The organism is Neobacillus niacini (assembly GCF_023715785.1).
Taxonomy (GTDB): domain Bacteria; phylum Bacillota; class Bacilli; order Bacillales; family Cytobacillaceae; genus Neobacillus; species Neobacillus niacini_E.
In genome coordinates this window covers 173,014-230,684 of the sequence record NZ_JAMBOX010000004.1, presented here as the reverse complement: position 1 = coordinate 230,684, position 57,671 = coordinate 173,014, and the positions used below count along the sequence as shown (strand labels likewise).

Here is a 57,671-nt window from a genome sequence, read left to right as displayed (position 1 = left end):
TTTGCAATACATAAAAATGCTTACTACCGGTTGTTTTTTTGATATACTATCAGCAAACAGTTTCCGACAATGAATTGGGAGAGTACGGTATGGAAAAAGAATGGGACATTATTGAGGTGCTTCGGCATTCACGCCATGACTGGCTAAACAAACTGCAGCTAATCAAGGCAAACTTGGATTTGGGGCGGATTGACAGGGCGAAAAAGGTAATTGATGAAATTGTCATCGAGACCCAGCATGAGACAAAACTGTCCAATTTGTCGCTGCCGAAGTTTGCGGCACTGCTTTTAAAAACAAACTGGGAAAACCACTCGTTTCGGCTTGAATATGAAGTTTTTCAGGATTCGGAGTACATAAAGATAGATGATGGCAGCCTGGCAGATTGGACAAAGTCCTTTTTTAACTGTCTGGATCAAGCCATTGAAGCATTTCAGGAGAACGATTTATCAATAACAATTGAGCCGCAGTCAAATGGAATTCGTTTCTTTTTTGATTTTCGCGGGATAATAAGTAATAATCAACTGATGGAAACATTCATGGCGTCATCGGTAATTAATGCAGAAGTAAAGGAATTATCCGATAGCGAACTTGCTTTGGAAGTGTTTATGCCGGTGATGTAGGCATGGTAATCAATCAGTAATTTAAGGTATCCGACTGGAGGATAAAGATGTTTGTCGATCAAGTAAAAATTTATGTTAAAGGCGGCGATGGCGGCAATGGCATGGTCGCGTTCCGCCGTGAAAAATATGTGCCAAAGGGCGGTCCTGCCGGCGGCGATGGCGGCAAGGGCGCGGATGTAGTTTTTGTCGTCGAGGAAGGTTTGCGGACTCTAATGGATTTCCGCTACCAGCGCCATTTTAAGGCACCGCGCGGCGAGCATGGCATGTCCAAGGGGCAGCATGGACGTGGCTCGAAGGATATGATTGTCAAGGTGCCCCCGGGAACGGTAGTCATGGATGCAGAAACAAATGAGGTCATTGCGGACCTGGTTGAGCATGGCCAAAGGGCGGTTATTGCTAAAGGAGGTCGCGGCGGCCGGGGGAATACTCGATTCGCAACACCTGCCAATCCTGCCCCCGAAATCGCTGAAAACGGCGAACCTGGTCAAGAGCGTGACGTTGTTTTGGAATTGAAGCTGTTGGCCGATGTGGGACTGGTTGGGTTTCCGAGTGTAGGAAAGTCGACGTTGTTGTCGGTTGTTTCATCTGCGAGACCGAAAATTGCCGAATATCATTTTACCACCATCGTACCGAATCTTGGAATGGTTGAGACTGAGGATGGCCGAAGCTTTGTCATGGCTGACCTCCCAGGGTTGATTGAAGGGGCCCATGCCGGTGTCGGGCTGGGGCATCAATTTTTACGGCATATTGAACGCACAAGGGTTATTGTTCATGTGATTGATATGGCAGCCATGGAGGGCAGGGATCCGTATGAGGATTATTTGACCATCAACCGCGAATTAAAGGAATATAATTTGCGCTTGACCGAGCGGCCGCAAATCATTGTTGCCAACAAAATGGACATGCCAGATGCCGAGGAAAACTTGAAAAAGTTTAAAGAGCAGCTGAAAGAGGAATATCTGATTTTCCCTATTTCCGCGATTACCCGTCAAGGCTTGCGCGAGCTGTTATTTGCGGTGGCTGACATGCTGGAAGAAACGCCTGAATTCCCGCTGCAGCACGAAGAGGAAGAATTGGGGGTTAACCGGGTTCTTTATAAACACGAGGCGGATCCGGATGCCTTTACGATTACAAGAGATCCGGACGGTTCGTTTGTTGTTTCTGGTGAAAAGATTGAAAGACTGTTTAAGATGACTGATTTTTCAAGAGATGAATCCGTCCGCCGTTTCTCACGTCAATTGCGCGGCCTTGGAGTCGACGATGCACTTCGGGCACGTGGCGCAAAAGACGGGGATATTGTGAAGTTATTGGAGTTTGAATTCGAGTTTATTGAATAATGAGGGGTCCCATAGAGGGAGAGGTTGGGCATGGATAATTTTGAGAAAAAATTTTATTTAGTCCGCGAAGATGTGTTGTCAGAGGCCATGAAGAAAACGATTGAAGCAAAGGACCTCCTTGAAAGAGGCAAGGCCGAATCGATTGGGGATGCAGTTTCAAAAGTCGATTTAAGCCGAAGTGCCTTTTATAAATATAGAGATACCGTTTTTGCCTTTTCCACGGTTTCAAAAGAGCGAATTATCTCGTTGTTTTTCCATCTCGAGGACCGTTCCGGGACATTGTCAAAATTATTGGCTGTTGTTGCGGCATCCGGCTGCAATGTTTTGACGATTCACCAGACCATCCCGCTTCAAGGCCGGGCGAACGTGACCTTGTCTTTGAACACTGCCGGACTGAAGAATGATATCAATGACCTGCTTTCTAATCTGAGGAAGCTTGAGTTTGTTGAGAAGGTCGAAGTGCTGGGAACAGGAGCGTAGTGATTTATGATCACAAGCCTGTCCCGGCTTTCTTTTTAATAAAATTTTTCGGAAATTTCTAATAAGGTTTTGTACATCAGAAAAGGGAGTAGAGGAAAATTGAAAGTAGGATATTTAGGTCCAAAGGCAACATTTACTGAACTCGCGGTTAAAAAGGTATTTAATACGCAAGAACATCTACCTTTTCAGACCATACCCGAATGCATGGATGCCGTTGTTAACAACGATATTGACCTTGCCGTGGTTCCGCTCGAAAACGCTTTGGAGGGCTCTGTTAACATAACGCTTGATTATTTGACCCAGGAGGTGGATATTCCGATTGTTGGGGAAATAACCCTTCCTATTAAACAGCATTTTATGGTTCATCCCGCCAACGCCGAAAACTGGCAGGAGGTAACGAGAATTTATAGCCATTCTCATGCGATTGCCCAGTGTCACCGTTTTTTACATAAACAATTTAAAGGGGTGCCTTCTGAAAGTAAATCATCGACTGCCGCTGCAGCAAAGTTGGTTCAAGAAACTCCGGAAAGCAAAATTGCGGCGATTGCCAACGAATTGGCGGCCGAGGAGTATGGGCTGACAATTGTAAAAAGAAATATTCATGACTTTGATTATAATCACACACGTTTTGTCGTGTTGACCGAAAAACAGGAGCAACTGCTAGAGTTTAGCGGGGCAAATTATTATAAAACTACGTTGATGGTGACGCTGCCATCCGACCAAGCAGGGGCGTTGCATCAGGTACTGTCGGCATTCGCTTGGCGGAGATTGAATCTCTCAAAAATTGAATCGCGTCCAATGAAAACAGGAATTGGAAATTACTTTTTTGTCATCGATATTGAAATGAAACTGGATGAAGTCTTGATTCCAGGTGCAATTGCGGAAATGGAAGCACTGGGCTGCGGTGTGAAAGTGCTCGGAAGCTACCCTAAGATTATGCTGGAATTAAACTAACTTAAAAATTTAGTGTTCTGCGGACAAAACGGTTTGGAAAATTAACAAAAATGTCCGCAGGAATGTGTTCTGCGGACAAAATGGTATGGAAAATCAATAAAAATGTCCGCAGGAATCGCATTCTACGGACTTTCTTTCTCCACAAACCTTATTAAACCATCAATAACCCTTCCGCCCTAAGTACTTCCTCCACCTTATCCAGTGCATCTTTACTCCCTGCCGAAACAGTGTGCAGATGAATCCCGCCTGTTAATTCTGATAAAAATGATGCTTTTGTAGTGCGGACTTTTTCCATAAACTGCTTTACTTCCTGCCTGTTGGAAACCATAATCGAAGCGGTGAGGTCTCCGTAAACCGCATGTTCTATCCGCACATCCTTTACTGTTACTCCATGATCGACAAAAATAATCAATTCCTTTTCTGTCTCCTCAGGTGTATGGCGGCAGGCAATGGTACGTTCAACCACCTGGGCATTGGCTGCCTGCAGCAAGTACATGTACCCTTGACTGGTCGCGATAATGGGTTCATTTTTAGCCTTAAGCAGCGTTATGTCGCCAACGATAACCTGCCGGCTGACATTTGTTCGCTCGGCCAGTTCACTCCCGGTTATCGGCGCAGTACTTGATTTCAGTAATTGCAAGATATATTGTCTCCGCTCTTCCCCAAGAATCTTCTTCTGTTCCATCAAAAACGCTCCTTACGAATCAGCATGATTACCAATTTTAACATACTGTGTACCAAATTAAAATTCATCCCAACCCGAAGCCAATAGGGTCTTTTGCCGGTACAAACATAATTTGATAAAAATTAGCATAAGTTTTTTTGAAGAATGATAGCACTTTGCCCATTTACACATACACTATATGGACTTATGCATAGGAGGGAAATCAGAGTGAAGATCCATATCGTACAGAAAGGGGATACTCTTTGGAAGATCGCTCAGAAGTACGGCGTGAATTTTGAAGAGCTGAAAAAGATGAACACACAGCTCAGCAACCCTGATATGATTATGCCCGGTATGAAAATAAAGGTTCCTACTTCAGGAGGATCCATTAAAAAAGAAGGGCCTGTCCATCTGGGAGTGAAAAAAGAAGCGCCGATAAAAGAGATGCCGAAAAAAGAGGCACCCATTAAGGAAATGCCAGTAAAAGAAGTGCCGATAAAAGAGCAGCCGATCATCAAGGAAGTGCCGAAAGCACCTTATACTCCAAAAATGCCTTTGCAAGTAGCACCTGAAATAGAAATCGATAAATATTACATTACAAAGATGCAAAAAATGGAGGTAAAAAAGGAACAGCCAAAAATGCCTATACTTCCTGCAAAAGAGATTCCAAAGAAGGAAATTCCGATAAAAGAAGTTCCAATCAAAGAAATGCCGATAAAAGAAATGCCGATAAAAGAAATGCCGATGAAGGAAGTTCCGATAAAAGCAAATCCTATTCCGGCCCCGCTCCCAATTCAAGCTAATCCTATTCCTGCACCAATACCAACACCAGTTGAAATGCCGGTACAGGAATATTGTGTTCCTGTCACGCCTGTTATGCCTGGTCCAGGATTTTGTCCGCCATTTGGCGGTTTCCCGGTGATGCCGGCCATGCCTTATCAGCCAGGAATGGCCATGCCGATGGGAGCGGGGATGGCGCCCGGGATGGCCCCAGGTTATACACCAGGAATGGTAGCCGGTGCTTCGGCAGCTATGCCGCCAGTAGGAGGTTACATGCCGCAACATTTTGGTGATGAATCTTCATCATTTATGCCACAAATGCCAGTAATGGGTGCAGGAAATCCAGGGGCCATGATGGGGACCACATTTAATCCTGGTTATCAGCAGCCGATGACAATGGACCCGGCCGGATACGCGCAGATGCCGGGCGCCTACGGCCAAATGCCAGCTGGTCAGATGCCTGGAGCGTACGGGGCACCAATGGGTTATGAGCAAATGCCGGCGGGTCAATATCCGGCAGGTTACGGCCAATTTCCGCAAGGCCAATATCCAGCAGGCTATGGCCAAATGCCAATGGGTTACGGCCAAATGCCGATGGGCTATGATCAAATGTCCATGGGATATGGGCAGACGCCAATGGGATATAATCAAATGCCAATGGGATATGGGCAAACACCTGGATTCCCCCAAGGGCAGGCGGAATTAGGCGCCAATCCGGCCGGAATGCCAATGCAAGGCGGATATCCAACGGGGATGGGATATGGTCCGTCAATGCCATCCGGTCCTGACGGAACAATGGGTAATCCGCAAATGGGATCGCCTTACGGGACAGGAACACGAACACCATATGGCGCCACGCCTTACGGTTACCCGCAAATGGCAGGAGCACCGGGAGCGTTTCCGTCTTATGAAGTGGAATCATCGCCAGCAATGATGCAGGCCGGCAGCACTCAGCAGCAAAGCCTGCCGGTTGGAACAGGCTCATTAGAGGATTGCGGATGCGGGGCAACGGCCCAGGCTCCAGTACCGGAGCAGCCAACCTTTGTACCGCCAACCCCGCCCATTTACAGTGCGCCATATAAAGCACCTCTGAATGTGGCCCAGCCGCCGTTTATGAACCCCTACGGCATAGGACCGGTCGGAACAGATTCCTTTGGAACACAAGGTTATTCCGATGAGAGCAGTTAATAATAACGACAACATGAGAGACGATTCCTACCTCGATCGTCTCTTCTCTTATTTTCAATCGCAGTTTAAGGAAGACGTCGTTACATTTCGCGCGCTTCGGGAGAATGTATTTTTTGTAAAAACGAAAAAACAATCGTTTATTGTAAAAGGATATCAAACAAATCAAAGACTTAAACTGCAAGAGGCCTTTACAGACACTCTTAGAAAAGAGGGGTTTTTAAACACATACAAGTTCCTTGTTCCACCGGTCCATTCACAGTTGTTTTTTGATGGCACTTATTATGGCTGCATCGAATATATTCCACCTAGTAAAACCGTTTTTTCCTACCATTCACAAAAAAATCGCCAGGAAGGATTAGACCTGCTGGAGCGATTCCACCAGTCAACGGCAGCATTTGAAGCGAGATATCGGACTTTGCTGCCACAAGGAGACATTACTGGGAAATGGGTGGGTAGATTTCAGCAATTTGCCAATAATCTTCACTTCCTCCGCTATTTTATTGCCGAACATTATACAAATGAAATCCTCTCATGGGGTCAATGGTCTTTATCAAAAATTTATAATGAATTAGACTTCGGGGACGAACCACAGGTGATCCTTCATGGTGACGTAGCCCATCATAATTTTATGCGCAATCGGGCCGGGCAGCTTTATCTGATTGATTTTGATTTAATTAATATCGGCCCTCCGGCTTACGATTATTTGCAGTATGCCAACCGCATTCTGCCCTATCTAGATTGGTCGTTGGATAAACTGTTCAGCCACAAACAACTTAAGAAATATTTGAACGATCAGGCATTCCTAACTGCCTTGGTCTATCCTGCTGACATTTATCGCGAGTGGAATCGAATTATTAGGGAAAATTGGTATCGAGATCAAAAAAAATTAAACTCGGTCACCGACTTGTCGATTGGACAATTTAACAACAGGAAAAAGTTTATTGAAAAATTGAAGGATATGTTGGAATAATCATGTAGGTTCGCAATAGAATGAAATTCCCCCTAAATCACAACCTAATCATGAGCATGGAAAATGCTCAGATTTGCGCGAGGGGGTTTTTCGCTTGAACAAGAAACGGTGGATGATTCCTTTATCCCTTCTTTTGCTGGCTGGAGCAGCGGGCTGCGCCAACAACAATGACCGATCAACCGCCAATGATTCCAATAATAATGCACTTCCACTCGGATATTATTCAAATGAAAATCATCGGGCTACTAACAATGGTTTTCTGCGGGATAATGACGGCGGACTGATGGAGATGATGGATCATAATTTGGGGGATGAGGGCCGTCTCGACAAGGAAAACAGAAGGAAGATGCTTCAAGAAAAAGATAAAAACGGGCATCCAAAAAATCCGACGACACCTTTAGCAAAAACAGACCGCAACTGGTTCCAGCGCGATAACCGGTTCAGTACAAGCGATGTAAATTACCACGGCCATTTAAATAAAGATATCGGCAATACGAATGCCGGTTCTGTGGTCGATCCAGGATTTCAAGAGCGAATAACGGATCAAATCAGAAACAGGGTACGAGATATCGATAATGTTCGTAGTATCCGGTCCGTTTCCTATGGCAATACTGTCCGGATCTCGGTAAAATTAAATGATCAAAGCAGAGCCGCCGAAACAAAGCGCGCAATTAAAAATGCGGTACAGCCTCTTGTGAACGACCGATCTGTAAAGGTCGATACGGATGAAGGGGCGCTTGGCCGCGACCGCAACATCAACAATGAGGTCCGCCAGCCGGAGCCAAATTAATCCCTAAGGACAAAGCGATTGTGCTTTGTCCTTTTGCCATTTATCTATCAAGGATAAAAAGGGAAAATAAGGCTAAACTAGTAATGTAAAGTTTGTTCAATTCTTCCGAGGAAGAGGTGAGTAGCATGAGGTTCAATCGAAAAGCGATAATGGCGGTACCAGTCATTCTTGCCATTTTAGCCGGCGATGCGATTTGGGGAACACCAACTAAAGCTGGCGCCCAACTTAATCAGGAACCGCTGCAGATCACGGTAATTTTGGAACGAAATTATTTGGATGGCGAAATCAGCCAGGAGGTCATACAGGAGACATGCTGGTCGATGGAGAACTTTTGGGCTAAATATGACCAATGGCAGCTCCTCAGAAATGATGAATCAACCTTTGTTTTTAAAAAGCAGGTTGACGATATTTCTCCTTTGTTAAAGGCAAACGGGTATTTCGGCTTGACGGAGGATGGAGTTTTGACGATTTTTAATGGGCGGCCAGACCGTTCGCGAATTATCCAATCATTTTTTCAAATAGATGTTAAAAAGCTTGAAAGCAAAGCCCAGCAGGAATTGTTGCAGGGGATACCGATCAAAACAAAGGACCGTTATGTAGAGGTTTTGGAAACATTCAAACCGTATTCGATAAAAAATGAATAATCCATTCTAAATCAGACTGTTTTTAGTTGAATCAGGCTGATTTTTTTTGGCTAATAAGAAATTGCAAAATTTTCCAATTTTCTTATGTCGCATAAATTCAACTACGCCTCTGCCTTCGTCCTAACGGACTCGCCAATCGGCAAGTTTTCATTTACTTTTCTTCAAATAGTTCAAGGTTGTATGTTAGAATGAAATACAGTGCGAAAAATGCACGTAGAGAAATTTTTCGAGAGAAAATTTGGGAGAGAATCGGATTGTACGAATTTATTAAAGGAACCGTCGAATTTGTCGGACCGGAATATATTGTCATTGAGAACAACGGGATCGGCTATCAAATTGCCGCGCCTAATCCGTTTGCTTATTCCGGTAAAATGCAAACAATGGTTACTGTTTATACATACCACTATGTTCGCGAAGATATCATGGCGTTATACGGATTCCAAACAAGGGAAGAAAAAATGCTGTTTACCAAGCTTTTAAATGTATCGGGCATCGGGCCGAAGGGTGCGCTGGCCATTCTAGCGTCTGGAGAGGTCCAGCAAGTTATTGCCGCGATTGAAAACGAAGACGAAGCTTTCCTGGTAAAATTCCCGGGCGTGGGTAAGAAAACGGCGCGCCAGATGATTCTGGATTTAAAGGGCAAGTTGGAGTCCATTGTCCCTGATTATTTTCCAAATTTATTTAATGCCGATAAGCTGCCAACACAGGCGAAGACAGATAACCTGGCGCTTGAAGAAGCTATTCTTGCCCTGAGGGCGTTAGGTTATTCCGATAAGGAAATTAAAAAGATTTCACCGGAACTGAGCAAAGAACAGTTGTCAACAGACCAATATATTAAAAAGGCCCTGCAGCGGCTTTTGAAATAGGTGATAATCAATGGAAGACCGGATCATTTCCAGTGAAGTGAACGAAAGTGAAATAAGCTTTGAGCAGAGCCTAAGGCCGCAAACCTTAAGGCAATACATTGGCCAGGAGCAGGTAAAAGGGAATCTTGAGGTTTTCATCAAAGCGGCTAAGCTTCGCGGCGAGACATTGGACCATGTCCTCTTATATGGGCCACCAGGCCTCGGAAAGACGACTCTCGCGGTAATCATCGCCAATGAGATGGGTGTTAACATTCGGACAACTTCAGGACCGGCGATAGAACGGCCAGGGGACCTAGCGGCCATTCTTACGGCACTTGAACCCGGTGATGTGTTATTTATCGATGAGATTCACCGCTTGCCTAAATCAATTGAAGAGGTCCTGTACCCGGCGATGGAAGATTTTTGCCTTGATATCGTGATTGGTAAAGGTCAGACTGCCAGATCCGTCCGCCTTGATCTCCCGCCGTTTACGCTTGTCGGTGCTACTACAAGGGCAGGGGCGTTATCGGCACCGCTCCGCGACAGATTTGGAGTTTTGAGCCGGCTCGAGTATTATAAAGAAGATGAACTGACAAGCATTGTGAAACGCACGGCCGAATTATTCGAAACGGAAATTGATGGCCAGTCGGCAGCAGAAATCGCAAGAAGAGCAAGGGGGACCCCAAGGATTGCCAACCGCCTGCTCAGAAGGGTGCGTGACTTTGCCCAGGTCAAGAGCAACGGCTCTATCGATCTTCCGCTCGCAAGAGAAGCGTTGGAACTCCTGCAGGTTGACAGGCTTGGCCTCGACCATATCGACCACAAGCTGCTCAAAGGAATCATTGAAAAATTCCGCGGGGGTCCTGTCGGGCTAGATACCATTGCGGCATCAATCGGTGAAGAGGCTGAAACGATAGAGGATGTTTATGAACCCTATCTTCTGCAAATTGGGTTCCTCCAGCGTACTCCAAGGGGGCGAATCGTGACAGCAAATGTTTATCATCATTTTGGCATGGAGGTGCCAGCGCCGTGACAGGCCTATCCAAATCGTTGATGATTATTGGCGCGGTTATTTTTCTAATCGGGTTTTTAATGCCGTTTTTGCATCTAGGTAAGCTTCCCGGGGATATTGTCATTAAAAAAGGGAATACTACATTTTATTTCCCGCTTGTCACATCTATTGTTGTAAGCATTATTTTATCTGCAATATTTTATTTCATCGGACGATTTCGATAAAAAGTAAGGTGTGTTTTTGTGAAAGTAGATTTGTTTGATTTTCATTTGCCTGAAGACTTAATTGCTCAGGTTCCGTTAAAAACTAGAACTGACAGCCGATTAATGATAGTGGATAAAGAAACGGGCGTAATGAAACATGAGGTTTTTAAAAATATAACCCAATATTTGCGTGAAGGGGATTGCCTTGTGTTAAATGATACCAAGGTTCTTCCGGCACGCCTTTTTGGTGTCAAAACCGATACCGGCGCCAAAATCGAGGTGCTCCTTCTAAAACAAATGGAAGGCGACCAATGGGAGACGCTGGTAAAGCCGGCGAAGCGGGTCAAGGAAGGTACGGAAATCGACTTCGGGGATGGCCTCCTTAAAGCGGTTTGTACGGGAACTTCCGAGCATGGCGGCCGAACTCTAGAGTTTACATACGAGGGAATATTCTATGAAGTTCTTGATCAACTGGGAGAAATGCCCTTGCCGCCATACATAAAAGAACAGCTTGAGGACCGCGACCGTTACCAGACGGTCTATGCCCGTGAACCTGGTTCTGCGGCAGCGCCGACAGCAGGCCTGCATTTTACCGAAGAGCTGCTCGAGGAGATACAAGCAAAAGGTGTCCATGTAACCTTTATTACGTTACATGTGGGGCTTGGAACCTTCAGACCGGTCAGTGTGGATGATGTAGAAGGCCATGACATGCATTCCGAGTTTTATATGGTAACCGAAGGGACCGCCAGGTTGTTGAACGAAGTAAGAGAGAGCGGTGGAAGAATTATTACGGTCGGGACGACTTCTACCCGGACTTTGGAGACGATTGCCTCCGCCAACGATGGCCGCTTTGTTGAAGGCAGCGGCTGGACCAGTATTTTCATTTACCCTGGTTATCAATTTAAAGCCATCGATGGCATGATTACCAATTTTCACTTGCCGAAGTCAACCCTAATTATGTTGGTCAGCGCTTTGGCAGGAAGGGAAAACATTTTACGGGCCTACAACACTGCAGTGGAGGAGCGCTACCGGTTTTTCAGCTTTGGTGATGCGATGTTTATCATCTAAAGAAAAGGGGCGGAGCGCCGTATAAGTGAATCACTTTAGCGAAGCTTGCTATAAAAAATACAATCTCGCTTAAATAAGTTTTAGCTTTGCTCTGCTCACACCGCCTTTTGGAAGGAGAAAAGATTTTGACTGCGATTACCTATGAATTAATTAAAACATGTAAACAAACGGGGGCAAGGCTTGGCCGTGTCCATACTCCGCATGGGTCATTTGATACTCCAGCGTTCATGCCTGTTGGTACGCTGGCGACGGTGAAAACAATGTCGCCAGAGGACCTGAAAGAAATGGGTGCTGGGATTATTTTAAGCAATACCTATCATTTATGGCTCCGTCCCGGACATGAGATCATCAAGGAAGCAGGCGGCCTGCATAAATTTATGAACTGGGACCGGGCGATTTTGACCGATTCCGGCGGGTTTCAGGTGTTTAGTTTAAGTGAGTTCAGGAAAATTGAGGAGGAGGGCGTCCATTTCCGCAACCACCTCAGCGGTGAAAAATTATTTTTGTCACCGGAAAAGGCAATGGAAATCCAAAATGCCCTCGGTTCCGATATTATGATGGCATTCGACGAGTGTCCGCCATATCCGGCAACCTTCGAATATATGAAAAAGTCAGTCGAGCGGACATCACGCTGGGCCGAACGCTGCTTAAAGGCCCATCAACGGCCGGAAGATCAGGGATTGTTTGGCATCGTTCAAGGCGGCGAATATGAGGAACTGCGCCGTCAAAGCGCTAAAGATCTTGTTTCGCTAGATTTTCCGGGCTATGCGGTTGGCGGACTGTCAGTCGGTGAACCAAAAGATGTGATGAATCGGGTGCTCGAATTTACGACGCCGCTCCTACCGTCCAATAAACCGCGCTATTTGATGGGCGTCGGTTCGCCGGACTCCTTGATTGACGGGGCAATTCGCGGAATAGATATGTTTGACTGTGTTTTGCCGACAAGGATAGCCAGAAACGGTACTTTGATGACTAGCCAGGGGCGCCTAGTCGTAAAAAATGCGCAATATGCGAGAGATTATGGTCCTCTTGACCCCGAGTGCGATTGCTATACATGCCGAAATTACAGCCGTGCTTATATTCGTCACTTAATTCGCTGTAATGAAACGTTTGGAATACGATTAACGTCTTATCATAATCTCTATTTTCTGTTAAGATTAATGGAGAAAGTCAGACAAGCCATTATGGAAGACCGGCTTGGTGATTTCCGCGAAGAATTTTTTGAGCAATATGGTTTCAACAAACCGGATGCAAAAAATTTCTAATAGATGATTTTTGAAAGGAGGGAAACAAGATGCAGGGAGCAAGTACACTCATTCCATTAATTTTAATGTTTGTATTGTTTTATTTCTTACTAATTCGTCCCCAGCAGAAACGCCAAAAAGCGGTTCAGCAAATGCAAAGCGATTTGAAGAAGGGTGACAAAATCGTCACGATTGGCGGCTTGCATGGTTTTATTGACTCTATTGATGAAAATAAAGTCGTGATTAAGTGTGGAGACGGCAGCCGTCTTACATACGACCGTTCTGCGATCCGTGAAGTTACGGAATCTGCGAAAACGGCCGAAGTTTAAATCGAAAATCGAGCCTTTAGGCTTTGGAGCTAGACAATTTTAAAAAGGAAGCCCTCCTCCTGGAATGGCTTCCTTTTTCTGTTTTACGCGGTTCTGGAATTACTGTTCGCGATATTAACCCCTAAAATCCCGCCCATCATCGCAATCAATGTATAGCAGGTATGATAAATAACCTGCTCCGCATCAAACAGGCGGTCGTAGCCTAGATATTGGAATAAAAATACAATCAACGAGTAAATGAGGCCGGTTAATCCGCCAATTAGCCAGCCTTTCTCCTTTTTCTTGCCTCCCGACAAAAACCCGCCCCCAAATAGTCCGACAAAGGATAAAGCTGTCACAATATATTGGAGTGTTGACTCTTGGGTGGATGTAAACCTAAGAATAAAGGAAAAAATCAGGCTGCAGATCACTGCAAAGCCAAAGATGAAAATCAAGCCAAACAGTATTGCAGTACCATAGCTTCTTGATTCGATTTTTCTCTCCCCCTTCCGCTTCCGGCAGACTGACAATAAACTTTGCCCCGGAAAAACAGATTCTTTCTTAGTACAAGCGTATTCAGGGGTGTCCTAAAGTAGAATTAAAATTTTCACCTTTTTGGAAGGTAATTCCTTTCATGAATTTTCAAGTGTTGTAGACACTATATAATTGAATCATGTAAAGGAGCGAACTGGCTGTGGAGAATTTTTTGCAGATTATTTTTCGAACTCTCATCTTATATATATTAATCCATATTATTTTTAGGATAATGGGAAAACGTGAAATTGGCGAATTAAGTATTCTTGACCTTGTTGTGTTTATCATGATAGGCGAATTGGCGGTTGTGGCGATTGAGCGGCCAAACGTCCGGATTTTCGATGCAATCCTGCCCATGGTTATTTTAATGCTCATCCAAATTTCAATGGCATTTTTTTCTTTGAAAAGTAAAAAATTTCGCGATTTGGTAGACGGGAAACCGAGCATTATTATCAACAGGGGAAAAGTAGATGAGGACGTGATGAGGAAACAGCGATATAATTTTGACGATTTAATGACCCAGCTGCGGGAGAAAGATATCCGCAGCATCGCTGATGTTGAGTTTGCCATTTTGGAGTCCTCCGGCAGCCTGTCTGTCATCGAAAAACAAATGACCAACAATGAACCCAAATCCGGGGATATCACGATTCCGTTGATCCTGGATGGGACAATTGATGAAGAAAATTTGCGAAAAATCAATAAAACAAATCTATGGCTGCGCCAAGAACTGAAAAAGCAAGGCTATCGCGACATAAAAAAAATCTCATTTTGCAGCTTTGAGAATGGAAAATTTTTCGTTGACCTAATGGATGAACAATAAAGACACGCTAATTAACCGTAGGCGTGTCTTCCTTATTTTTCAGGCAAACAGGCTGCCGATCCAGGGGATGCGCTGCAGTTCTTCCCGTTTAATCAGCCCTAAAACCAGTAAAATGGCCAAATAGGCTATTCCCATTCCGGTAGCGGAGGATAGCACTCGAACCGCTAAATGCTCTGCAATAAAAACATGTTCAAATATCCAATACCCAAGCCAGCCGGCAGCGCCCATGGCGACAAACCCTTTTGCATAGTCACGAATGTATAAGGAAATGGACACCTTTTTCAACACGGTGGCAAAATGCAGAATGGTCACCAGGACAAAACCGACGATAATCCCTAGGGCTGCCCCGGTAATCCCGAAGGAGGCCTGGGAGGCCAAGAGGAAGATGACAGTTGTTTTGACGATGGCCCCAATCAGGCTATTGATCATCGCCGCTCTTGCTAGATTTAACGCCTGGAGGACCGCCTGAAGAGGGCCCTGATAATAATAAAACAAAAAGAACGGTGCCATCAGCTTTATGAAATAGGCACCTTTGTTGGAACCGTACATCAGCTGCATAAGCGGGTCTGCCAGTACATAGAGAACAATCACAGCCAGTCCGCCCGTTAGAAAGGTCCAGCGCAATGCCTGCTGCAGCCGGTATTCAATCAGTTTAAAGTTTCTCATTGAATTGGCCTCGCTAATTGCCGGAACAAGTGAGGTTGCCAATGAAAAGGTAACAAAGGACGGCAGCATTAACAGCGGCATCGCGTAGCCAGTTAAAGCGCCGTATTGCTTTGTTGCATCCATGGCGAGCACACCGGCAATCGCCAGGCTGTGGGCCACCACGATCGGTTCGAAAAACCAAGCGACGGACCCAATCATTCTGCTCCCCATCGTCGGTAACGCGATACTCATTAAATCATTGAATGTTCGTTTTCCTTTGTGGACAAATTGGAAGAAATTCTTCCGTAATTTAAAGCGCTTTTTCAATTTGAAGGTAGTGAGTAGGTAAATAAGCGAAACCAGTTCGCCAATGACGGACGCGGCCATTGCAGCTGCTGCAGCATATTCAACACCATACGGAAAAAAAGCTTTTGTAACGGATGCAATTAATGCAATTCTAACTAGCTGCTCCAAAATCTGCGAAAACGCGGACGGCCGCATATTCTGCCGTCCTTGGAAGTAGCCCCTTAATACGGATGAGACAGCGATAATCGGAACAGCAGGAATAATCGCCATTAAAGGATAATACGTCCTATCATCCGTAAATAGTGTGGTCGATAAAAGGGGGCCCAATAGGATTAATGCTGGCGTAAGAATAAGCGACAACGAAATGGTGATCGAAAGGGATACCACAAGTATTTTTTTAATTTCACCATAATCCTTCTTTGCCTCCGCCTCGGCAATATTTTTCGAGATGGCCACTGGCAGCCCGAGCTGGACAATCGTTACCAGAAGAATAAAGGTTGGATAAGCCATCATATATAAACCGACGCCTTCTTCGCCAATGCTGCGCGCGAGGACAATCCGATAAATAAAACCAAGGACTCGTGTAATTAATCCGGCAATCAACAGGATGAAAGTCCCTTTTAAAAACTTAGACATTCCACTTCCCACCTTCTCAAAATAGGCGAAATCATATACAATTAACTATATGCACCATGGTGGACAAAGCATGACAAGTTGTCCGGCTTTTTGTATTTTTATTATATCGGGAGAGTTTCTCCGAGGGGGAAGATGACATGGAACATAGCCTTGGTCATGATGAATTGCGCACACAGGTACAACCGGCAATCATCAGCAAATTGGAAGAGTTTCGCCTGCTTGGGTATGACGCGGTTACAGAGCAGGAATTTTGGGGATTTTTAATCAAGAAAAAATGGCGCAAGGCAAAAGAAGAAGCGAAGCTTTTTGAGATCATCCAGGACATCCTCTCGGTGAAAGTAAGCGATTATCTAAGCTATGCACAAATCGAAGCCTATAAAACAGCTGAGTTCTCATTTGAAGATGAAAACGAGTTAAGAGAATTATTGAAATGAGGATCAATTTTTTGTAAATTGACACTCTTTGTGAGTTATTCCATAATGGTAGCAGTGACTTTTTTATTTTTTTTGCAGCTTTTGTAAGTGCCTTTTGCACGGCGCATTAAGGAGGAACAATACATAATGGTGAAACGCAGTCGGATTGTGGCCTTCCTGTTAATCCTTGTATTATTGGGAAGCACAATGGGAGTAACAACAAATGGGATTCTAAAAAACATCAAGCTTGGATTGGACTTACAAGGGGGCTTTGAAGTACTTTACGAAGTGCAGCCTGCGAAAAAAGGCCAAAAAATTGATAGTGATGTATTGGCCAGCACTGCCAAGGCGCTTGATAAGCGGATCAATGTTCTTGGTGTTAGTGAGCCTAATATTCAAATTGAAGGCACGAACCGGATTCGTGTCCAATTGGCCGGTGTTGAGGACCAAAATGAAGCCCGGGAAATACTGTCTACACAAGCTAATCTGACCTTCCGGGATGCCAATGATAAACTGAAGATGGATGGCACAGACTTGAAGGAAGGCGGAGCCAAGCAAACGTTTGATGAAAACGGAGCTCCAAGCGTTTCGCTGACATTAAAGAGTGCGGAAAAGTTTCGTAAGGTTACTCAAGAAATTGTCAATATGAGACCAAATAATTACTTGGTTATTTGGATGGATTTCGAAGAAGGCAAAGACTCCTTTAAATCTGAAATCGCAAAGGAAAATCATAAATTTTTATCGGCACCAACGGTAAATGAAGTGTTTAACCAAAATACGGTTTCCATTGTCGGCAGCTTTACAGCGGAAGAAGCGCAAACATTGGCTTCCTTATTAAACGCCGGTGCCCTTCCTGTTAAACTGAAAGAGGTTTATTCAACTTCCGTCGGGGCGCAATTTGGTGAGCAGGCGTTAAATAAAACAATTCTGGCTGGTATTATCGGTATTGCCCTTATTTATTTGTTTATGCTTGTCTATTATCGTTTCCCTGGATTTATCGCAACGGTAACCTTATCGGTTTATATATTCCTAGTGCTCTTAATCTTTGATTGGATGAACGCTGTCTTAACACTGCCGGGCATAGCGGCCCTCATTCTAGGGGTCGGGATGGCGGTAGACGCCAACATTCTTACCTATGAACGGATTCGTGAGGAACTGAAGGTCGGAAAGTCGGTTAAGTCCGCGTACCAAGCAGGAAGCAAAAACTCATTCTCCTCCATCCTGGATGGAAACTTAACGACGGTTTTGGCAGCCGCTGTCCTGTTCTTCTATGGAACAAGCTCAATTAAAGGATTTGCGACCATGCTTTTAGTCAGTATCGCGTTGAGCTTTTTAACCGCAGTATTCTTATCGCGGTTATTTCTTGGATTATGGGTGCATAGCGGCTTCTTAAATAAAAGGAAGAGCTGGTTTGCCGTCAAGGAATCAGCAATCCATGATATTGCTGAAAACTTTGATACCTTGGATCTTCCTACGAGATGGGACAAGCTGGACTTTGTTAAGCCAAGAAAAGTATTTTTCCTTATTTCCGGGGCGTTGTTAGCGCTTGGAATTATATTACTGCTCGTTTTCCGGCTGAATTTATCGATTGATTTTTCAAAGGGTACCAGGATTGAGGTATTATCGAACCAACCATTAACTACCCAAAAGGTAGAAACCGTTTTAAATGAACATAACATTAAAACAGATGATATTTTAATTTCTGGCGATAACAAGGAAAGAGCCTCTGCACGCCTTAAAGATGTATTAACAAAGGATGAAATCGCTAAGCTAAAAGCTGAATTGAAGAAGGAATTCGGCAACGATCCAAATGTAAGTACGGTTTCACCGACAGTCGGTAAAGAAATTGCTAAAAATGGCGTTATTGCGCTGCTTATTGCTTCCATCGGGATTGTTCTTTATGTTACAGTTCGTTTCGAATGGGCGATGGCGATTTCCGCTATTTTCTCATTGCTCCACGATGCATTCTTTATGGTGGCTTTTTTCAGCATCACTCGGCTTGAGGTCGACTTAACGTTTATTGCGGCCGTCCTGACAATCATCGGTTATTCGATTAACGATACAATTGTTACCTTTGACCGGATGCGCGAAAACATGCATAAGAAAAAACGTCTTAAAACCAATGAAGACATTGCTGAAGTTCTAAACGTCAGTATCCGGCAGACTTTAAATCGTTCAGTTAATACCGTATTTACTGTGTTGGTTACGGTCATTGCCTTAATCTTCTTTGGCAGTGAATCGATTCTGAACTTCTCGATTGCCTTATTTGTAGGATTGATCGCAGGTGTGTATTCATCCATCTGTATAGCCGGTCCGCTATGGTATGTGTTTAAAACCCGCGAACTTAAGAAAAAAGGCGTGATCAAAACAGTCAAAGAAAAACGGAAATATTCCGATCAGCCACAAGTTTAATGACTTTCAGTAAAAACCGCAGCCTTCTGCGGTTTTTATTTTTCAAATATTATCCTCATTGAAAGCCGGTTTCTACTCCTGTATAATAAGATAGTCTGAGGGGTGAAACATGCATGTTAAAGTCGAAAACAAGATGGATTGTTCGTAAATCTGACCAGCATCTAGCAAAAAAGCTGGAAAATGAATTGAAAATAACACCCTTTGTTGCATCGCTGCTTGTCAATCGTGGCTTCGATACCGTTGAATCTGCACGGTATTTTTTATTTGCCAAGGATGAATTCCATGACCCGTATTTACTAAGAGGAATGGATCTTGCCGTTAACCGGATTCGGGAAGCAATCGAAAAAAGAGAGCCGATTCTTATTTTTGGAGATTACGACGCGGATGGTGTCAGCAGCACTTCAGTAATGATGATAACCCTTCGCGATTTGGGAGCGAATGTCCAATTTTATATCCCTAATCGATTTACCGAAGGCTATGGTCCAAATGAACCCGCTTTCCGCCAAGCTGCGGAGGCAGGAATTAAATTGATTATTACCGTAGACACCGGCATATCCGCTGTCCAAGAAGGTGCTGTTGCCAAAGAGCTTGGCCTTGACCTGATTATTACTGACCACCATGAACCTGGACCGGTTTTACCAGAAGCTTTGGCGATCATTCATCCCAAGCTTCCTGACAGCCAATACCCGTTTCGTGACTTGGCAGGGGTAGGCGTTGCGTTTAAATTGGCCCATGCCCTTTATGGCAGGCTTCCAGAGCACTTATTGGAAATCGCCGTGATTGGCACCATTGCAGATCTGGTTTCGTTAACAGGTGAAAATCGCCTGATTGCCAAGAAAGGTCTTGAAAAGCTAAAAACCACCCAAACAATCGGGCTAAAAGCCTTATTAAAAATAGCGGGTGTAAATCCGATGACCGTTAACGAAGAAACGGTAGGATTTACATTGGCACCAAGAATCAATGCTGTCGGCCGCCTGGAAGACGCAGAGCTGGCAGTTCGGCTGTTTCTTACCGATGACCCGGTCGAGGCGGAAGAATTGGCGGAGGAAATGGACGAGCTTAACAAATTGCGGCAATCCATTGTCAATACTATTACCGAGGAAGCCATTGAAGAAGTCGAAGCAAAGTTTTCGGATCCTGCCAACAAAGTGCTTGTCATCGGGAGGGAAGGTTGGAATGCCGGGGTAATCGGCATTGTCGCTTCCCGGCTTGTCGAAAAATACTTCCGTCCGACGATCGTTCTCAGCTTTGATTCCGAAAAAGGCATTGCCAAAGGGTCTGCGAGAAGCATTCCGGGATTTGATTTGTTTCATAATCTGTCAACATGCCGTGACATTTTGCCTCATTTTGGCGGGCATCCGGGAGCCGCCGGGATGACGCTCAGCATAAATGATGTTCCCGAGTTAAGGGAAAGATTAAACCGCCTTGCCGCTGAAACTTTAGCGGATGAGGATTTTATTCCGGTGACCTATCTCGATGAGGAGGTTCACCTGGAGGATATTAATCTTGGTTCATTAGAAGAAATGAATTTGCTTGCCCCCTTTGGGATGGACAATTCCAAGCCCAAGGTGTTAATAAACAATGTTGACATTACCAGCATCAAGAAAATCGGCAGCGACCAAAACCATTTAAAGATCTTGCTGAATGACAATGGTGCCAATTTGGATGGGGTCGGCTTTGGTTTGGGGCCATTGGTTGATGAAATCTCTCCTGCATCAAAAATTTCATTAATTGGGGAATTATCCGTAAATGAATGGAACAATATACGTAAACCGCAAATTTTTGTTCATGACATCGCTGTTATAAAGTGGCAGTTATTTGATTTCCGTGGCCAAAAGCGGCTTCACTCGATTGTGGATGCTGTTCCCGCTGAAACCAGGAAGATTGTTTTATTTAACCAGGACCATTTTGAAAAAATCAGCCCTATATTAAAAGATGATGCCGTCCTGATTCAAAATTCCGATGAGGCGGTCCGCTTTGATTGTCACCAGGCTAATCTTGTATTGGCAGACTTCCCGACATCAAAAAACATGTTGACACAGTTATTGAAGGGGAAACAGCCGGCGCGAATATACGCTTATTTTTACAAGGAATCCAGCGATTTCTTCAGCACTGTCCCTACCCGGGAACATTTTAAATGGTACTATGCATTTCTGCTCAAAAAAGGACCGATTGACTTAAGGCGTTACGGTGCAGATATTGCAAAAGCGAGAGGCTGGTCGCAGGAAACAATTAAATTTATGTCAAAGGTGTTTTATGAACTGGATTTTGTTACAATTAACAATGGATTTATCACACTAAACAGGTCGGCGCAGAAGCGCGATTTAACAGACTCGAGAACCTATCAATTAAAACAGGAGCAATATGAACTGGAAAAAGAACTGCTGTTTTCTTCCTTCCAGGAGTTGAAAGCCTTGTTCGATACACTGATTGAAGAGCCTGTTAAGCTTGAGGAGGCAGTTAAGGAATGGATTTAAAACAATTTGTGGCTATTGTACCGGATTATCCAAAGCAGGGTATTGTTTTCAAAGATATTACGCCATTAATGAACGATGGCGCAGCCTATAAATATGCAACAGACCAGATTGTTGAATACGCGCAAGATAAAAATATTGATATCATTGTCGGCCCTGAGGCACGTGGATTTATTATTGGCTGTCCGGTCGCTTATGCGCTTGGAGTAGGTTTTGCCCCAGTGCGTAAGGAAGGAAAGCTGCCACGCGAAACGATAAAAGTCAGCTATGGCCTCGAATATGGAAAAGACGTTTTGACGATTCACAAGGATGCGATTAAACCCGGCCAGCGTGTGCTGATCACCGATGACTTACTGGCAACTGGCGGCACGATTGATGCGACAATACAATTGGTGGAACAGCTGGGCGGCGTTGTTGCGGGAATTGCCTTTCTGGTGGAATTATCTTATTTGGAAGGCCGCAACAAGCTTGAAGGCTATGATATCTTAACATTAATGCACTATTAATAAGTTCTTAGGGGCACTCGGGAGCAAGAGTGCTCTCTTTATATAGTTTTAATAAAGTTTGTTTTCATTGAAAATTCGACAAAAATGATATAAATTGCAGAAAAAAGTCTTTATCTCTTTACATCTCCACCATTTTTTTCGATAATAGTAACAATCATTCTAGTTTAGGAACGATTTTTCATAGAATGAAATGATATATAAAATACCGACTCGTATTTTAGTCAAAAATAAAGGTGATTTCATGGCGAATGATCAAGTGTTAACAGCCGACCAAGTCATCGACAAGACAAGAAAATATTTGAACGAAGAGCATGTTGATATGGTAAAAAAGGCGTATGAATTCGCCAAACATGCTCATCGTGACCAATATCGAAAATCCGGCGAGCCCTACATTATTCATCCAATCCAAGTTGCTGGGATACTGGCAGATTTGGAGATGGATCCGGCAACGGTTGCGGCTGGTTTTCTTCACGACGTCGTTGAGGATACAAGTGTAACCTTAAAGGATATCGAATCCGAGTTTAATGACGAAGTGGCAATGCTTGTTGACGGGGTTACAAAGCTGGGAAAAATTAAATATAAGTCTCATGAGGAGCAGCAGGCGGAAAATCACCGGAAAATGTTTGTGGCCATGGCCCAAGACATCCGGGTTATTTTGATTAAGCTTGCTGACCGCTTGCATAATATGCGGACACTCAAGCATCTTCCGTTGGAAAAACAGCGCCGGATTTCAAATGAAACACTTGAAATTTTCGCCCCTTTGGCACACCGTCTGGGGATTTCCAAGATTAAGTGGGAGTTGGAGGATACCGCGCTCAGATATTTGAATCCGCAGCAATACTACCGGATAGTCAATCTGATGAAAAAGAAGCGGGCAGAACGCGAGCAATATCTTGAGGATGTTATTGAAGAAGTAAAGGCGCGGATGGGTGAAGTTTCCATTAAAGCGGAGATTTCGGGCCGTCCAAAGCATATTTATAGTATCTATCGAAAAATGGCACTCCAAAACAAGCAATTCAGCGAAATCTATGATTTGCTTGCTGTTCGAATTGTCGTCAATAGCATAAAGGACTGTTATGCGGTATTGGGCATCATTCACACCTGCTGGAAGCCGATGCCAGGACGATTCAAGGACTATATTGCGATGCCGAAGCCGAATATGTATCAATCGTTGCATACCACTGTCATTGGGCCGAAGGGAGACCCGCTTGAGGTGCAAATTCGAACGGTTGAAATGCATCGAATTGCCGAGTTCGGGATCGCCGCCCACTGGGCTTATAAAGAGGGCAAAGCGATCAATGACAGCTCTACCTTTGAACAAAAGTTGACATGGTTCAGAGAAATTCTCGAATTCCAAAATGATACCGCGAATGCGGAAGAATTTATGGAATCATTAAAGATTGACTTGTTTTCCGACATGGTATTCGTGTTTACCCCAAAAGGGGATGTCATCGAATTGCCATCCGGTTCAGTCCCGATTGATTTTGCCTACCGGATTCACTCCGAAATTGGCAATAAAACGATTGGGGCAAAGGTGAACGGGAAAATGGTGACGTTGGATTATAAGCTTAAAACCGGCGATATCATTGAAATCTTAACTTCCAAGCACTCCTACGGTCCGAGTCAGGATTGGCTAAAGCTTGCCCAAACTTCACAGGCGAAAAACAAGATTCGTGCCTTTTTCAAGAAGCAGCGTCGTGAAGAGAATGTCGAAAAAGGCAAGGAAATGGTTGAAAAAGAAATCCGCAACATGGAATTTGACATAAAAGAAATTTTGACGGCTGATAATCTTAAAAAGGTCGCCGAGAAATTTAATTTTTCCAGCGAAGAAGATATGTATGCGGCCGTGGGCTACAACGGCGTCACAGCGTTGCAGGTAGCAAACCGTCTGACGGAGAAATGGCGCAAAAAACGCGACCAGGAACAGTCGGCCAGTATTACGAATGCCATCACTGACTTAAAGGCGTTTCCGTCGGCTAAAAGACGGGAATCCGGCGTAAGGGTGCAAGGAATCGACAATTTATTGATCCGCCTTTCCAGGTGCTGCAACCCGATTCCAGGCGATGAAATTGTCGGCTATATTACGAAAGGCCGAGGCGTATCTGTGCACCGCGCCGACTGCACCAATATCGACTCGGGAGATGCCCAGTCAAGATTGATTCAGGTTGAGTGGGAATCGGCGTTAAATGATCGGAAGGAATACAACGTCGATATTGAAATCAGCGGATTTGACCGACGCGGGCTGCTGAACGAGGTTTTGCAGGCGGTCAATGAAACGAAGACCAATATATCGGCTGTTTCGGGAAAAACCGACCGCAATAAAATGGCGACAATCAATATGTCAATCGCGATTCATAACGTTAGCCACTTACAAAAGGTCGTTGACCGAATTAAACAAATCCCGGATATTTATTCGGTGCGCCGAATGATGAACTAAGGAGTTTTAGAGGATGCGAATAGTTGTTCAACGCAGTAAGCAGGCAAGTGTCACTGTCGCAGGAGAAGTTAAGGGGCAAATCAAGAGCGGACTTGTTCTCTTGGTTGGCGTCACCCACGATGATAAAGAAGAGGACGCAGCCTATCTTGCCGATAAAGTTGCCAGCCTAAGAATTTTTGAGGATGCTGACGAGAAGATGAATCTATCACTGCTGGATGTTGGCGGTGAAATCCTGTCGGTGTCCCAATTTACACTGTATGGGGACACCCGTAAAGGCAGAAGGCCCAGTTTCATTGATGCGGCAAGACCTGAATATGCAATTGGGATTTATGAGACCTTTAACAAGCTGCTTCGTGAAAAAGGGATTCACGTTGAGACAGGTGTCTTTGGCGCCATGATGGATGTTCAATTAATCAACGACGGTCCAGTTACATTAATAATTGAGAGTAAAGCATAGAGAAAGGCTTGGCACATAATTGGCGCCAAGCCTTTACTTTTTCCTGCTAACTTTCTTTAAAATATCTTGCCAGTCCTTCATATAACCCGGATGCGGCATTTTCCTGGTAGCTCCCTGTTTTAACAGTCATTTCCTCCTCAGGATTGCTGATAAACCCTAGCTCCATCAAAACTGCTTTCTGATTGTTTTCACGGATGACATGGTAATCGCCAATGGCAACGCCGCGGTCACCTAGTTTCGTTTTCCCTACCGTGGATGCATAAAGGGTTTCCGCCAGTTTTCGTTGGTAGACATGATAATAATACCCAGTCATCCCGCGTGCACTTCTGTCTTCGTTGGCGTCAAAATGCAAGCTAATAAACGCATCGGCATTTTTCGAATGGGCCAAGCTTACCCTTGATGGCAGTGAAATAAATGTATCGCTGTTGCGTGTCAAATACACATTAGCTCCAGCCGCCCTTAATTTATCGTATAGAAGTCTCGCTGTGCGGAGGGTAAGGTCTTTCTCCAATGTTCCGCTGGCTCCTGTTGTTCCTCCGTCCCTGCCGCCGTGTCCAGGGTCTATAACAATTGTTTTATTTTTCAAATATCCACCGGCACCCGACTTCTCAATACGAGGCACAGTACCGCTGGCAGAGACAATCCATCCGGCAATATATCCGGTGCTGCCGTCCTTTAACTTAATTTGATACCAATCATTTTCTACCCCGCTCACTTGAAAGGTGTCCCCCTCATTGGCGCGAAGCAGTACGTCCGATTGGGCGTTGGGCTCCGTTCGAATATTTGATCCATTTTGCAGAATGGTGATCGAACTCTCATGTTCAGTTTTTCCTTGTTCAGTAGAAACGGGCTTTGTATTTTTTGTCTGGTCAAGATACCAAGCCGCAACCCAGCCAACCTTCCCAGAATTGTACTCTATTTTCAGCCAATTATTTTTTTCCTCAAGAATGGAAAAGCTTTGTCCTTTGGTTACGCTTCCGATGACGTTCGAATCTAATGAAGCATCAGACCGGACACTAAGGCTTGAGGCTGTTACCGTCCCTTTTAAATCGCTAGTCGGCTTCTTAGCGGCGGTCTTTACAGCCACACCTTGGTTGTCCAGATATTTGGCATTGACCCATCCTTTTACTTTTAGATAGCTGACTTCAGCCCAGTCATTTTGTTTGGATAAGATAGTAACGCTTGTCCCTTTTGACAGCTTGCCGACAATCGTGCTTGACGCAGAGGGGCCCTTGCGAATATTTAATGTGTCGGTACTCACCACTGCTGTACCAGTCACCTTGGCAGCGGCAGGTGTTGCACTTGATTCCTGTTTAACAGATGTAATACTTATGTACTCTTTGGATACCCAGCCTTCGCCAAACGAGGATGAGATTTTATACCAGTTTTCGTTTTGGCTGAGGATGGTCACCTCTTGCCCTTTGGTTAACGAACCGACCACTTGAAAGCTTGTCCCGGGACCTGAGCGAACCCTTAACTGACCGGTGTTGGCTTTGGCTTGAGTTTTTTCTGTACCGGTTGCAGCCTTCACGGTATTAACTTTATCGCTTGTAACGAGCCAATTGACGACCCAGCCTGTTTTCCCGAGTGATAGCTGAATTTGGATCCAATCTCCTTTTTCTTTAACGATTGGATATTTTTCCCCTCGTACTGCCTTCTTTGCCAATGGATAGCTTAGACCGGGTCCGGTACGGACATTGACGGTATCAGATGCAATGACAACCGAACCGCCCGCAGCCTCCATTTTTTCTTGCGGCAGGAAGGCTCCGAAAATGAGAATAACGGATAATACCAGTAAACTTAACTTTTTTGTCATCGTGAACCTCCTTCTCAAATTCATTTTAACGTAAAGTTTGCTGAAAATCATTCCTAAATTGCCAATTTCGGCCATATAATAATAATTTGCAATGGTTTAGCGAATGATTTCACCCTGTTTGGAAATAATAAGCATAATAGGAAGTCCAATCAGGGGGGATTAGCAATGAGAGCAAGCGACAAAGCTTCAAACATACAATCAATGGATGGACGGTTGTTCGGGGTGGATTTTCATGATTTTATTCAAAAAGAGCAGCACTCAGGGACATTTGAGCTTGCTTCTGAATTTGGATTATCGATGCGCGATGTCAGAAAGTTAAAAAAACGGCTGGAAAGATCATAATTCTTGCTTGACATTGCCGACGATGCTCCGTATTATTATTAAATAATGAAATTATCTGAACCAATGATGGAGCATAGTAGTTAAGGCGAAATCCATGAAAAGAGAGGAAATGCCCCGGGCTGAAAGTATTTCCGCATGAATCTTAATGAAAGAACACTCCGTAGGTTTCTCTCTGAAAAAGATCTGGTCTCTAGTAGGAGAAGAACGTGACAGGCGTTAACTGTTTGAGAGGAAAGGCTTATGCAATTTTTGGCCTTTCAACTAGGGTGGCACCGCGGAAGCAAACTTCCGTCCCTTGTTTTATACAAGGGATGGGAGTTTTTTTATTTGGAAAAAATGTCCGCTATACATAAAAAATGAAAAAAAGAAGGAGGGCTTTCTGCTATGTCAATTAGCTTACCAAGAGGGACGCAGGATATTTTGCCAGGCGAAGTGGAGCTGTGGCAGCTGATTGAAACGAAGGCGCGTGAGCTTTGTGAAAAGTACCAATATAAAGAAATTCGGACACCGATTTTTGAGCATACGGAGCTGTTTTCACGGGGTGTGGGGGATACCACAGATATCGTTCAAAAGGAAATGTATACATTCGAAGACCGCGGTGGCAGGAGCATTACATTAAGGCCCGAGGGCACTGCCTCAACGGTGCGAGCATTTGTCGAGAAAAAAATGTTTGGCTATGCCAATCAGCCTGTAAAGCTTTATTATATGGGACCGATGTTCCGCTATGAACGCCCGCAATCGGGCCGATTCCGCCAATTTGTCCAATTTGGAATCGAGGCGCTTGGAAGCAATGATCCGGCAATAGATGCCGAAGTCATCTCCCTGGCGATGAACCTATATAAGGGATTGGGCTTGACGAAGCTCAAGCTGATTATCAACAGTCTTGGCGACAAGGAAAGCCGCAATGCACACCGAGAGGCGTTAATCAATCACTTCAAACCAAGAATTGGCGAGTTTTGCAAAGACTGTCAAAACCGGCTTGAAAAAAATCCACTTCGCATTTTGGATTGCAAGGTGGACCGTGACCACGAATTGATGAAATCGGCGCCATCGATTCTCGATTACTTAAACGAGGAATCGCAAGCCTATTTTGAAAAGGTGAAAACTTATTTGACCCAGCTTGATATTCCGTTTGAGGTTGACTCCAATCTCGTCCGCGGCCTGGATTATTATAATCACACCTCATTTGAAATCATGAGTAGCGCCGAAGGCTTCGGAGCGATTACGACCCTGTGCGGCGGCGGACGCTATAATGGCCTGGTTGACGAAATCGGTGGACCGGAAACACCGGGAATTGGGCTTGCCCTTAGTATTGAACGTCTGATCGCCGCTCTAAAGGCTGAGGGCGTTGAAATGGAAATGAATGAGAGCATCGATATTTACCTGGCGGCGCTTGGAGAAGAAGCTAAGGATTACACGGTCGTACTGTTGCAACAGCTTCGCCTCGCCGGTTTTTCTGCCGAAAGAGATTACTTGAATCGAAAAATTAAAGCCCAGTTTAAAGCCGCTGACCGCCTAAAGGCAAAGTATGTGGCTATTCTTGGTGACGATGAGCTTAAAAACAGCAAAATCAATGTGAAAAATATGGCGTCAGGGGAACAAAAGGAAGTGGACCTTGATTCTGTTGTGCAATATTTTCAAGGGTTGAAGGAGGAGTAACGCATGTTTGGGAGATCGTATTTTTGCGGTGAAGTACCTGAAACAGCAGTAGGGGAAAAAGTGACATTAAAGGGCTGGGTCCAGAGACGACGCGACCTTGGCGGGTTAATTTTTATCGATTTGCGCGACCGTTCCGGGATTGTTCAAGTCGTATTCAATCCGGAGGTATCAAATAATGCCTTGGCGATTGCGGAAAAAATCCGTAACGAATATGTATTGGATGTTGTCGGAACCGTCGTGGCCCGTGAGCCCGGCACTGTCAATGAAAATTTGAAAACTGGAAAAATCGAAATTCAGGCTGAACAAGTAACGATTATTAATGAGGCCAAAACACCGCCGTTTACGATTTCCGACAAAACGGATGCAGCGGAGGATATCCGGCTAAAATACCGTTATTTGGACTTCCGCCGACCGGTTATCTTTGAAACATTAAAAATGCGCCATAGAGTAACCAAGCAAATTAGGGATTTCCTGGATTCGGAAGGATTCCTGGATATTGAAACACCGATTTTAACGAAAAGCACACCTGAGGGGGCGCGCGACTATTTGGTTCCAAGCCGTGTGCATCCGGGAGAATTCTACGCGTTGCCGCAATCACCGCAGCTGTTTAAGCAATTGCTGATGGTTGGGGGAGTGGAGCGGTACTATCAAATCGCCCGCTGCTTCCGTGACGAAGATTTGCGTGCTGACCGCCAGCCAGAATTTACCCAAATTGACATTGAAACAAGCTTCTTAAGCCAGGATGACATCATGGAATTGATGGAACGAATGATGTCCCAGTTGATGAAGGAAGTCAAAGGCATTGAGGTGACTGTGCCATTCCCGCGGATGAGTTATGATGAAGCGATGAGTCGCTTCGGCTCAGATAAGCCTGATACCCGCTTTGGTCTTGAGCTTGTTGATCTGTCTGAAATCGTGAAGGAATCCGGGTTTAAAGTATTTGCTTCAGCCGTTAGAAGCGGTGGACAAGTGAAAGCCATCAATGTGAAGGGAGCTGCTGAAAAGTACTCGCGCAAGGACATTGATGCGTTAACGGAGTTTGTCGCTGTATATGGCGCCAAAGGTCTTGCCTGGCTGAAGGTTGATACCGAAGGATTAAAGGGACCGATTGCGAAATTCTTCCCTGATGAAGATGCCGCGGCATTAACAGCAACCTTGGAGGCCTCAGCAGGGGATTTGCTCCTGTTTGTTGCCGATAAAAAGTCTGTTGTGGCCGATGCGCTCGGAGCGTTACGTTTAAAGCTTGGCAAAGAGCTTGGCCTAATTGACCAGAGCAAATTCAATTTCCTTTGGGTAACGGATTGGCCGTTATTGGAATACGACGAGGAAGCAGGCCGCTATTTTGCTGCCCACCATCCATTTACCATGCCGGTTCGGGAGGATTTGGAATATTTGGATAGTGATCCGTCAAAGGTGCGCGCCCAGGCCTATGACATTGTACTGAATGGCTACGAGCTTGGCGGCGGTTCATTGAGGATATTCGAGCGGTCGATCCAGGAAAAAATGTTCAATGTGCTTGGCTTTACTCCTGAAGAAGCTCAGGCTCAGTTCGGCTTCCTGTTAAACGCGTTCGAATATGGAACACCTCCGCACGGTGGAATTGCCCTGGGACTTGACCGATTGGTGATGCTGCTGGCTGGAAGAACTAACCTGCGCGATACGATTGCTTTCCCGAAAACAGCAAGCGCCAGCGACCTGTTAATGGATGCGCCGAGCGAGGTGGCTCCGGCTCAATTGACAGAGCTTAATTTGTCATTAAATGTTAAAAAATAACTGGAATTTGCTTTCAGGCCGCCTTGAAGGCATCCTGAAAATATGCTATGATTAAATCAATCAAGAAGAGTCCTGAAATGTTCGTTGTGTTACCTGAAGTTTTGACCGAACACATTTTATCCGGGAGTCCAGCGTTTTCCGATTGCGTAAAAGCCCCACTCTATAACGAGCAAGGGGACTTACAAAACCGGGAACAGGACACCCACCTGCTGAGTGCGGGATCAAAACGAAGGATCAAAAAGCGACGGCACCATTGGGACTCTTCGCTTTTTTTAATCATTCAGCCTCTCTGCTCATGCAGAGGGGTTTTATTTTCGTTATTTAATATAATTCCTATCCAGATACTTGTTTTTATTGATGAGTATGATATATTTTTTAGGGTGAAAAATATTAGAATAAAATCGAAATTAATACTTGGAGTGAACATAATGCTGCATCAATTTTCTCGTAATGAGCTTGCGATAGGTAAAGAAGGACTCGATATTATGAAAAATACCACCGTGGCGGTTCTCGGCATTGGCGGAGTAGGCTCCTTTGCCGCGGAAGCACTGGCCCGATCGGGTGTCGGTAAATTAATCCTTATCGATAAAGACGATGTCGATATTACGAATATTAACCGCCAGTTAATCGCCCTGCTGTCTACAATCGGCCAGCCTAAGGCTGATTTAATGAAGGAGCGGATTAAAGATATTAATCCGGATTGTGAAGTCATCGCGTTAAAAATGTTCTATACTGAAGAAACCTATGAGGAAATTTTCAGCCATAACTTGGACTTTGTCGTGGATGCTTCGGATACGATTGTTTATAAAATCCACTTGATGAAGGAATGCCTCAAAAGAAAGATCCCGATTATCTCAAGCATGGGTGCAGCCAATAAAATGGACCCGACCCGGTTCCAAATCGCCGATATTTCCAAGACTCATACTGACCCGATTGCAAAGGTTATCCGGACAAAGCTCCGTAAAGAAAGAATTCACAAAGGGATTCCTGTAGTCTTTTCCGACGAAAGTCCGATTGTCATTCGTGAGGATGTCAGACAAGTTGTCGGGAATGACAAAGCCGAAATTCGAAAGGCCCAAATGCCGCCTGCTTCCAATGCGTTCGTGCCGTCAGCCTGCGGGTTAATCATGGCTAGCTACGTGGTGAGGGAACTGTTAAAAGACATTAAAATTGTCCGAGTGAGCGACGAGAAATAGAAAAATCCCCGGATTGGGGATTTTTTGCTTTAGAATGTTTTTGCCAATTCTGTAGCTTTCTGAATGGCATTATTAACAATTTCGGTGGCCCGATCCGGTGCTTGGTCCATTCCTTCGACAAACAGCTGATAAAAATCTGCAACACCCAGGAAGGTTAACAGCATTTTTACATATTGGCTGGCAGGATCCGAGCCATTGTAGAAACCGCCGTTGGCCTGAATATGAAGGACTTTTTTGCCTTCGGCCAATCCAACCGACCCAGTTTCCGTATATTTAAATGTCTTACCGGCAACTGTAATCGAATCAAACCATGCTTTTAATCGTGTTGGGATACTTAAATTCCATAATGGATTGGCGATAATTACCTTATCCTGCTCCATAAAGCCTGCGGTAAATGAATTAAATAGCGTTACTTTATGCTGTTGAGAGTTGGATAATTGATAAAAGGGTTTGCCCTGTCCCAGCTCATCCCAGGCATCTAACAAGTCCTGATCGATTTCAGGGACCATCATATTAAAGAGATTGATGTCTTCAATATAGTCATCCGGATGGTGCCTCCGGTAAGATTCAACAAAAGCATCTGTCACTTGCATCGAGCGAGAGGTTCGCTGGTTTAATGGATGGGCCCTGACAACTAACACTTTAGCCATATTTCCCCTGCTTTCTGTGAATATTTATATGGCTTAGTTTTCTCGTTACAGACAGAAATATGAATCCCAATTTTTCAAAAAAAAGAGCCGGTGTTGGTATCCGGCTTGTTCTCATTGGGCTTTTATTAAAAATCGGCAATGGTCTTCATCATCGGTCTTGCAGGTAACTCTTTTGACGAGTTCTGTGCCCAAAACGTTTTTAAACATATTGGTTTCACAGCTGCATGCCTTTTTATATTGTTTCGCCACTGTGAAAATCGGGCAATTATATTCAATCAACTCATACGTTTTGTCATCAATTTTTTTCAGTTCGGCCATATAGCCCTTCTTAAGTTGGATTTCCTTCAGCTGGTGAACTTTCTCAGCGAAATTTTTGTTATGCATTTGGGGCAAGTAATTTTTTTTCTGGCGCTCGCTTCTTTTTTCCAATAGAAGGTCGATTATTTCCTCCCCATGCAATTCTTCAAGGTCCTGAAGAAATTCAATCGCCAATGTCTCGTAACTGTTAGGAAACATTTCATCCGCCTGTGAAGATAAAGAATAGACCTGCAACGGCCTTCCCATCGGCTGCCGGACTTCGGTGATCGTAAGGAGCGAATCTCGTTCCAAAACGGTCAAGTGTTTTCTGACCGCCATTTCAGTAATCCCCAAAAATTTAGACAGTTCGCTTACGGTTAGATTTGTCTCTTTTTTTAATAGTTCAAGGATTTTATCTTTAGTTGAGACTCTTACGCCCATTGTTCATCACCTGCCTATATTTATCAAACCAAAAGGAATGAAAATATGCAAAATTATAAGGTCCATTGTAACATATTTATTTACTGGTATACTACTTTTTGATTTATCAAAACTAATATGGGAGTATCGACTAAAATTATTTTATTTTCCATTTTTCTTTTTAGTATAATATGACAGAGGAGGAATAAATTTATGGAAATTGTCATCAGTAATCAGGCATTAAAGTGGTTTAAGGAAGATATCGGGCTTAAAAGCGGTGATACATTGCGGTTTTATACGCAGATTTATGGCAATAGTCCAGTTCAGAAAGGCTATAGTTTGGCTTTTACAGTGGAGGAGCCAGTAAAAGTTGCTGTCAGTTCTCAAATGGATGGGATTCTATTTTATATCGAAGCGGATGATTTATGGTTTTTTGACGGTCATGACCTTCATATTGAGTATGATGAAAAAGAGGATGAACTGGAATACAAATATGTAAAGCCATGAGTCCGTTGTGCCGGTTGGCATTCGCTTAAAGGAGCAATTCGCAATGGAAAAAATCAAGCATATATCCGGTGATTTAAAGGATTGGATTTTGCAGACAGTGAATAACGGCGCAGCCCCTGAGGCAATCGTTAATGCAATGGTAATAAAAGGATTTGACGAAGTGTTTGCCCTAAGGACCATCCTACGGATTATTGGAAACCAATCAATTGAAACCAAAGATAAGCAAATTCCTTATTTGCATGAAGTACCTGATATAGGACAGAAGGGCAATACACTTTATACCAGTGACCGTGAAATTAAGGTCCTTTCCAGAGTTGAGCATCCATTTATCCTGCACCTGGACAATGTCTTAAGCATGGAAGAATGTGATGAACTGATTAATCTCTCTATGGGTCGACTGGAGCCATCCCATGTCATTGACGCTAGTACCGGTGAGGAAGTAGCGGTATCGGGCAGGACAAGCAAGGGGATGTACTATACCATTCGTGAAAATTCGCTTGTTTGGAAAATTGAACAAATAATCGCTGAATTAACGAATTATCCGATTGAACAGGGAGAAGGGCTCCAGGTTTTACACTATAAAATTGGCGAAGAATACAAGCCTCACTTTGATTATTTTCCTTCAGGACAGATTAAAGCGGAAAAAGGCGGACAGCGAATAGGAACCTTTTTAATCTACTTAAACGATGTTTCATCAGGTGGGGAAACAGTCTTTCCAAAAGCCGGTGTTTCAATTGTCCCTAAAAAAGGCTCTGCCGTTTATTTTCATTATGGCAATAGCAAAGGGCAGGTGGATCGATTTTCATTACATACCTCTGTACCAGTTACACAGGGTGAAAAATGGGTTGCCACTAAGTGGATTAGGCAGCGGAAAATCTACTAGAGAGGGACAGCTTTAAAAGTAATTGTCTAAGTAGTCGTTTTTATTTTCTAAACTTATTAGTTGAAAAAGTTAAATATCCTGCACTATAATGAGAGAGTAATCAATTTAATAATACAGGGGGACTATAAAATGGCAAAGTATGAACTACCGGCTTTACCTTATGCAGCAAATGCACTTGAGCCACATTTCGATGAGCAAACAATGAATATTCACCATGACCGCCACCACGCTACATATGTGAACAATTTAAACGCCGCTCTTGAAGGACATGATGACCTTTCAAGCAAGAGCGTCGAAGAACTAATCGCTAACCTGGACGCTGTTCCTGAGAATATCCGCACTGCTGTACGCAACAATGGCGGCGGCCATGCTAACCATAGCCTATTCTGGAATATCCTTGCTCCAAATGCAGGCGGCGCACCAACAGGTGAAATTGCCGATGCGATTAATCAGGCATTCGGAAGCTACGAGCAATTCAAAGATGAGTTTACTAAAGCGGCTACAGGCCGTTTCGGTTCTGGCTGGGCTTGGCTAGTCGTAGATAACGGCAACCTTGCTATTACTAGCACACCTAACCAAGACAGCCCATTAATGGAAGGCAAGAAGCCTGTTCTTGGTCTTGATGTTTGGGAGCATGCCTACTACCTGAAATATCAAAACAAGCGCCCGGATTACATCGGTGCATTCTTTAACCTGATTAACTGGGACGAAGTGAACAAGCTTTATAAGCAAGCGCAATAATTAAAAAATCCCTCGCGAGGCTGATGTTTCGGTCTCACGAGGGATTTTTTTTGGCTAATTTTTTCGCGAAAGCTTTTCGTAAACAGTCGCAAGCGCTTGTTCGAATTTACCCGTCTTTTTCGGCTCATAGTATTGTTTATGCTTGATCCTGTCCGGGAGATATTGCTGCGGCACCCAGCCATTTTCATAATCATGCGGGTACTTGTAGCCGATGCCTCTGCCAAGGTCCTTTGCCCCCTTATAATGGGCGTCCTTTAAATGATCCGGCACATCGCCGGTTATTCCTTTTTGAATATCGGAAAGGGCCGCATCGATGGCCATAATCGCTGAATTGGATTTTGGCGACAGGCATAATTCGATGACCGCATTCGCTAGCGGAATCCTCGCTTCAGGAAATCCCAGCCGTTCTGCCGTTTCAATTGCCGCTAATGTCCGGGCCCCGGCCTGCGGATTGGCAAGCCCAATGTCTTCATAGGCAATCACGATTAAGCGGCGGGCAATGCTGACCAGATCTCCGGCTTCTATTAATCTGCCGAGGTAATGCAGGGCCGCATTGACATCACTGCCGCGAATCGATTTTTGAAACCCCGAAAGGACGTCATAATGGGCATCCCCATCCTTGTCGGCTGCGATACTTTTCTTTTGCAAACACTCTTCGGCGGTTCCAACATCAATCTGAATGACGCCATCCTCATCCGGGTCAGTCGATAGGACAGCCAATTCCAAAGCATTTAATGAACTCCTTACATCGCCTCCTGAACCTTGGGCAAAATGTAACAGAGCCTGATTGGAAATTTCAATCTGGTAATCACCCAAACCGCGTTCTTTATCTGCCACAGCGCGAATTAAGGCCTGTTTGACTTCATCGGGAGTCAGGGGCTTCAATTCAAATATTTGACAGCGGCTGCGTATGGCCGGATTAATCGCGTGATAGGGATTGCTCGTTGTAGCCCCAATCAACACAATCATTCCATTTTCCAAATAGGGCAGGAGAAAATCCTGCTTCGCTTTATCGAGCCGATGAACCTCATCAAGGAGAAGAATGACTTTTCCCGACATCTTCGCTTCGGCGGCGACGATTTCCATGTCCTTTTTATTGTTTGTAACGGCGTTTAATGTTCGAAACGCATATTTAGTACTACCGGCAATCGCGCTGGCAATCGACGTTTTGCCAATGCCCGGCGGACCATATAGAATCATTGATGTAAGCTGTTTCGCTTTGACCATTCTGGCGATAATTTTTCCATCACCAACAAGATGCTGCTGGCCGGCGACCTCTTCCAGGCTCCGAGGCCGCATCCGAAATGCGAGAGGTTTTGACTGCATAATCATCTCTCCCAATAAATATTCGCTCTAATCTTATCATTTTTTTCCGAAAAAGCATATTAAAGAAGAATATGATATAATTCAAATGCCTATCAATTAACTAAGAATATTTTTTAAAAATAGAGGTGTAATGATGAAAATATCAACAAAGGGACGGTACGGTTTGACCATTATGATCGAACTGGCGAAAAATTATGGGGAGGGGCCGACTTCCTTAAAAACGATTGCCCAGGCCAACGATTTATCTGAACATTATTTGGAGCAATTAATTGCTCCGCTCCGAAATGCAGGATTGGTAAAAAGTATTCGAGGCGCTTACGGCGGTTATATTTTATCCGATATTCCTTCCAAGATTACGGCGGGCGATGTCATTCGGGTCCTAGAAGGACCGATTACTCCTGTCGAAGGAATCGAAGATGAAGAGCCGGCGAAACGGGAGCTGTGGATTCGGATCCGCGATGCCATCAGGGATGTGCTTGATAATACCACACTCGAGGATTTGGCTAATCACCGCGATGATGCGGAAATGGAAGGTTATATGTTTTATATTTAATGACAATGGTAATACTGGAGAATTATTTTGATAGAAGGTGTAATCCATGGAACGAATTTACCTCGACCATGCCGCCACCTCGCCTATGCACCCAAAAGTCATTGAAAAAATGCTTGAGGTCATGAACAGGACGTTCGGAAATCCCTCGAGCATCCATTCGTATGGCAGGGAAGCGCGTCATGAGATTGATTTGGCGCGCGCAGTGATGGCGAAAAGTATTGGCGCTAAGGAAAACGAGATTATTTTTACAAGCGGCGGAACGGAAGCCGATAATATGGCATTATTCGGGGTCGCCGAAAGCAGCGAACAAGGAAAGCATATTATTACCACCGCTGTCGAGCATCATGCGGTCCTTCATGCCTGTGAAAAACTGGAGAAACTTGGCTATGAGGTCACCTACCTGCCTGTCGATGAGACAGGGATGATTTCGCTTGCGGATTTGGAACGGGCATTAAGAGCCGATACGATTCTCGTTTCAATCATGTATGGCAACAACGAAGTCGGCAGCTTGCAGCCTATTACGGAAATTGGACAGCTTTTAAAAGACCATCCTGCGAAATTTCATACCGATGCTGTTCAGGCATACGGAATGGAAGCCATTGATGTGAATGAAAGTTTGATCGATTTGCTATCCGTTTCCGCCCATAAAATTAACGGGCCAAAGGGGACAGGCTTTCTGTATGTCCGGTCTGGAGTAAAGTTGGCACCCCGGCTGTTTGGTGGCGAACAAGAACGCAAGCGCAGGGCCGGTACCGAGAATGTCGCTTCGATTGTCGGTTTCCGCGAAGCCGTGGAGATTGCGATGGAGGACCGTGATGCCAAGCGGGAGAAGTTTGCCCAGTTTAAACAGATCTTTTTGAAAGTCCTTCAAGAGCATGAAGTGGAGTTCGCGCTAAACGGAATGCTTGAAAAATCTTTGCCACATATATTAAACTTAAGCTTTCCGGGCACTAACGTCGAAGCCATGCTTGTGAATTTGGATTTGGCAGGAATTGCGGTTTCCAGTGGATCCGCCTGCACGGCTGGGTCGATCGAGCCGTCGCATGTGCTGGTTGCCATGTTTGGCAAAGAGTCAGAGCGGTTAACGAACTCGATTCGCTATAGCTTTGGGTTTACGACGAGTGCTGAAGAAGTCATGAATGCGGCGGAAGAAACGGTTAAGGTTGTTTCGCGCTTGAAAAAATAAATTTTTTATTAATTTGCAGCAAAGAGAGGTGAACAAAAGTGGAAACACGTGATCCAAAAGACATTAGGGTGGTTGTAGGAATGTCAGGCGGCGTCGATTCCTCTGTAGCAGCCTTGCTCTTGAAACAGCAAGGCTACGATGTCATCGGCATTTTTATGAAAAACTGGGATGACACTGACGAAAACGGGGTTTGCACCGCGACGGAGGATTATAATGACGTCATCCGCGTCTGCAATCAAATTGGCATTCCCTATTATGCCGTCAATTTTGAAAAGCAATATTGGGACAAGGTGTTTACCTATTTCCTTGAAGAATACCGTGCCGGACGCACGCCCAATCCTGATGTGATGTGCAACAAGGAAATCAAGTTTAAGGCGTTTTTGGAGCACGCGATGAATTTGGGTGCGGACTATCTTGCCACCGGCCACTATGCCCGGGTGGAATATCGCGATGGGGAATACAAAATGCTGCGCGGTATAGATGAAAATAAAGACCAAACGTATTTCCTGAACCAGCTGTCACAGGAGCAGATTAGCAAAGTCATGTTCCCAATCGGGAATCTGGAAAAAGCAAGAGTCCGGGAAATTGCCACAGAAGCGGGTCTTGCTACGGCTGCAAAAAAGGACAGCACCGGGATCTGCTTTATCGGCGAACGGAATTTCAAGGAGTTCCTTGGTCAATACCTTCCTGCTCAGCCGGGCAATATGGAGACCTTTGACGGCGAGATCAAAGGCCGCCATGAAGGGTTGATGTATCACACCATCGGCCAACGCCATGGGCTTGGCATTGGCGGTTCCGGTGAGCCGTGGTTTGCAATAGGCAAGGATCTAAAACGGAATGTTTTATATGTCGGCCAAGGCTTTCATAATGAAAAGCTCTACTCCGATTCCATTATTGCCACGAATGTAAGCTGGGTATCCAATCGGGAGAAATTGGCAGAATTTGATTGTACGGCCAAGTTCCGTTACCGTCAGGAGGACCATAAAGTTAAGGTTCGCTTGCTTGAAGGCGGCCGTGTTGAGGTCATTTTCGCCGAACCAATTCGTGCGGTGACACCAGGACAGGCGGCTGTGTTTTACGACGGAGATGAATGTCTCGGCGGCGGAACGATTGATGAAGTCTATAAAAAGGGCGAACGCCTGACATATGTTGGTTGATGTTGACCCCGATTCCGGTTGCCGGAGTCGGGGTTTTTTGGGGGGAATAACTTTTACAGCGGTCTGACGACGGGCAAAGCACACCCGTATACGTCGCCTTCCAAGAGCAAAATATGGTATACTTCCCTTTGAAATGGAGTTGAAAAATAGTGGATAAAAACCAATTAGGTGTCCAATACATGCAGGAAGGCAATCTGGAAGAGGCAGCAAAGGCCTTTTACGATGCCATTAACGAAGACCCGAAAAATCCAACCGCCTACATTAATTTCGGCAATGTCCTTGCCGCTTTGGGCGATAACGATAAAGCGTTAAATTTTTATAAAAAAGCGATGGAAATCGATCAAACTGCGGCGGCGGCCTATTATAGCGCAGGCAACCTTTATTTCAGCAATGAGGAATATGACCAGGCAAAAAAAATGTTTGAGATCGCATTGAAACATGGCCTCGACACAGGCGATAACTATTTTATGCTCGGGCTTACCCTGATGCATTTGGAGCAGCCAAAATTTGCGCTTCCGTACCTTCAAAGAAGTGTCGAACTCAATGAGGATGATGCAGAGGCCAGGTTCCAGTATGGGTTATGTCTGACCCAATTTGAGCTCATTGATGAAGCGATGGAGCAATTCACAAAATGCATTGAGCTCGACCCGACTCATTCAGATGCTTACTACAATCTCGGTGTTGCCAATGTTTTTAAAGATAATGCCGAAAAAGCGGAAGAAATGTTTACGAAAGCGCTGGAGATTCAACCGGATCACTTGCTGGCGGGACATGCCAGGAAAATCATGAATCAATAATAGAACAATTTAAACAGGGAAGGAGGGAGCGAAATGGAAAAGCAGGATTCATTGGATTTGTTCGGTAATCAAGGGAAATTTGTTAAGGGCCGGCCGATTGTCACGATTTTTCATAATGAGCAAAACCTGTATACAGTGCTTAGAATCCGTGTCGATGAAACAAATGATCAATATAGTGACAAAGAAGCGGTCATCACCGGTTATTTTCCAAAAATCCACGAGCAGGAGACCTATATTTTTTACGGCGAATTTAAGGAGCATCCCCGGTTTGGCCCGCAATTTTCGGCAAGCCATTTTCGCAAGGACATGCCGCAATCGAAGCAGGGCGTGATTGCATACCTCTCAGGGGAAATGTTTAAAGGCATTGGTAAAAAAACAGCGGAAAACATTGTCGAAACATTGGGGGAAGATGCTATTTCTAAAATTCTCAACCAGCCGTCCCTTTTGGATTCCATTCCAAAGCTCCCTCCCGATAAGGCGAAAACACTGTATGATACATTGATGGAGCACCAGGGTCTAGAGCAGATAATGGTCGCCCTCAACCAATACGGATTCGGACCTCAGTTGTCGATGAAGATTTATCAGGCGTATAAGGAGAATACCCTGGAGGTCATCCAGAAAAATCCCTATCAGCTTGTTGAGGCTGTCGAAGGGATCGGGTTTGGACGGGCCGATGAGCTTGGTTTTCAACTGGGGATTTCCGGCAGCCATCCTGACCGAATAAAAGCGGCCTGTTTGTATACGCTGGAAAATGAATGCATGCAAACAGGGCATGTCTATGTCCATGCCGAGGATTTGCTGAAGCAAGTAAAGTCCCTCCTAGAGGAAAACAAACGGGACCAAATTGATTTTCTTGCGATCTCCAATGAAATCATCAAGCTTGAAGAAGAGGGGAAAATCATCGGCGAGGAGAAGCGCGTCTATTTGCCGTCGCTATTTTTTGCGGAAAAAGGACTGGTAACAAGCATCAGCCACATCCTAAAGCAGACAGAGTACAAGGACCAATTTCCAGAGTCGGAGTTTTTGCTTGCCTTGGGAAGCTTGGAGGAAAGGCTTGGCGTTCAATACGCGCCCACACAACGTGAAGCGATTCAAACGGCACTAATGTCACCGATGCTGATCTTAACCGGAGGACCAGGAACCGGGAAAACAACGGTCATTAAAGGAATTGTCGAGCTTTACGCAGAACTCCATGGCTGCTCGTTAGAACCAAAGGATTACTTACATAAAGATGAACCATTTCCATTCTTGCTGGCAGCGCCAACGGGCAGGGCGGCCAAACGGATGAGCGAATCGACAGGTCTTCCCGCTGTGACGATCCACCGCCTGCTTGGTTATAATGGAACGGAAAACTTTGACCGTGATGAAAACAGCACGCTTGAGGGAAAAATATTAATTGTTGATGAAACGTCGATGCTCGATATCTGGCTCGCCAACCAGCTGTTTAAGGCGTTGCCTGAACATATACAAGTTATTTTGGTCGGTGACGAGGACCAGCTGCCGTCAGTCGGTCCTGGCCAGGTATTAAAGGACCTGCTGCGTTCCGAACGGATTCCCACCGTCAGATTAACAGATATATACCGTCAGGCAGAGGGGTCTTCGATTATCGAACTTGCTCATGAAATCAAAAAAGGCCACTTGCCTAACGATATTACGGTGAAGCAAGCCGACCGCTCGTTTATTAAATGTGTCACCGCCCAGGTCCCACAGGTCGTTGAAAAAGTGGCCTTAAATGCGAAAAACAAAGGCTACACCGCAAAGGATATTCAAGTTCTGGCACCCATGTACCGCGGCCCGGCAGGGATTGACCGTCTAAATGTGCTGCTTCAGGAAATTTTTAATCCGAATCCCGATGGAAAGCGCAAAGAAATTCAGTTTGGCGAAGTCAAATACCGAATTGGCGACAAGGTGCTGCAGCTCGTCAATAAGCCCGAAAATAACGTGTTTAACGGGGATATCGGCGAAATCATCTCGATTATTTATGCTAAGGAAAATACAGAGAAGCAAGACATGATCTATATTTCCTTTGAAGGAAATGAAGTCGAATACACGAGGCAGGATTTAACGCAAATTACCCATGCCTACTGCTGTTCGGTCCATAAATCGCAGGGAAGCGAGTTTCCAATTGTTATTTTACCCGTAACGAGAAGCTATTATCGGATGCTGCGAAGAAATTTGATTTATACGGCGATCACAAGGGCGAAGCAGTCATTGCTGCTATGCGGCGAGGTTGATGCGCTGCAAATGGGTGTCGAGCGTGCTGATGAGCTTTCCCGCTTGACAAGCCTCTGCGAAAAACTGCAAGAAGCCATTCCTGGGAAAACAACCGCTTCAACAGTAACAGCTGACCATTCCAGTACAGAAACGAAACAAACAGGGCTTTCTTTAGAGGAAGAGATAATGCAGGCTGACCCGATGATTGGGATGGATAATGTTTCACCTTATGATTTCCTTGTGAATGACTGAAACTAAGAATGTTCAAAGGAGGAGGGACACTCTTGCGAACATTTTCCTTACTTAAGGGACAGCCAGTTTTTGATACGAAAAAAGGGACGAAAATCGGCGAAATTTGTGACCTTTGTATTTCCAAGGACGGAGTCGTCAAAGGCCTGCTGATGAAGAAAGGCGTTTTCTTCAAACAAACTTACTTTTTGGATATTCAAAAGGTAGCTTCCTTCGGCTGGGATGGGGTCATGATCGAGGATGAAGGGCAATTGGAAAAACTGAAAGAAAGTCCGGAATATACATTAATTCATCAGCATTCGCTTGATGGGATGATGATGCTGACGAGTAGCGGCGAGTCGCTCGGATTGTTAAAAGATGTATATTTTCAGGAAGAATTGGGCACAATCGTAGGGTACGAAATTACGGATGGCTTCTTTTCGGATATTGCAGAAGGGAAACAAATCATCCAATCTGAGAAGCCCTTAACGATTGGAAAGGACGCCATTATCGTAGACGTTAATCAAACGTGAGGTGTCTTTTCATGCTTAAGTGTCCAAATTGCGCCAGCAAGGATATTGGAAAAATCGGCATTAATCAATATTATTGCTGGAACTGTTTTATCGAATTGTCCCTATCCAAAGGCATCATAAATACCCATCAGGTTGAGGAAGACGGAACGCTGAGTTCATTGGATGATTTGTTTGAAGAAGAATTGCGTCGTTACACTCTTTAAAATAGAAAAGCGGAAGCGCCTTCGGAACAAGCACAGCTTGTTCCTGCGATGATTATTCTAGGGAGATTTCCTTAGTGGTCAGGGGCGACAAGCATAAGACGAGCCGGCCAGAAGGCTGTTTTTTAGCCTTCTTGACGGATTGGCTTATGACCTCGAGCTCCTAGGCGCTGGAGCTGGACAATAATAATTAGAGGTGAACGTAATGAACAAATTGATGACGTCGGTGATTGCTTTTGGTGCCGGAATGGCAGCCTATAATGTAGCCCAAAGAAATAATGTAATGACTGGCCGCCAAATGCGAAAAATGCAAAGGAAAATTAAACGAGCGATTTTTTAATGAATGAGTCCCCCTCTGAATTGAGGGGGATTTTTAGCTAATGGGAATATTTCCACATGCGGTCTCCAAAAATAACGGTAAGGAGGCATTCTAGTGGACATTCGCATGAAATGGTTTTACCGAATCGGCTTTTTGCTTCTGTTACTGATTGCGATTTACGTGTTTTTAAAAATTCGCTCTGTCTGGGTGCCTATTGTCAGAGTGGCCGCAATCATTGCTATGCCCTTTGTCATTTCCGGGTTTATTACTTATTTGCTCCATCCCATTATCGAAAAATTGCATGAAAAAGGGCTCCATCGCGGCCTTGCCATTATCCTGATCTACGTCGTTTTTTTTGGCGGCATCGGCCTTGCCCTTTATAAAGGGATTCCTGCAATCATTGATCAGCTTAAGGATTTGTCAGAGAGTGCTCCCGTTTTTGCCGAGCAATATCGCACCTATGTTGGGGAGCTGCAATCACATACAAGAGAGTGGCCGGATGGGCTGCAAACGAGGATAAATGATGGAATTGATGCCTTTGAACAAAGGCTCGATTCGCTCTTGACCATTCTTGTTGGGATTTTAATTAAATTCTTTAATTCAGCGTTAATTTTAATGATTATCCCTTTTATCACTTTTTATATGCTGAAGGACTTTAAGTTGATCAGAAGGACGGTTTGGTATCTTACTCCAAAACAGTGGCGGAAGAAAGGGACACAGTTTTTGCATGATGTTGATGAATCACTGGGCGGCTATATCAGGGGCCAGTTGCTCGTTTGTACAATTATCGGAACGGTTTCGACCATACTGTTCTGGGCTTTTGACTTAAGATACCCATTGCTATTAGGGCTGATTGTTGGTGCCACTAATGTCATTCCGTATTTCGGCCCGTTTATCGGGGCTGTTCCTGCAGTGATTATTGCCGCAACTACCTCTATGAAGCTTGTCATCATTACTTTGGTAATTGTATTTGGCCTGCAATTCCTCGAGGGGAATGTCTTGTCACCCTATATTGTCGGGAAGAGCCTTCATATGCATCCGCTAATGATTATGGCCGCCCTTACTGCGGGGGGAGAAATTGGCGGGATTCTTGGATTGATTTTGGCGGTACCGGTTCTTGCTGTCCTTAAAGTCGGGATTATTCACGCAAAACATCATTTCATGACCACACGAACTGAACCGAATTCGCAGTGATTTGACAAACCCGTGGCGGGTAGATATAATTCGTCATATAATAGGATCAACATGGAGAAGGATCGAGTATGTTATAGTCCATCTGTAACGCATTTGCGTGGAAGAGAGGAGTCTCCCCGGCTGAAAGGGACTCCAGATGAAGGATGACAGAACGCTAATCCGGAGTGCAGCTAATCCCTGCCGTCTAGCCGCGTTAAGGCAACATTTGAGAGATGGGTACGGTTTTTTGTATCCATAATCAGGGTGGTACCGCGAGGCAAGCTCTCGTCCCTGCTATAGGGATGAGGGCTTTTTTGTATTCTTTTTTTCGGTAAAGGGGCGGAGCGCCGCATAGAGTTTTCGCTTGATACAGGTTGAGTGGAAAATACAAATTTTTCCACCGGAAGCAGAATAGCGAAGCTCTGCTCACACCGCCTTTTTCAAGTAGTTATTTGTATTTTATTAATTTAAGGAGGCTAAATCAGTATGAAAAACTTAACAGGTGCAGAAATCCGAAAAATGTTCTTGCAGTTTTTTAGCGAGGAAAAAGGACACCATATTGAACCAAGTGCATCGCTGGTTCCGCACGACGATCCCTCATTGTTATGGATCAACAGCGGTGTGGCAACATTAAAGAAATACTTTGATGGCCGGGTTGTGCCGGAAAATCCAAGAATCACCAATGCCCAAAAATCCATCCGCACCAACGATATTGAGAATGTCGGAAAAACGGCGCGCCATCACACCTTCTTTGAAATGTTGGGCAACTTCTCGATAGGTGAGTATTTCAAGGAAGAAGCGATTGAGTGGGCATGGGAATTTTTGACCGATGAAAAATGGATTGGCTTTGAAAAGGAAAAATTATCGGTGACGATTCACCCAGAAGATGATGAAGCTCATGAAATTTGGAACAAAAAGATTGGCATTCCTGAGGAACGGATTATCCGCCTCGAAGGAAACTTCTGGGATATCGGTGAAGGCCCTAGCGGCCCTAACACGGAAATATTCTATGACCGCGGTCCGGAGTATGGCGACGACCCGAACGATCCGGAATTATATCCTGGAGGTGAAAACGAGCGCTATCTTGAGATTTGGAACCTTGTATTCTCTCAGTTTAATCATAATCCTGACGGCACGTACACACCGCTGCCAAAGAAAAATATCGATACTGGGATGGGGCTGGAACGGATGACATCCGTTGTTCAAAACGTTCCAACCAATTTTGATACTGATTTGTTTATTCCAATCATACGCGCAACTGAGGAAATTTCAGGAGAAAAATATGGAATCGATAAAGAGAAGGATGTTGCGTTTAAAGTCATTGCCGACCATATTCGTACGGTGGCCTTTGCAATTGGCGACGGAGCTCTGCCGTCAAACGAGGGCCGCGGCTATGTGCTAAGACGCCTGCTGCGCCGAGCTGTCCGCTATGCAAAGCAAATCAACATCAACCGCCCATTTATGTATGAACTTGTTCCGGTTGTCGGCGAAATCATGCATGATTTCTATCCGGAGGTAAAGGATAAAACTGAATTTATCCAAAAAGTCATCAAAAATGAGGAAGAGCGTTTCTATGAAACGCTTCACGAAGGCTTGGCCATCCTGGCAAGCGTTATGAAGAAGGCCAAAGACACAGGTAGCGATACGATCTCCGGGGAAGATGTTTTCCGTTTGTATGACACCTTCGGATTCCCGGTTGAGCTAACCGAGGAATATGCCGAGGAAGCAGGTCTAAAAATTGATCATGACGGCTTTGAGGATGAAATGGAAGTGCAGCGTGAACGAGCCCGGGCTGCCCGACATGATGAAAACTCCATGCATGTCCAAGGCGGCGTGCTGCGCGATATTACTTCTGAAAGCAAGTTTGTCGGTTATGATGAGCTGAAAACCAATTCCACCGTGCTTGCGATTATTAAAAATGGCGAGCTTGCCGATCAGGCTGAAACTGGAGAAGAGGTCCAACTGATTCTTGACATGACGCCATTTTATGCTGAAAGCGGCGGACAAATCGCTGACCGAGGTGTGATCGCAGGGGACGGAGTGACAGTGGCGGTTAAAGATGTGCAAAAGGCACCAAATGGACAGAACCTCCATCAAGTGGTTGTTGAATCCGGAACGCTAAAAACCAACCAGCAGGTAGCTGCTGAGGTAGACGGTGCCAATCGTGTCAAAATCATTAAAAATCATACGGCCACCCACCTGCTGCACCGCGCATTAAAGGATGTATTGGGCGAGCATGTCAATCAGGCCGGTTCACTAGTTGAACCTGATCGTCTGCGCTTTGACTTTTCCCACTTTGGCCAGGTGAAGCCGGAGGAGCTTGAACAAGTAGAAAAAATCGTCAATGAGAAGATTTGGAATAGCATGGAAGTCGATATCAGCCTGAAACCAATTTCCGAAGCCAAGTCAATGGGTGCGATGGCCCTGTTTGGCGAAAAATATGGGGATATTGTGCGCGTTGTGAAAGTGGGCGATTACAGCCTTGAGCTTTGCGGTGGCTGCCATGTGCCGAACACTTCAGTCATCGGCTTATTTAAAATCGTTTCCGAGGGCGGTATCGGCGCCGGCACAAGACGAATTGAGGCCGTTACAGGCGAATCTGCTTACAGAGTATTAAATGAGCAGGTAGGATTGTTAAAAGATGCAGCAGATAAGCTGAAAACCAGTCCTAAAGAAGTTGGCGGCCGGATCGACACCTTGCTCGCGGAACTTAAGCATCTGCAGCGGGAAAACGAATCCTTGGCGGCCAAGCTTGGGAATATTGAAGCCGGCAGCCTTGTATCAAAAGCGAAGGAAGTAGACGGGGTGACCGTATTGTCGGCGAAGGTTCAAGCAGCTGACATGAATAACTTAAGGAACATGGCAGATGACTTGAAACAAAAGCTTGGCTCAGCTGTCATTGTGCTTGGCAGTGCCCTTGATGGAAAGGTTAATTTGATTGCGGCCGTAACCAAAGATTTAAATGATAAAGGGTATCATGCCGGAAAGTTAATTAAAGAGGTTGCGACTAGATGCGGAGGCGGCGGAGGCGGCCGTCCGGATATGGCTCAAGCAGGTGGAAAGGACCCGGAAAAACTCGATTCTGCTCTGCAATTTGTCGAGGAATGGGTAAAATCGGTTTGATAAAAGGACAAAGTAGTGTAAAATATAGGTAACTATTCCAATTCGAGGTGCACTTTCATGAGCTCTTTTGATAAAACGATGCGATTTAATTTTCCCGAAGAGCCGTTTGAACATGATGTGAACGATGTTCTTTTGCAGGTCTATGAGGCATTAAAGGAAAAAGGCTACAATCCAATTAATCAAATTGTCGGATATTTGCTATCCGGTGACCCGGCTTACATTCCGCGCCACCGCGATGCCCGCAATATTATCCGCAAACTTGAACGGGATGAGATTATTGAGGAGTTAGTGAAATCCTATTTAAAACAGCAGCGAGAGGGTTAAGGCATGCGCATAATGGGTTTAGATGTCGGCTCCAAAACGGTCGGGGTAGCTCTAAGTGATGAACTAGGCTGGACCGCACAGGGGCTGAAAACCCTCAAAATCAATGAGGACAAGCAGGAGTTTGGTTTTGAGGAAATTGGGCAATTAATAGAAGAGTATCAAGTTAGTACAGTAGTGATAGGCCTGCCGAAAAATATGAACGGCACGATTGGTCCGCGCGGAGAAGCAAGTAAGCGGTTTGCAGACGAAGTGGAACAAAGGTTTAATGTTCCAACCGTTTTATGGGATGAGCGCTTGACGACCATGGCGGCCGAACGCGTTCTGCTTGAAGCGGATGTCAGCAGGAAAAAACGGAAAAAGGTCATCGATAAAATGGCCGCATCCATGATTCTCCAGGGCTATCTTGATAGCAAAAAATAATGAGGTGAAGAAATGACACACGAACACGATCACAACCACGAAGAAGAGCAATATATAACATTAGTTAATGAAGATGGCGATGAAGAATTATTTGAAATCCTGTTTACTTTTGATTCGGAAGAGTTCGAAAAGTCCTATGTATTATGTTATCCGGTCGGAGATGGCGAGGATGAAGAAGAAGTCATCGTACATGCCTATGCCTATACGCCTGCAGAAGACGGCAGCATTGGTGAGTTAATGCCAGTTACAACTGATGAAGAGTGGGACATCATTGAAGAGGTTTATAATACGTTTACTTTGGATGATGAAGAATAAAATGAACGAAGGGCCAGCAGACCAACTGCTGGTTTTTTTTTGGGCAAATCATGACAAAATCAATGTTAAATTGACATTTTCCTTCCTATATGCTGAAATAATTACGATGTCTAATTTTTTGCAACTGCAATAATAATTTTATAGAAAAATAACTTATGGGCACGACTGATGGCGGCGAGGGAGGTTGGTTATGACTAAGGATAAAAAAGACATTATTCGGCAAAAAATGCTGGAGCATCAAAGTGAGGCAAGGGTTGTCCGCAGGATTGTCCTAATTGTTACGGTATTGCTTCTTGTCCTGATTGGAATTATTGGCGGAGGAGGATATCTTTACATACAATCGGCACTTAAGCCTATGGATCCCGGCAGCAAGGTACAGAAAAAGGTGGAAATTCCAATTGGCTCATCTGTAACCGGAATAGCACAGCGACTGGAGAGCAATGGAATTATCAAAGATGCAAAAGTGTTTAAATATTATGTTAAGCTCAAGAATGAAGGTGGCTTTATGGCCGGGGAGTATCAGTTAAGCCCGTCCATGGATGTTCAGGAAATCGTCGGCCGCTTGAAAACGGGCAAGGTGCTTGCTGAGGCCACCTTCAAAATTACCATACCTGAAGGGAAGCAGCTAAAAGAAATTGCGTCGATTATGGCGCAGGCCACTAAACAAAATGAAGCAGATGTGTTCAATAAGCTGAATGATAAGGAATACGTCAAAACGCTCATTGCCAAATATCCTGATATTTTAACTGATGATGTTTTAAATCCAGCGGTCATGTATCCGCTAGAAGGCTATTTATTCCCGGCAACCTACCCATTTTATAAAACGAATCCATCGGTAGAGGAAATGGTTGAAGCCATGCTGAATAAATCACGGGATGTTCTGGGGAATTACTCCGAGGTTGGGAAAGAAAAAAATCTGACGATCCATCAAATGTTAACGATGGCCTCCTTGATTGAAGAGGAAGCAACAGAAAAAGCCGACCGAAAAAAGATATCAAGTGTGTTTTATAACCGGATGGACAAGGGTATGATGCTCCAGACAGACCCAACAGTGTTATATGCTCAGGGCAGACACAAGGAAAGGGTCGTTTATAAGGATTTGGAAGTAAATTCTCCATACAATACCTATAAACATACCGGACTGCCTCCTGGTCCGATTGCTAATGCAGGCAAGACATCGATTGAGGCGGCTTTGGACCCGGAAAAAACGGACTTTTATTATTTCCTGGCCACTTCGGAAGGCGAAATTATTTTTACGAAAACATTAGATGAACATAACAACGAAAAAGCCAAGCATATTACCAATAAAAAATAATCAATCTCTCGGGGGAAATGGTCGCATTTCCCCGTTATTTGTGATAGAATAATTCAGGTGTTTAATAAGGAATTTATAGCGTAACTCACAGAAAGGACTCTTTGTGGTATCTTGCCGAAGGCGGACAGGCATTTGGTTTGCTGCAACGACAATATCTGTGGACGCTATTTTTTATGTCTAAAGACCCTGAATTTGGCAACAATGCTTTTAAAAAGGATAGAGGTGAAGCAGCTTGTTAAATGAGAAGCTGCATTCTTATATAGACGACCTTATCGGTGAGCGCAATCCATTGCTGATGGAGATGGAAGCTTATGCAAAAGAGCATGAGGTCCCGATTATGGAACTTGTCGGGATTGAAACGATGCTCCAGCTGCTCCGGCTTCATCGATCCGGAAAAATTCTCGAGGTCGGCACGGCGATTGGGTACTCTGCCTTACGGATGGCAGTTGCCCTTCCTGAGGCGAAAATTATTACTATTGAGCGGGACGAGGAACGAATTCAACTTGCGAAAGCATTCATTGGCCGTTCCGGGCATGAGCGGAGAATTACTCTGATTGAAGGCGATGCCCTTGAGGTTGAAAAACAGGTAAGCGATTATGCCCCATTTGACGCGATTTTTATCGATGCAGCCAAGGGACAATACCAAAAATTCTTTGAACTTTACTCAAGTTATCTAAATGAGGATGGCATGATTATAACGGATAATGTATTGTTTAAAGGTTTAGTGGCCGAATCTGAAATAGAGTCAAAACGCACACGCAATCTCGTAAAAAAAATAGATGGTTTTAATCGCTGGTTAATGAATCATCATGATTACGATTCTGTTATTCTTCCTGTCGGGGACGGGGTCGCCATTAGTAAAAGAAGAGGTGAGAGGAAATGAAGAAACCTGAATTATTAGTTACTCCTATCACTGTAGATGATATTCTGCCGCTCGCCGAGGCGGGGGCAGATGCGTTTGTTGTAGGAGAGCAGCGCTATGGGTTAAGGCTTGCGGGGGAATTTAACCGCGAGCAAGTTCAAAAAGCGATCGAACTGGCCCATTCCAAAGGGAAAAAAGTGTATGTAGCCATGAACGCCATTTTTCATAATGAAAAACTTGCTGAATTGAACGATTATATTCGCTTTGCGGCTGACGCTAAGGCTGATGGAATTATTTTTGGCGATCCGGCTGTTTTGCTGGCTGTAAGGGAAACGGCTCCTGAGATGAAGCTGCACTGGAGCACCGAAACGACTGGGACTAACTGGTATACATGCAACTATTGGGGCAGAAAAGGGGCAAAACGAGCGGTATTGGCCCGTGAAATCAACATGGACTCCATCGTGGAAATCATGGAACAGGCTGAAGTGGAGATTGAGGTTCAGGTCCATGGCATGAGCTGTATGTTCCAATCCAAGCGGTCGCTTTTGGGCAACTATTTTGAATACCAAGGCAAAGTGATGGAGATTGAGAACCGGAAACAGCAAAAAAATATGTTTCTCCACGATAAAGAACGTGAAAATAAATATCCGATTTTTGAAGATGAAAATGGCACTCATATCATGAGCCCGAATGATATCTGCATTATTGACGAGCTGCAGGACATGCTCGAAGCCGGTGTCGATTCGTTTAAAATCGACGGGATTTTAAAAACGCCGGAATACATTGCCGCTGTCACCAAATTATATCGTGAGGCGATTGATTTATTTGCCGAAGACCCTGATCTCTATGAGGATAAAAAGGACGAACTGCTTGAGGCAATCGAGGAAATCCAGCCCGATAACCGTCCGCTTGATACGGGATTCTTCTTTAAAGAAACAGTTTATTAATTTTTAGAAAGGGAGGCGTTCGATCGTGAATACAGTTAAAGATAAGATTTCTGAGATGATTGATGGAAAACGTGTCATTGTAAAAAAGCCGGAACTCCTAGCTCCTGCAGGAAATCTTGAAAAGCTGAAAATTGCCGTTCAATATGGTGCCGACGCGGTATTCATTGGCGGTCAAGAATATGGTCTCCGCTCAAACGCCGATAATTTTACCTTGGAGGAAATGAAGGAAGGGGTAGAATTCGCGGAAAAATACGGAGCAAAAATATATGTCACAACAAACATATATGCCCACAATGAAAACATTGATGGACTCGATGATTACTTGCTTGGCTTAAAAGAGGCAGGGGTGGCTGGCATAATCGTGGCTGACCCGTTAATTATCGAATCCTGCCGTCGTATCGCACCGGAAATCGAGATTCACTTAAGTACGCAGCAATCCCTTTCCAACTGGAAGGCCGTTCAATTTTGGAAAGAAGAAGGCTTGGAGCGTGTCGTACTTGCTCGTGAGACGAGTGCGGAAGAAATTCGCGAGATGAAGGAAAAGGTTGATATTGAAATCGAAACCTTCATTCACGGAGCGATGTGTATCGCCTATTCAGGCCGCTGCACATTGAGCAATCACATGACAGCCCGGGATTCCAACCGCGGCGGCTGCTGCCAGTCCTGCCGCTGGGATTATGATCTTTACAAGCTTGAAGGGGAGGATGCAGAGACTGCACTATTTGCTGATGACGATGCTCCATTTGCTATGAGCCCGAAGGATCTAAATCTGATTCAATCGATTCCGAAAATGATTGAAATTGGAATTGACAGCTTGAAAATTGAGGGACGGATGAAATCGATTCACTATATCGCGACAGTTGTCAGTGTTTATCGAAAAGTCATTGATGCCTACTGTGCCGATCCCGATAACTTTGTCATCAAGAAAGAGTGGCTCGAGGAACTTGATAAGTGTGCCAATCGGGAAACCGCAACGGCATTTTTCGAAGGTGTACCGGGGTATAAAGAGCAGATGTTTGGTAATCATAGCAAAAAGACAAGCTATGAGTTTGTCGGTCTTGTGTTGGATTATGATAAAGAATCACAAATGGTTACCTTGCAGCAGCGCAATCACTTCAAACCCGGGCAGGAAGTTGAATTTTTTGGACCGGAAATCCAAAACTTTACACATGTGATTGATAAAATTTGGGATGAAAAAGGGAATGAGCTGGATGCTGCGAGACATCCGCTGCAAATTGTACGATTTAAATTGGACAAACCGGTTTATCCTAACAACATGATGCGAAAGGAGAACTAGCAAAATGTATAAACCGGTTGTGATTGGTGTAACCGGCGGTTCAGGCTCGGGAAAAACCAGTGTAACAAAAGCAATCTATGAAAGCTTTAAAAATCGGTCCATTTTAGTGATTGAACAGGACTATTATTATAAGGATCAAAGCCACTTACCATTCGAGGAACGGTTGAAAACGAACTATGATCATCCGCTGGCATTTGACAATGATTTGCTGATTGAACATATTGAGCGTTTGTTGCGATATGAACCAATCGAAAAGCCTGTTTACGATTATGCCCTGCATACACGGTCAGAACAGGTCATAACTGTAGAACCGAAGGATGTTATCATTTTAGAGGGAATTCTGGTGCTTGAGGATGAACGTCTGCGTAATTTAATGGATATTAAATTATTCGTTGATACGGATGCAGATATCCGGATTATGCGCCGCCTGCAGCGCGATATCAAAGAGCGCGGGCGCACTCTTGACTCCGTCATTGATCAATATACAAATGTTGTCCGGCCGATGCATAATCAGTTTATCGAGCCGACAAAGCGTTATGCGGATATTATCATTCCTGAAGGCGGACACAATCATGTGGCAATCGATTTGATGGTAACAAAAATTCAAACAATTCTTGAACAAAAAGCAATTTTATGAAACAATAGCAAATATATATCTAAATTTATTATAATGTCTAGCTGCAGCGCCTAGCCTCTCGAGGTCATAAGCCAATCCGTCATGAAGGTTAAAAAGCAACCTTCTGCCGGCTTGTCTTATGCTTGTCGGGGCTGAGCAAGGCGCTTCCGCTTTTCGATTCGCGCGCCCTTTCAAAGGACGCGCTTGCTATCTTATTTTTTCAAGCATCATAAATACATATATTTCATACACAACACTGGGGTTGTGAAGGACTAGAAGGAGTGAGGGTTTTGGCTACTGAGAAAGTATTTCCAATGACGCAAGCAGGAAAAGAGAAGTTGGAGCAAGAGCTTGAATACTTAAAAACGGTGAAGCGCAAAGAAGTTGTGGAAAGGATTAAAATCGCCAGAAGCTTTGGGGATTTATCGGAGAACTCGGAATATGATTCAGCGAAGGAAGAGCAAGCTTTTGTTGAAGGTAGAATTACAACGTTAGAAAACATGATCCGCAATGCCAAGATTATTAGTGAAAGCGAACTTGCCGGGGATACAGTCTCATTGGGCAGCACAGTCACATTTGTCGAACTTCCCGATGGCGAAGAAGAAACCTATAGCATTGTCGGCAGCGCCGAAGCTGACCCTTTTGAAGGGAAAATTTCCAATGACTCGCCGATTGCCAAAAGTCTGCTTGGCAAAAAAGTCGGCGACCAGGTGTCGGTCCAAACGCCTGGCGGCGAAATGAGCGTACGTATCGTAAGTATTAAGTAAATTAAAGCGCTTTTAATAAAATAAAGTTTGAAAAAACAAAACCTCGTCAACACTTTTGACGAGGTGTTTTTTTATGTGGAGACGAAGAGCGATTGGCTGGCTTATGATTTGCATTATTGGCTTTGCGCTGTTGATTGCCCGATTAATTCAAATTCAATTAGTGGAAACAGAAACGTTTTCAAAGCATAATGTCAATTTGCTTGAGGAAAGTGTTAAACAAAGAACACAAGAGCTGGTGATTGATAACGGGCGTGGAAATTTTCTGGACCGTAATGGCGAAATGCTTACCCATAAAAAAGTCAGCGTGCTTGTTTTGTTTCCTTTTTTAAAAAAAATGGATTGGGAAGCTGACAAAGTTTCCGAAATTACTGGGATTCCTGCCTATTCACTTAAATCGGCTGTGGATAGTGCCAAAAAGCCATTTGCCTACGGCGAACCACATCCACTCGAAATAACGCCTTCGCAAATGCAAAAAATTAATGCGCTAAAGATTCCTGGGGTGTTTGCGATTGAGAAAAAATTTGAACGCTCAGATATTCCTGCCGAACAGCTTTTAGGACTTACTGGTGAAAATCCCAAGCTTTTGAAGGCGCGATACCCTGATAAGGAATTATCGGACAAAACGCTAATCGGAATATCCGGACTTGAAAAAAGCTTTGATGAATTTCTCCTTCCTGAAGGAAAATCAAAACTAGTCTACCATGTCGATGGCGGCGGTGCCCCGTTATTTGGAATCAATGTAAAATATGTTGACCCAGCTAATCCGTTTTATCCCGTCAATATTCGGACAACCATTGATAAAAATATTCAGCAAAAAGCCGAGGAGTTAGCCGAACAGCATAAAATAAAAAAAGGCGGCCTTGTTCTGCTGAATATTGAGGACAACAGTGTATTGGCGCTTGTGTCACGGCCGGAAATCAATAAGAAAAACCCCTATAATGACGAAGGGGTTACCAACTTAATGTTAAAACAGCACATCCTCGGCTCGGTATTTAAAACAGTGGTGGCAGCTGCTGCCATTGAACATAATCTTGACGATCCCAATCGTCTGTTTAATTGCAGCCAGAAAATTAACGGTAAGCCCGAGCTCAAATATGATTATGGAATGTTGAATTTTACTGAAAGCTTTGCTAGAAGCTGCAACCGGACGTTTGGGGAACTTGCAAAGGAATTGCAAAAGCAAGACCCGAATCTGTTGGAGGAATTTGCAACCAAACTGTCACTGATCAGTTCTGTTGGCTGGAATGGCGATATCTATCATACCAGCAATTTCAGACAGTTTGCCGAAGAGGATAAAGGACGCGTTTTTTTATCCGATGAAGCCAGAAAAGATGCCAATTTCGCTGCTATGTCCGGCATTGGACAACACGAGGTTCGGGCCACTCCATTAGCCGTTGCTAATATGATGGCGACGATTGCAAGAGGAGGGCAAAAGGAAATGGTCAGGACGGCTACGAAAATTCAATACAAGAATGGCACGACGATGGTAGAGTTCCCCGAGCAGAGTTTAAAGGGAGACACTATATCGCCCTATACCGCTATGAAGCTGCAAAAGTTGTTAAGGGAAGTCGTCGTCAATCCAAACGGCACCGGAAAATGGTATAAAGACCTTCCTTATGAGGTTGCAGGAAAGTCAGGTACTGCCGAAACAGGAAAAGTTAAGGATGGGAAAAAATTATATAACAAGTGGTTTGCCGGCTACTTTCCATACCAAAATCCCAAATATGCCTTAGTGGCAGTTAATTTGGATGTAACGGAACAGGAAGGCGGGGTTCAGTTGTTATATTCTGACATGGTGAAGCTGCTGTCTGAGCAATAATATATGATGGAGTAACAGTCAAAAGCCGTATTGCAAAGCATGCGGCTTTTTGTGAAAAACAAAATTCCTTCAAGTTATCGGCAAATCATGTTAAAATATTCACAGCCTATTGTTTAGGAGGAGTGGTTGGTTTGCCTAATGAATTTAATCGAAATTCGCGGTCTGATTACCGCGCAAAACGTAAAAAAACAAATCTTGTCTTAAATAGTTTAATCATTCTTGTCCTGGCTTTAATTATCATTGTCGCCTATAACATATTTGTAGGTGGGGATGATGAGAAAGCCTCCACAACGGCGGTAACGCCAAAACAAACAGAGAAGCAAAATGCGGAAAAAGAGAGTAAGCCTAAAGAAGATGCTTCTAAAAAAGAAGCGGAAAAAACAAAAGAAACCGGCGCCAATAAGGATGAATCGAAGGATAAGGCAGTTGAAGAGGAAGAACAGAGCGACGAGGCTTCAACTATTGAAAAACCGGATGATTCCCAGGCGGTTGTCTCAGACGGCGGGAGTTCGTCCAATGTGTTAAAAACGATTGTCAACCCGGCGTGGGAGCCTGTGGGTACTTCACAAACAGGCCAGCATACGCCAGTTTATGATAAGACATCCGTTGATTGGCAGGAAATGCTGAACGCGATTACCTATGCAACCGGATTGGACCCAAGCAACATGACTGTTTACTGGCTTGGCCGCGATAAATCCGCAGCCAATGCTTCCGTTGGCACAGTTGCTTCAAAAGACAAACAGCAAAAATACAATGTTTATATTAAATGGGTTGATGGAAAAGGCTGGATGCCGACAAAAGTGGAAGAAATCGCGGAAATTGTAAAGCCATAAAAAATGTGGGCAAAAAAATGGGATGGGCCTGACTTGGCCCCATCCTATTTTTTTTTGAAATGAACGACAGCCGTGAAATAGGTTTGGCCATTTTCATTTACATGCATCTGATGCGAAACAGAATGTACCCCGAGCAAGATCGCCCGATTCACTTCAATTTGTGATTCAATTTTCTTCTGTAAAGTTTTCAAATCGCCTGCTTCAAAGAATTCTATTTTGTCCTCTATTAACTCAAATTGAAAATTCATTTTTAAAGTCCTCCTTAACTCCATTCTAAATATATTTTTTTCGTACGGCAACGATTAGCCAAGGAAAG

General features: G+C 44.4%; 57 protein-coding genes, 1 other RNA gene and 1 other annotated feature. Of the genes, 50 read left to right on the top strand and 8 right to left on the bottom strand.

Translation table 11 applies throughout. From position 1 onward, the window contains the following. The first annotated feature begins 89 nt into the window (after positions 1–89). From M3234_RS10755 to pheA, 4 genes are all read left to right on the top strand, one after another. Complete coding sequence (locus tag M3234_RS10755) at positions 90–620, top strand: sporulation initiation phosphotransferase B (RefSeq protein WP_262304710.1); 531 nt, start codon at positions 90–92, stop codon at positions 618–620. Between the two features lie 47 nt (positions 621–667). Next, complete coding sequence (gene obgE, locus M3234_RS10750) at positions 668–1,957, top strand: GTPase ObgE (RefSeq protein WP_262304709.1); 1,290 nt, start codon at positions 668–670, stop codon at positions 1,955–1,957. Positions 1,958–1,987: 30 nt separating this feature from the next. Further along, entirely contained in the window at positions 1,988–2,437 is a 450-nt protein-coding gene (locus M3234_RS10745) for an ACT domain-containing protein (RefSeq protein WP_262304708.1), read from the top strand. A gap of 99 nt (positions 2,438–2,536) precedes the next feature. Then, positions 2,537–3,391 carry a prephenate dehydratase gene (pheA, locus tag M3234_RS10740; protein WP_262304707.1) on the top strand — a complete coding sequence of 285 codons (855 nt, stop codon included), beginning with the start codon at positions 2,537–2,539 and terminating at the stop codon, positions 3,389–3,391. Positions 3,392–3,542: 151 nt separating this feature from the next. On the opposite strand, the gene M3234_RS10735 is transcribed toward pheA, so the two are convergent. Then, positions 3,543–4,079, bottom strand: coding sequence for a transcription repressor NadR (locus M3234_RS10735; RefSeq protein WP_262304706.1), 537 nt, complete (start codon positions 4,077–4,079; stop codon positions 3,543–3,545). A gap of 204 nt (positions 4,080–4,283) precedes the next feature. On the opposite strand from M3234_RS10735, the gene safA reads away from it, so the two are divergent. The 10 genes from safA to yajC all read left to right on the top strand — a co-directional run bounded on the left by safA (position 4,284) and on the right by yajC (position 13,128). After that, positions 4,284–6,023 carry a SafA/ExsA family spore coat assembly protein gene (gene safA, locus M3234_RS10730; RefSeq protein ID WP_262304705.1) on the top strand — a complete coding sequence of 580 codons (1,740 nt, stop codon included), beginning with the start codon at positions 4,284–4,286 and terminating at the stop codon, positions 6,021–6,023. Further along, on the top strand, positions 6,010–6,993 hold the full coding sequence (locus M3234_RS10725; protein ID WP_262304704.1) for an aminoglycoside phosphotransferase family protein: 984 nt from the start codon (positions 6,010–6,012) through the stop codon (positions 6,991–6,993). Before safA ends, M3234_RS10725 begins: the two co-directional genes overlap by 14 nt. 94 nt (positions 6,994–7,087) lie before the next feature. Then, complete coding sequence (locus M3234_RS10720) at positions 7,088–7,783, top strand: YhcN/YlaJ family sporulation lipoprotein (protein ID WP_262304703.1); 696 nt, start codon at positions 7,088–7,090, stop codon at positions 7,781–7,783. Between the two features lie 125 nt (positions 7,784–7,908). Continuing rightward, positions 7,909–8,427, top strand: a complete 519-nt coding sequence (locus M3234_RS10715; protein WP_262304702.1) for an intercompartmental signaling factor BofC — start codon at positions 7,909–7,911, stop codon at positions 8,425–8,427. 254 nt (positions 8,428–8,681) lie between these two features. Beyond that, complete coding sequence (gene ruvA, locus M3234_RS10710; protein ID WP_262304701.1) at positions 8,682–9,293, top strand: Holliday junction branch migration protein RuvA; 612 nt, start codon at positions 8,682–8,684, stop codon at positions 9,291–9,293. Positions 9,294–9,303: 10 nt separating this feature from the next. Then, positions 9,304–10,305: a Holliday junction branch migration DNA helicase RuvB gene (gene ruvB, locus M3234_RS10705; RefSeq protein ID WP_262304700.1), complete on the top strand. Its 1,002-nt coding sequence runs from the start codon at positions 9,304–9,306 to the stop codon at positions 10,303–10,305. Beyond that, complete coding sequence (locus tag M3234_RS10700; RefSeq protein ID WP_262304699.1) at positions 10,302–10,508, top strand: DUF2905 domain-containing protein; 207 nt, start codon at positions 10,302–10,304, stop codon at positions 10,506–10,508. The genes ruvB and M3234_RS10700 overlap by 4 nt, the downstream gene beginning before the upstream one ends. Positions 10,509–10,526: 18 nt before the next feature. Beyond that, positions 10,527–11,555 (top strand): tRNA preQ1(34) S-adenosylmethionine ribosyltransferase-isomerase QueA, encoded by a 1,029-nt coding sequence (gene queA, locus M3234_RS10695; protein WP_262304698.1) that lies wholly within the window; start codon positions 10,527–10,529, stop codon positions 11,553–11,555. A gap of 125 nt (positions 11,556–11,680) precedes the next feature. Beyond that, positions 11,681–12,820, top strand: coding sequence for a tRNA guanosine(34) transglycosylase Tgt (gene tgt, locus M3234_RS10690; RefSeq protein WP_262304697.1), 1,140 nt, complete (start codon positions 11,681–11,683; stop codon positions 12,818–12,820). 29 nt (positions 12,821–12,849) lie between these two features. Continuing rightward, positions 12,850–13,128: a preprotein translocase subunit YajC gene (yajC, locus tag M3234_RS10685; RefSeq protein ID WP_066311697.1), complete on the top strand. Its 279-nt coding sequence runs from the start codon at positions 12,850–12,852 to the stop codon at positions 13,126–13,128. Between the two features lie 83 nt (positions 13,129–13,211). Here yajC and M3234_RS10680 read toward each other — a convergent pair whose 3' ends face one another. Then, positions 13,212–13,637, bottom strand: a complete 426-nt coding sequence (locus M3234_RS10680) for a TIGR04086 family membrane protein (RefSeq protein WP_262304696.1) — start codon at positions 13,635–13,637, stop codon at positions 13,212–13,214. Positions 13,638–13,801: 164 nt separating this feature from the next. On the opposite strand from M3234_RS10680, the gene M3234_RS10675 reads away from it, so the two are divergent. Then, positions 13,802–14,461, top strand: coding sequence for a DUF421 domain-containing protein (locus M3234_RS10675; RefSeq protein ID WP_262304695.1), 660 nt, complete (start codon positions 13,802–13,804; stop codon positions 14,459–14,461). A 39-nt stretch (positions 14,462–14,500) separates the two neighbouring features. Here M3234_RS10675 and spoVB read toward each other — a convergent pair whose 3' ends face one another. Further along, positions 14,501–16,048, bottom strand: coding sequence for a stage V sporulation protein B (gene spoVB, locus M3234_RS10670; RefSeq protein WP_262304694.1), 1,548 nt, complete (start codon positions 16,046–16,048; stop codon positions 14,501–14,503). A gap of 137 nt (positions 16,049–16,185) precedes the next feature. On the opposite strand from spoVB, the gene M3234_RS10665 reads away from it, so the two are divergent. The 6 genes from M3234_RS10665 (at position 16,186) to dtd (ending at position 24,747) form a co-directional block, all read left to right on the top strand. After that, entirely contained in the window at positions 16,186–16,482 is a 297-nt protein-coding gene (locus M3234_RS10665; RefSeq protein WP_262304693.1) for a post-transcriptional regulator, read from the top strand. Between the two features lie 126 nt (positions 16,483–16,608). Then, positions 16,609–18,873, top strand: a complete 2,265-nt coding sequence (gene secDF, locus M3234_RS10660; protein WP_262304692.1) for a protein translocase subunit SecDF — start codon at positions 16,609–16,611, stop codon at positions 18,871–18,873. Positions 18,874–18,986: 113 nt separating this feature from the next. Continuing rightward, complete coding sequence (gene recJ / locus M3234_RS10655) at positions 18,987–21,350, top strand: single-stranded-DNA-specific exonuclease RecJ (protein WP_262304691.1); 2,364 nt, start codon at positions 18,987–18,989, stop codon at positions 21,348–21,350. Continuing rightward, positions 21,341–21,853, top strand: a complete 513-nt coding sequence (locus tag M3234_RS10650; RefSeq protein WP_066311720.1) for an adenine phosphoribosyltransferase — start codon at positions 21,341–21,343, stop codon at positions 21,851–21,853. Before recJ ends, M3234_RS10650 begins: the two co-directional genes overlap by 10 nt. Positions 21,854–22,094: 241 nt before the next feature. Beyond that, a complete protein-coding gene (locus M3234_RS10645; RefSeq protein WP_262304690.1) occupies positions 22,095–24,290 on the top strand; it encodes a RelA/SpoT family protein in 2,196 nt (731 codons plus the stop codon). 13 nt (positions 24,291–24,303) lie between these two features. Next, positions 24,304–24,747 (top strand): D-aminoacyl-tRNA deacylase, encoded by a 444-nt coding sequence (gene dtd / locus M3234_RS10640; protein WP_262304689.1) that lies wholly within the window; start codon positions 24,304–24,306, stop codon positions 24,745–24,747. A gap of 46 nt (positions 24,748–24,793) precedes the next feature. Here dtd and M3234_RS10635 read toward each other — a convergent pair whose 3' ends face one another. Then, entirely contained in the window at positions 24,794–26,563 is a 1,770-nt protein-coding gene (locus M3234_RS10635; protein ID WP_262304688.1) for an SH3 domain-containing protein, read from the bottom strand. A 165-nt stretch (positions 26,564–26,728) separates the two neighbouring features. Here M3234_RS10635 and M3234_RS10630 point away from each other — a divergent pair, with 165 nt between their 5' ends. The 5 genes from M3234_RS10630 to M3234_RS10610 all read left to right on the top strand — a co-directional run bounded on the left by M3234_RS10630 (position 26,729) and on the right by M3234_RS10610 (position 31,533). Next, positions 26,729–26,905, top strand: a complete 177-nt coding sequence (locus tag M3234_RS10630; RefSeq protein WP_066311734.1) for an RNA polymerase subunit sigma-70 — start codon at positions 26,729–26,731, stop codon at positions 26,903–26,905. Between the two features lie 54 nt (positions 26,906–26,959). Continuing rightward, positions 26,960–27,204, top strand: a binding site (T-box leader). 85 nt (positions 27,205–27,289) lie between these two features. Next, entirely contained in the window at positions 27,290–28,564 is a 1,275-nt protein-coding gene (hisS, locus tag M3234_RS10625; RefSeq protein ID WP_262304687.1) for a histidine--tRNA ligase, read from the top strand. A 3-nt stretch (positions 28,565–28,567) separates the two neighbouring features. Further along, entirely contained in the window at positions 28,568–30,337 is a 1,770-nt protein-coding gene (aspS, locus tag M3234_RS10620) for an aspartate--tRNA ligase (protein ID WP_262304686.1), read from the top strand. A gap of 66 nt (positions 30,338–30,403) precedes the next feature. Continuing rightward, positions 30,404–30,601, top strand: a non-coding RNA gene (ssrS, locus tag M3234_RS10615) — 6S RNA. A 164-nt stretch (positions 30,602–30,765) separates the two neighbouring features. Then, positions 30,766–31,533: a tRNA threonylcarbamoyladenosine dehydratase gene (locus M3234_RS10610; protein ID WP_262304685.1), complete on the top strand. Its 768-nt coding sequence runs from the start codon at positions 30,766–30,768 to the stop codon at positions 31,531–31,533. 29 nt (positions 31,534–31,562) lie between these two features. On the opposite strand, the gene M3234_RS10605 is transcribed toward M3234_RS10610, so the two are convergent. Beyond that, positions 31,563–32,183 (bottom strand): NAD(P)H-dependent oxidoreductase, encoded by a 621-nt coding sequence (locus M3234_RS10605; protein WP_262304684.1) that lies wholly within the window; start codon positions 32,181–32,183, stop codon positions 31,563–31,565. A gap of 111 nt (positions 32,184–32,294) precedes the next feature. Beyond that, positions 32,295–32,921, bottom strand: a complete 627-nt coding sequence (locus tag M3234_RS10600) for a helix-turn-helix transcriptional regulator (RefSeq protein ID WP_262304683.1) — start codon at positions 32,919–32,921, stop codon at positions 32,295–32,297. A 192-nt stretch (positions 32,922–33,113) separates the two neighbouring features. On the opposite strand from M3234_RS10600, the gene M3234_RS10595 reads away from it, so the two are divergent. From M3234_RS10595 to M3234_RS10585, 3 genes are all read left to right on the top strand, one after another. Then, complete coding sequence (locus M3234_RS10595; protein WP_262304682.1) at positions 33,114–33,407, top strand: HesB/YadR/YfhF family protein; 294 nt, start codon at positions 33,114–33,116, stop codon at positions 33,405–33,407. Positions 33,408–33,450: 43 nt separating this feature from the next. Further along, positions 33,451–34,290 (top strand): 2OG-Fe(II) oxygenase, encoded by an 840-nt coding sequence (locus M3234_RS10590; RefSeq protein ID WP_262304681.1) that lies wholly within the window; start codon positions 33,451–33,453, stop codon positions 34,288–34,290. Between the two features lie 129 nt (positions 34,291–34,419). Further along, a complete protein-coding gene (locus M3234_RS10585) occupies positions 34,420–35,031 on the top strand; it encodes a superoxide dismutase (RefSeq protein WP_262304780.1) in 612 nt (203 codons plus the stop codon). A 54-nt stretch (positions 35,032–35,085) separates the two neighbouring features. Here M3234_RS10585 and M3234_RS10580 read toward each other — a convergent pair whose 3' ends face one another. Then, a complete protein-coding gene (locus M3234_RS10580; RefSeq protein ID WP_262304680.1) occupies positions 35,086–36,357 on the bottom strand; it encodes a replication-associated recombination protein A in 1,272 nt (423 codons plus the stop codon). Between the two features lie 133 nt (positions 36,358–36,490). On the opposite strand from M3234_RS10580, the gene cymR reads away from it, so the two are divergent. From cymR to M3234_RS10475, 21 genes are all read left to right on the top strand, one after another. After that, positions 36,491–36,910 (top strand): cysteine metabolism transcriptional regulator CymR, encoded by a 420-nt coding sequence (gene cymR / locus M3234_RS10575; protein ID WP_262304779.1) that lies wholly within the window; start codon positions 36,491–36,493, stop codon positions 36,908–36,910. Positions 36,911–36,956: 46 nt separating this feature from the next. Then, positions 36,957–38,096: a cysteine desulfurase family protein gene (locus tag M3234_RS10570; protein WP_262304679.1), complete on the top strand. Its 1,140-nt coding sequence runs from the start codon at positions 36,957–36,959 to the stop codon at positions 38,094–38,096. Between the two features lie 38 nt (positions 38,097–38,134). Continuing rightward, positions 38,135–39,253: a tRNA 2-thiouridine(34) synthase MnmA gene (mnmA, locus tag M3234_RS10565; protein ID WP_311315639.1), complete on the top strand. Its 1,119-nt coding sequence runs from the start codon at positions 38,135–38,137 to the stop codon at positions 39,251–39,253. A gap of 149 nt (positions 39,254–39,402) precedes the next feature. Beyond that, a complete protein-coding gene (locus M3234_RS10560) occupies positions 39,403–40,050 on the top strand; it encodes a tetratricopeptide repeat protein (protein WP_262304678.1) in 648 nt (215 codons plus the stop codon). A 33-nt stretch (positions 40,051–40,083) separates the two neighbouring features. After that, complete coding sequence (gene recD2, locus M3234_RS10555) at positions 40,084–42,516, top strand: SF1B family DNA helicase RecD2 (RefSeq protein ID WP_262304677.1); 2,433 nt, start codon at positions 40,084–40,086, stop codon at positions 42,514–42,516. A 32-nt stretch (positions 42,517–42,548) separates the two neighbouring features. Then, entirely contained in the window at positions 42,549–43,025 is a 477-nt protein-coding gene (locus M3234_RS10550) for a PRC-barrel domain-containing protein (protein ID WP_262304676.1), read from the top strand. 11 nt (positions 43,026–43,036) lie between these two features. Next, positions 43,037–43,228 carry a hypothetical protein gene (locus tag M3234_RS10545; protein ID WP_262304675.1) on the top strand — a complete coding sequence of 64 codons (192 nt, stop codon included), beginning with the start codon at positions 43,037–43,039 and terminating at the stop codon, positions 43,226–43,228. A 202-nt stretch (positions 43,229–43,430) separates the two neighbouring features. Continuing rightward, a complete protein-coding gene (locus M3234_RS10540; protein ID WP_082692938.1) occupies positions 43,431–43,565 on the top strand; it encodes a YrzQ family protein in 135 nt (44 codons plus the stop codon). Between the two features lie 93 nt (positions 43,566–43,658). Continuing rightward, positions 43,659–44,738, top strand: coding sequence for an AI-2E family transporter (locus M3234_RS10535; RefSeq protein ID WP_262304674.1), 1,080 nt, complete (start codon positions 43,659–43,661; stop codon positions 44,736–44,738). 465 nt (positions 44,739–45,203) lie between these two features. After that, positions 45,204–47,840 (top strand): alanine--tRNA ligase, encoded by a 2,637-nt coding sequence (gene alaS, locus M3234_RS10530; RefSeq protein ID WP_262304673.1) that lies wholly within the window; start codon positions 45,204–45,206, stop codon positions 47,838–47,840. A 57-nt stretch (positions 47,841–47,897) separates the two neighbouring features. Further along, on the top strand, positions 47,898–48,164 hold the full coding sequence (locus M3234_RS10525; RefSeq protein ID WP_262304672.1) for an IreB family regulatory phosphoprotein: 267 nt from the start codon (positions 47,898–47,900) through the stop codon (positions 48,162–48,164). Between the two features lie 3 nt (positions 48,165–48,167). Further along, complete coding sequence (gene ruvX, locus M3234_RS10520) at positions 48,168–48,584, top strand: Holliday junction resolvase RuvX (RefSeq protein WP_066311824.1); 417 nt, start codon at positions 48,168–48,170, stop codon at positions 48,582–48,584. Between the two features lie 12 nt (positions 48,585–48,596). Further along, a complete protein-coding gene (locus M3234_RS10515; RefSeq protein WP_262304671.1) occupies positions 48,597–48,899 on the top strand; it encodes a DUF1292 domain-containing protein in 303 nt (100 codons plus the stop codon). A gap of 190 nt (positions 48,900–49,089) precedes the next feature. Next, complete coding sequence (mltG, locus tag M3234_RS10510; RefSeq protein ID WP_262304670.1) at positions 49,090–50,214, top strand: endolytic transglycosylase MltG; 1,125 nt, start codon at positions 49,090–49,092, stop codon at positions 50,212–50,214. Between the two features lie 232 nt (positions 50,215–50,446). Beyond that, positions 50,447–51,097: an O-methyltransferase gene (locus tag M3234_RS10505; protein ID WP_262304669.1), complete on the top strand. Its 651-nt coding sequence runs from the start codon at positions 50,447–50,449 to the stop codon at positions 51,095–51,097. Next, on the top strand, positions 51,094–52,023 hold the full coding sequence (locus tag M3234_RS10500) for a peptidase U32 family protein (RefSeq protein WP_262304668.1): 930 nt from the start codon (positions 51,094–51,096) through the stop codon (positions 52,021–52,023). Before M3234_RS10505 ends, M3234_RS10500 begins: the two co-directional genes overlap by 4 nt. Before the next feature lie 55 nt (positions 52,024–52,078). Further along, positions 52,079–53,320, top strand: coding sequence for a peptidase U32 family protein (locus M3234_RS10495; protein WP_262304777.1), 1,242 nt, complete (start codon positions 52,079–52,081; stop codon positions 53,318–53,320). 4 nt (positions 53,321–53,324) lie between these two features. Beyond that, entirely contained in the window at positions 53,325–53,957 is a 633-nt protein-coding gene (gene udk / locus M3234_RS10490; protein WP_262304667.1) for a uridine kinase, read from the top strand. A 269-nt stretch (positions 53,958–54,226) separates the two neighbouring features. Further along, positions 54,227–54,703 (top strand): transcription elongation factor GreA, encoded by a 477-nt coding sequence (greA, locus tag M3234_RS10485; RefSeq protein ID WP_066311842.1) that lies wholly within the window; start codon positions 54,227–54,229, stop codon positions 54,701–54,703. 73 nt (positions 54,704–54,776) lie between these two features. After that, positions 54,777–56,522, top strand: a complete 1,746-nt coding sequence (locus tag M3234_RS10480) for a peptidoglycan D,D-transpeptidase FtsI family protein (RefSeq protein WP_262304666.1) — start codon at positions 54,777–54,779, stop codon at positions 56,520–56,522. 122 nt (positions 56,523–56,644) lie between these two features. Further along, complete coding sequence (locus M3234_RS10475; protein ID WP_396953946.1) at positions 56,645–57,355, top strand: YrrS family protein; 711 nt, start codon at positions 56,645–56,647, stop codon at positions 57,353–57,355. A gap of 44 nt (positions 57,356–57,399) precedes the next feature. On the opposite strand, the gene M3234_RS10470 is transcribed toward M3234_RS10475, so the two are convergent. Beyond that, a complete protein-coding gene (locus tag M3234_RS10470) occupies positions 57,400–57,603 on the bottom strand; it encodes a YrzA family protein (RefSeq protein WP_262304664.1) in 204 nt (67 codons plus the stop codon). Between the last annotated feature and the right edge of the window lie 68 nt (positions 57,604–57,671).

Excerpts from the sequence above, each read along its gene's own strand:
- aspS (WP_262304686.1), top strand. The coding sequence starts at position 28,568 with ATGTTTGGGAGATCGTATTTTTGCGGTGAAGTACCTGAAACAGCAGTA.
- M3234_RS10745 (WP_262304708.1), top strand. The coding sequence starts at position 1,988 with ATGGATAATTTTGAGAAAAAATTTTATTTAGTCCGCGAAGATGTGTTG.
- spoVB (WP_262304694.1), bottom strand. The coding sequence starts at position 16,048 with ATGTCTAAGTTTTTAAAAGGGACTTTCATCCTGTTGATTGCCGGATTA.
- ruvX (WP_066311824.1), top strand. The coding sequence starts at position 48,168 with ATGCGCATAATGGGTTTAGATGTCGGCTCCAAAACGGTCGGGGTAGCT.
- M3234_RS10585 (WP_262304780.1), top strand. The coding sequence starts at position 34,420 with ATGGCAAAGTATGAACTACCGGCTTTACCTTATGCAGCAAATGCACTT.
- M3234_RS10630 (WP_066311734.1), top strand. The coding sequence starts at position 26,729 with ATGAGAGCAAGCGACAAAGCTTCAAACATACAATCAATGGATGGACGG.
- M3234_RS10570 (WP_262304679.1), top strand. The coding sequence starts at position 36,957 with ATGGAACGAATTTACCTCGACCATGCCGCCACCTCGCCTATGCACCCA.
- dtd (WP_262304689.1), top strand. The coding sequence starts at position 24,304 with ATGCGAATAGTTGTTCAACGCAGTAAGCAGGCAAGTGTCACTGTCGCA.
- udk (WP_262304667.1), top strand. The coding sequence starts at position 53,325 with ATGTATAAACCGGTTGTGATTGGTGTAACCGGCGGTTCAGGCTCGGGA.
- yajC (WP_066311697.1), top strand. The coding sequence starts at position 12,850 with ATGCAGGGAGCAAGTACACTCATTCCATTAATTTTAATGTTTGTATTG.
- M3234_RS10725 (WP_262304704.1), top strand. The coding sequence starts at position 6,010 with ATGAGAGCAGTTAATAATAACGACAACATGAGAGACGATTCCTACCTC.
- M3234_RS10755 (WP_262304710.1), top strand. The coding sequence starts at position 90 with ATGGAAAAAGAATGGGACATTATTGAGGTGCTTCGGCATTCACGCCAT.
- M3234_RS10480 (WP_262304666.1), top strand. The coding sequence starts at position 54,777 with ATGTGGAGACGAAGAGCGATTGGCTGGCTTATGATTTGCATTATTGGC.
- recD2 (WP_262304677.1), top strand. The coding sequence starts at position 40,084 with ATGGAAAAGCAGGATTCATTGGATTTGTTCGGTAATCAAGGGAAATTT.
- hisS (WP_262304687.1), top strand. The coding sequence starts at position 27,290 with ATGTCAATTAGCTTACCAAGAGGGACGCAGGATATTTTGCCAGGCGAA.
- M3234_RS10645 (WP_262304690.1), top strand. The coding sequence starts at position 22,095 with ATGGCGAATGATCAAGTGTTAACAGCCGACCAAGTCATCGACAAGACA.
- secDF (WP_262304692.1), top strand. The coding sequence starts at position 16,609 with ATGGTGAAACGCAGTCGGATTGTGGCCTTCCTGTTAATCCTTGTATTA.
- M3234_RS10545 (WP_262304675.1), top strand. The coding sequence starts at position 43,037 with ATGCTTAAGTGTCCAAATTGCGCCAGCAAGGATATTGGAAAAATCGGC.
- M3234_RS10610 (WP_262304685.1), top strand. The coding sequence starts at position 30,766 with ATGCTGCATCAATTTTCTCGTAATGAGCTTGCGATAGGTAAAGAAGGA.
- M3234_RS10635 (WP_262304688.1), bottom strand. The coding sequence starts at position 26,563 with ATGACAAAAAAGTTAAGTTTACTGGTATTATCCGTTATTCTCATTTTC.
- M3234_RS10600 (WP_262304683.1), bottom strand. The coding sequence starts at position 32,921 with ATGGGCGTAAGAGTCTCAACTAAAGATAAAATCCTTGAACTATTAAAA.
- obgE (WP_262304709.1), top strand. The coding sequence starts at position 668 with ATGTTTGTCGATCAAGTAAAAATTTATGTTAAAGGCGGCGATGGCGGC.
- M3234_RS10470 (WP_262304664.1), bottom strand. The coding sequence starts at position 57,603 with ATGAATTTTCAATTTGAGTTAATAGAGGACAAAATAGAATTCTTTGAA.
- M3234_RS10665 (WP_262304693.1), top strand. The coding sequence starts at position 16,186 with ATGGAACATAGCCTTGGTCATGATGAATTGCGCACACAGGTACAACCG.
- M3234_RS10540 (WP_082692938.1), top strand. The coding sequence starts at position 43,431 with ATGAACAAATTGATGACGTCGGTGATTGCTTTTGGTGCCGGAATGGCA.
- M3234_RS10605 (WP_262304684.1), bottom strand. The coding sequence starts at position 32,183 with ATGGCTAAAGTGTTAGTTGTCAGGGCCCATCCATTAAACCAGCGAACC.
- M3234_RS10650 (WP_066311720.1), top strand. The coding sequence starts at position 21,341 with ATGGATTTAAAACAATTTGTGGCTATTGTACCGGATTATCCAAAGCAG.
- M3234_RS10500 (WP_262304668.1), top strand. The coding sequence starts at position 51,094 with ATGAAGAAACCTGAATTATTAGTTACTCCTATCACTGTAGATGATATT.
- alaS (WP_262304673.1), top strand. The coding sequence starts at position 45,204 with ATGAAAAACTTAACAGGTGCAGAAATCCGAAAAATGTTCTTGCAGTTT.
- M3234_RS10715 (WP_262304702.1), top strand. The coding sequence starts at position 7,909 with ATGAGGTTCAATCGAAAAGCGATAATGGCGGTACCAGTCATTCTTGCC.
- cymR (WP_262304779.1), top strand. The coding sequence starts at position 36,491 with ATGAAAATATCAACAAAGGGACGGTACGGTTTGACCATTATGATCGAA.
- M3234_RS10515 (WP_262304671.1), top strand. The coding sequence starts at position 48,597 with ATGACACACGAACACGATCACAACCACGAAGAAGAGCAATATATAACA.
- M3234_RS10580 (WP_262304680.1), bottom strand. The coding sequence starts at position 36,357 with ATGCAGTCAAAACCTCTCGCATTTCGGATGCGGCCTCGGAGCCTGGAA.
- M3234_RS10525 (WP_262304672.1), top strand. The coding sequence starts at position 47,898 with ATGAGCTCTTTTGATAAAACGATGCGATTTAATTTTCCCGAAGAGCCG.
- mltG (WP_262304670.1), top strand. The coding sequence starts at position 49,090 with ATGACTAAGGATAAAAAAGACATTATTCGGCAAAAAATGCTGGAGCAT.
- ruvB (WP_262304700.1), top strand. The coding sequence starts at position 9,304 with ATGGAAGACCGGATCATTTCCAGTGAAGTGAACGAAAGTGAAATAAGC.
- M3234_RS10590 (WP_262304681.1), top strand. The coding sequence starts at position 33,451 with ATGGAAAAAATCAAGCATATATCCGGTGATTTAAAGGATTGGATTTTG.
- recJ (WP_262304691.1), top strand. The coding sequence starts at position 18,987 with ATGTTAAAGTCGAAAACAAGATGGATTGTTCGTAAATCTGACCAGCAT.
- M3234_RS10495 (WP_262304777.1), top strand. The coding sequence starts at position 52,079 with ATGATTGATGGAAAACGTGTCATTGTAAAAAAGCCGGAACTCCTAGCT.
- M3234_RS10595 (WP_262304682.1), top strand. The coding sequence starts at position 33,114 with ATGGAAATTGTCATCAGTAATCAGGCATTAAAGTGGTTTAAGGAAGAT.